The following is a 57,671-nucleotide window of genomic DNA, read 5'->3' as shown; positions in this document are numbered from 1 at the left end:
GGCAAGGTGTTCACGGTGGTCGCGCAGGTCCGCGCGACCACCCAGAACTCGCTGGTCCGCGCCCTCGCCGACGACGCGAACACGACCGTCCTGGACCACATCAAGGTCCTGGAGGCCACCGGGTACGTCGACTTCTCCGCCCTGGCCCGGGAGATGGCCGCTTCGAGCGCGCCCCCGGTGACCGGCTCCGCCGGAGTCGGCTCGGTGGTCCCACTGACTCCGTCGGTCTCCCCGACCTACACGCTCCCGCCGGCCGCCTCCAGCCCGCCGCCGTCGGCCCAGCCGTAGAACGGTTTCGACCGTGGTGGGTTTCCGGACAACCGGAACGTCACGTGCAGGCAACGCTCCGTCCGGATTGTGAACAAGGCATGGCGTTCTACTGGGCCTTTGGCATAGAAACTTGGCATGTTCTGGGTCCTTCTCCTGCTCCTGGCCTGGGCCGTCGCCGGCACGGCGTGCACGCGGCTGTGCCTGGCCGCCGTCAGAGCGGCGGCCGTCGACGTGGACGACATGGGCAAAGGGCATGATCTGACGCTCTACGAGGCGGCGTTCCTGTCCGGCGGTCCCGCGCGGGTCGCCGATCTGACGCTCGTCTCCATGGCACGGCAGCACCGGCTGCTGCTCGCCCACACCGGCTGGGCGACCGTCGTCGACCCGCGCGGCCGGGACGACATCGAGCGGTCGGTGATCGGCGCCATCGGGCCCGACGGGCAGTCCCGGATCGCCCCGGTGCGGGCCACCGCGGCGGCCACGGACGCGGTGCGCGACGTGGCGGACCGACTCGTCGACGCGGGTCTCGCCGTACCGGACGGAAGCAGTACGACCGTTGCCTCCGGGGTCCGGCAGGTGCGGGCCGCCGCGCTCGCCGTGCTCGCGCTGGGCGCGACCGCGCTGTTGACGCCGGGGGCCGAGATGCCGCGCGGACTGGTCGCGCTCTGGTTCGCGCTGCCGCTCGCCGTCACGCTGAGCTGTCTGGCGATCGCCCGGGTCGAGGTGCACCCGTACTCGCGCTGGGCCTCGCCGGCCGGACAGCGGTTGCTCGGCGCGCTGGCCCGGCACGCGGGCGGCGGCGCCGACGACCGTACGTATCTCACCTCCGTCGCCGTACGCGGCATCCGCGCGGTCGGCGAGCCGGATCTGCGGGCGGCCTTCGCGCACCGCGAGCAGTACCGCGGGCAGTTCGACGAGTGGCGCCGCTGACCGCGGCGTGAGAGTGCGCCAGGGGGCGCACAGGGGTCATTGGGGCCGACACCGGCCCGATGGTGCTTGCCTTCGCCAACAACCGAACGAAACATCCCTTTTGTTGCTGCCGTGCTCCGAAGGGATACGCCACCATGCGAGCCGCCGCCCTGTACTCCGCCGCCGGGTCCTTGCTCCTGACCACCCTCGCCGCCGCCCCGGCCACCGGTGCCCCGGGCGACGCCGAGCAGACCGGCACCACGCTCGCCGCCGCGCACGCCCGGGCCAAGGGCATCGGCTTCGGGAAGTGCCCCGGCGCCCAGGACATGCCCGGCACCATGGAGTGCGGCACGGTCTCCGTCCCGCTCGACTACGCGCACCCCGACGGCAAGCAGATCAGACTGACCGTCAGCCGCGCCCGGGCCACCCACAAGGACCCGCACAACAGCAAGCGCAGAGTCCCCCGCCAGGGCTCCCTGGTCTACAACCCGGGCGGCCCCGGCGCCTCCGGCCTGTACTTCCCGCTGATCGGCATGCTCCCCGAGTGGAAGCGCATCGCGTCGGCCTACGACCTCGTCGGCTACGCCCCGCGCGGGGTCGACAAGTCGTCACCGCTGTCCTGCGTGGACCCCAAGCACTTCTTCAAGGCGCCCTCGCAGTCGCCGACGTACCCCTCGGAGTCGTACAAGAAGGAGCGCGTCGCGGAGGCCAAGGCCTACGCGCGCGGCTGCGCCAAGCGCTCCGGCGGCAAGCTGCGTTTCTACACCTCCCTCAACAACGCCCGTGACCTGGACGTCCTGCGCGCGGCCCTCGGCGAGGACAGGCTGACGTTCATGGGCGCGTCCTACGGGACGTACTTCGGGGCGCTGTACGCGACGCTCTTCCCCTCCCACGTACGGCGGATGGTCTTCGACTCGGCGGTGAACCCGGACCCCGAGCAGATCTGGTACCGCGACAACCTCGACCAGTCGGCCGCGTTCGAGGGCCGCTGGGCGGACTTCCGGGAGTGGGCCGCCAAGCACGACGACGTGTACGGCCTCGGCGACACCGCCGAGAAGGTGCTGCGCAGTTACGAGAAGGCCCAGGCGCAGCTCGCCGAGAAACCCGCGGGCGGCAAGGTGGGGCCTGCGCAGTTGCAGGGCGCGTTCCTGTCGGCCGGGTACTACGACGACTACTGGCCGCACAGCGCGGCGGCCCTGTCGGCCTATCTGAAGGGCAACCCGAAGCCGCTGATCGAGCAGGCCGGGCCGACGCCGGAGGCGGCCGTCGAGGCGGAGAACAGCAACGCCGTCTACACGGCCGTCGAGTGCAACGACGCGCCCTGGCCGACGGACTGGAGCGTCTGGGACCGGGACAACACCCGGCTCGCGCGCGTGGCGCCCTTCGAGACCTGGGACAACGTGTGGATGAACCTGCCCTGCGCCTACTGGACCGCGCCCCGGCAGCAGCCCCTCGATGTGCGGACCGTGCCGGGTGAGCTGCCGCCGGTGCTGATCCTGGCCGCCGAACGGGACGCGGCGACCCCGTACGACGGGGCGCTCGAACTCCAACGGCGGCTCTCCGACTCGGTGTTGGTGACCGAGCGGGACGCCGGGACGCATGGCATCGCGGGCGGCGCCAACAAGTGCGTCAACGGATACCTGGACGCGTATCTGCTGGAGGGGCGAATGCCCGAGCGGCAGGCCGCGTGCGCGCCGCACGCGGAGCCGAAGGCGGTGTCGCCGGGCGACCGTTCCCACCGGACCCCGGTGAAGGAGTCCGTCAAGGGAAAGGCCGCCCAGGGCTGACGGGCTCCGGCCAGGGCCTGTCCGGCGGATCAGGTCGCAGGAAATCTGCGGTGCCTGATCAGCGCCCGTGAGCGGGGCGTGGTGCGTGCGGCTGCAAGGCGGAGGAGGGCGGCGACGCGATGAGGGAGTCGGCAACCGACGGCAACGCCGCAGACGCGCGTGCCACGCCCCGCGTCTGCGACAGGATCCGCCGGACAGGCCCTAGGCCAGGCCCGCCACCAGTTCGGCGATGTCCTTGCGGCGGCCCGTGTAGAACGGGACCTCCTCGCGGACGTGCATACGGGCCTCGGAGGCGCGGAGGTGGCGCATGAGGTCGACGATGCGGTACAGCTCGTCGGCCTCGAAGGCGAGGATCCACTCGTAGTCGCCGAGCGAGAACGAGGCGACCGTGTTGGCGCGCACGTCCGGGTAGCCGCGGGCCATCTTGCCGTGGTCGGCGAGCATGCGGCGGCGGTCCTCGTCGGGCAGCAGGTACCAGTCGTAGGAGCGCACGAACGGGTACACGCTGATGTAGTCGCGCGGCGACTCGTCGGCCAGGAAGGCCGGGATGTGCGCGCGGTTGAACTCGGCGGGGCGGTGCAGCGCCATGTTCGACCAGACCGGCTCCAGGGCGCGGCCGAGCTTGGTGCGGCGGAAGAGGTTGTACGCCTCCTGGAGCTGGTCGGCGGTCTCGGCGTGCCACCAGATCATGAGGTCGGCGTCGGCGCGCAGGCCCGACACGTCGTACGTGCCGCGGACCGTGACGTCCTTCGCGGCGAGCTGGTCGAACAGCTCCTGGACCTCGTCGGCATATCCGGCACGGCCCTCGGGCAGTACGTCCTTCAGCTTGAAGACGGACCACAGCGTGTAGCGGATGGCCTCGTTGAGGTCCTTGGCCAGCTTGCCCTTGTTCGGGATGCGGCCGGGCTCGGTGGTGGGGGCGTCGTCACTCATGGGGCTATTCTCCCGCTCCGCCCGGCGCGCTCGGCACCGGGTCGCCGGTCAGCCGCTCGACGGCCGCGTACGCGCTCGCGATGGTGGCCGGGATGCCGACGCCGTCGTAGACCGCGCCGCACACGGCGAGGCCGGGCAGCTTGCCGACGTGGTCGCGGACGCGGGCCACGCGCGCGTGATGGCCGACCGGGTACTGGGGCAGGCCGTCGGTCCAGCGGATGACGCGGGTGTCTAGGGGTGTGGCGTCGAGACCGGTGGCCTCGCGCAGGTCGTGCCGCGAGACGTCCACGAGGCTGGTGTCCTCGCGCTCCAGGACCGCCGCCTCGCCGTACCGGCCCACCGAGGTGCGCACCACCACCACGTCCGGGTTCTCGTCGGCGATCCAGCCCCACTTCTGGGAGGCGAAGGTGGACGCCTTGATGGTGCGGCCGTCGACGGGCGGCACCAGGAAGCCGCTGCCCTCGGGGAGGTCGATGTCGGCGCGGCGGTAGGCGAGGGTGATCAGGGCCATCGAGGCGTACTCGACGGCGGCCAACTCGGCGGCGGCGCCGGGTACTTCGGCCCGCAGCAGTGCGGCGGCGGCCGGCGCGGGTACGGCGACGATCACCCCGTCGGCGTCCAGGACGCGGTCTCCGGCGACGACCCGCCAGCCGGCCGCCCCGCTGCGGCGCAGCTCCGTCACCGGTGTCCCGGTGAGGATCTCGCCGCCCCGCGCGCGCACCGACTCCGCGACGGCGAGCGGCAGTTGGCCCACTCCGCCCTGGATGCCCATGAAGACGGGGCCGGTCTGCTGTGCGGCGGCGGCGCGCTCCTGGATGCCCCGGACGGCCTCGGTGAGGGAGTCGTGCCGCCGCGCGGCCTCGAAGAGCTGCGGGACGGCGGAGCGCATCGAGATGCGGTACGCGTCGCCCGCGTAGACCCCGCCCAACAGTGGCTCCACCAGGCGGTCGACGACCTCGCGGCCGAGGCGTGCCGCCACGTACTCCCCGACCGCCACGTCGTCGCCGACCTCCGTGCGGGGCAGGTCGGCATCGCGCTCGATGCGGTGCAGACCCTCGTCGGAGAGGACTCCGGAGAGGGCGGAGGCGGTGCCCGGAACGCCCATGACATGGCCCTTGGGCATCGGGCGCAGGGCACCCCGGGTCCAGATCGACGCGGTGGCCGTGGCCGGCGGCTGGAGTCGGTCGGTGAGACCCACCTCGCGGGCCAGCGCGACGGCCTCGGGGCGGCGGGCCAGCATCGACTCGGCGCCGAGGTCCACGCGCGCGCCCGCGATCTCGCCCGGCAGCAGCTTGCCGCCGATGCGGTCCGACGCCTCGACGACCGTCACCCGCACGCCTCTGTCCAGCAGCCGGTGCGCGGCGGCCAGCCCCGCGATCCCGGCGCCGATGACGACGACCTGCCCTGTGCCCCCGCGCGTCTCCACTTCACCCATGCCCCCAGCCTCTCAGACCCCACTGACAGTCCGACTCCGGCCCGGTGTCCGATGCGCGTCCCGACCGTGACCGCATCGGAACCGTTTCCGGCCAACGTCCGGTCCGGCCCGGGCGTCGAAGGTGCGTCAGTCGTCACGACGACCCTCGGGGGTAGCGACACATGCGCACACGACACTCCGTACGGCCCGTGCGGGCCCTGGCCGGGCTCCTGCTGGCATCCGTCCTCGCGCTGGCCGGGTGCAGCGGCGGCGCGAACGACACCTCCGCCAGCGACGCCGGCGGGGACGCCAAGGCCGCGGCTCCGGGTACCGCCCAACAGGAGGGCGCATCGGGCAGCGGCAACGCCAAGGACACCGGGTCCGTGCCCAAGCTCACCGCGAGCAGCATCATCCGTACGGCATCGCTGTCCGTGCGGGTCAAGGACGTACCGAAGGCGCTCGACGAGGCCCGCACCGCGACAGAGAACGCGGGCGGGTTCGTCGGCGACGAGACGACCACCCGCGACGGACAGGGCCACGAACGCACCCGGGTCGTCCTGCGCGTGCCCACCGACAAGTACGACGAGGTCCTCGCCGACCTGGAGGGCACGGGCCGGCTGCTCGACCGCACCGCGAAGGCGCAGGACGTCACCGACCAGGTCGTGGACGTGCGGAGCCGGATCACCTCGCAGCGGGCCAGCGTGGCACGCGTGCGTGAACTGATGGACCGGGCCACCAAGTTGAGCGATGTGGTGGAGCTGGAGGGCGAGTTGAGCACCCGCGAGTCCGACCTGGAGGCGCTGCTCGCGCGACAGGCCTCCCTGAAAGACCGCACCAGCCTGGCCACCATCACGCTGTCCCTGTCGCAGACCCCGGTGGCAAAGGCCGCCGCGAAGGACGACAGCCCGGGCTTCGTGGACGCGGTGGCGGGCGGCTGGCACGTCTTCGTCACGATGCTGCGCTGGATCGCCCTGGCACTCGGCGCGGCACTGCCCTTCGCGGCGGTGGCGGCGCTGGCAGTCCTCGTATGGCTGCGGCTGCGGCACGCTCGGGCGCAGGGTGGGCAGGACTGAAATGATCGGTCCCCGTAGCGTGTTCGCATGAGCATGAGCCGTGCGAGGGGTACCCGGGAACGACTGGTCGTCGTCGGAGGCGACGCCGCGGGCATGTCCGCGGCGTCGCAGGCACGCCGCCTCAGGGGGCCCGACGAGCTGGAGATCGTGGCCTTCGAGCGCGGCCACTTCACCTCGTACTCGGCGTGCGGGATCCCCTACTGGGTGGGCGGCGAGGTGTCCGGTCCGGACGACCTGATCGCCCGCACCCCGGAGCAGCACCGGGAGCGCGACATCGACCTGCGGATGCGCACCGAGGTCGTGGAGATCGACGTCGCGGGCGGGCAGGTACGCGCGCGGGACGTCGACTCGGGGGCCGAGTCCTGGACGTCGTACGACAAACTCGTGATCGGGACCGGGGCGCAGCCGGTCCGTCCGGACATGCCCGGTGTCGATGCCCCCGGGGTGCACGGGGTGCAGACGCTCGACGACGGGCAGGCGCTGCTCGACTCGCTGGCACGCACGCGTGGCCGCCGCGCGGTGGTGGTCGGGGCCGGGTACATCGGGGTGGAGATGGCGGAGGCGTTCGTCAACCGGGGGTATGACGTCACCGTCGTCAACCGGGGCCAGGAGCCGATGTCGACGCTCGACCCGGACATGGGCCGGCTGGTGCACAAGGCGATGGAGGGCCTGGGCATCACCATGGTCAACGACGCCCGGGTCACCGAAGTGCGCACCGGGGACGACGGGCGGGTACGGGCGGTCGTCACCGAGGACGCGGAGTACCCGGCGGACGTCGTGGTGCTGGGGATCGGTGTCCGGCCGGAGACCGAGCTCGCCAAGGCGGCCGGGCTGCCGCTCGGGGAGCACGGCGGGCTGCTCACCGACCTGGCGATGCGGGTGCGCGGGCACGAGAACATCTGGGCCGGGGGCGACTGTGTCGAGGTGCTCGACCTGGTCTCCGGGCGGGAGCGGCACATCGCCCTGGGGACGCACGCCAACAAGCACGGGCAGGTCATCGGTACGAACGCGGGCGGCGGTTACGCGACCTTCCCGGGGGTGGTCGGTACGGCCGTGAGCAAGGTGTGCGATCTGGAGATCGCGCGTACCGGGCTGCGCGAGAAGGACGCCCGGCGGGCGGGCCTGCGGTTCGAGGCGGTCACCATCGAGTCGACGAGCCGGGCGGGCTACTACCCCGAGGCCTCCCCCATGACGGTGAAGATGCTCGCCGAACGCCGTACCGGCCGTCTCCTGGGCGTGCAGATCGTCGGCCGGGAGGGCGCCGCCAAGCGCGTCGACATCGCGGCGGTCGCCCTCACGGCCCGTATGACGGTGGAACAGATGACGGCGCTGGACCTGGGCTACGCCCCGCCGTTCTCCCCAGTGTGGGACCCGGTCCTGGTGGCGGCCCGCAAGGCGAGCGCCAAGGTCCAGGCCGGGCCTCGTTGAACGTTCCTACGCCGTTCCGTTGATGCGGTCTATGGCCTGCCGTGCCTGCTCGGCCGGCGGCCTGGCCGGCAGCGAGGAGACCGACGCGCTCGGCGGCATCATCGCGGCGGGCTGCGCCGCTGCCGCGGGCTTCGCGTGGGCGCCCAGGGCCGTGGACCGCAGCCGGTTGCTCACCGCCTCGTCCAGGGTCACCGGCCGCTGCATCTGCGCGGCGAGGCGGCCCGCTTCCTGACCGAGCTTGGCGACGTCCTCCCAGGGGAGACGCACCACCAGGGAGATCTCGGCCTCGCCGTCGGGCGTCGCCTGCAGCTGAGGGGAAATACGGTCGTTCATGGTCTGTTCCTCACGTCGTGCCCGCGACACGCCTTCCCCGCACCGCGAGCGGTTGAGGAGTCATACGCACAGGCGGAGGGCGGTGTTCACCGGTTCGCCGGGCGGATCGGGGGCACTAATCCCTTGTGGTCATCCCCGTCCATGACGTGAACCCCGTGCGCCGCACCCCCTGGGTGACGTACGCGCTCATCGCCGCGAACGTGCTCGTCTTCCTGTCCACGCCCGGAATGGCCGGTTCCGTGGCGGGTGGCAGCGACCTCTCGCAGTTGTGCCATCTCCAGGCGTTCCTGGACCACTACGCGGCCGTACCACGGGAGTTGATCCACCATCAGATGCCCCAGGTGGTCCCGACCGGCGCCGTCCAGGCGGGCCCCGGCGGCGCGAGCTGCGCGGCCGGCCCGCCGACCTACGACAAGTCGGCGCCGCTGAGCGTTTTCACCGCGATGTTCCTGCACGGCAGTTGGATCCACCTGCTGGGCAACATGCTGTTCCTGATGATCTTCGGCAACAACGTCGAGGACCGCATGGGCCACATCCGCTACACGCTCTTCTACGTCGCCTGCGGCTACGCGGCGGGCTACGGCTTCGCACTGCTCAACGCGGACTCGGCCGACCCGCTGATCGGCGCCTCCGGGGCGATCGCCGGTGTCCTGGGCGCCTATCTGGTGCTGTACACGAAGGCCAGGGTGTGGGTCCTGGTGCCGTTCCTGTTCTTCCTGCCGCTGCGGCTGCCGGCCTGGCTGGTGCTGGGCTTCTGGTTCGTGCTCCAGGCGTTCTACTCGTCCGGCGAGGGCGTCTCCGAGGCCGGCACCGTGGCGTACGCGGCGCATGTCGTCGGCTTCCTCGCGGGCATGCTGCTGGCCTGGCCGCTCAAGGCGGGCACGCCCCCGCCGCCGGAACCGCGCGGTCTGCTGTTCGGCAGACGGGCGCGGCCCCGGCACACGTGGTGAGCGCGCCTATCGGCCCGTCTGCGTGTGGACGTACTCGACGAGCCGGGTGAGCGAGTCCGGGTCGGTGGTCGGCATCACGCCGTGCCCGAGGTTGAAGATGTGGCCCTCCAGACCCTTCGCCGACTCCAGGACCTCGCGGGTCTTGGTCTCGACGGCCTCCGTGGAGGCGAACAGGACGGTCGGGTCGAGGTTGCCCTGGAGCGCCTTGCCGGGGCCGACGCGGCGGGCGGCCTCGTCCAGCGGGACACGCCAGTCGACACCGACGACGTCCGCGCCGGCCTCGCCCATCAGGCCGAGCAACTCACCGGTGCCGACGCCGAAGTGGATGCGCGGGACGCCGTAGCCCTCGACCGCGCTCAGGACCTTCGCGGAGGCGGGGAGCACCGAGCGGCGGTAGTCGACCGGGGCGAGGGCGCCGGCCCAGGAGTCGAAGAGCTGGACGGCGCTCGCGCCGGCCTCGATCTGGACCTTGAGGAAGGCGACGGTGATGTCGGCGAGGCGGTCGAGGAGGTCGGCCCACAGCTCGGGGTCGCCGTACATGATCGCCTTGGCGTTCTCGTAAGTGCGGGACGGGCCGCCCTCGATGAGGTAGCTCGCGAGGGTGAAAGGCGCGCCGGCGAAGCCGATGAGGGGGGTGGAACCGAGCTCGGCGGTCAGCAGGCCGATGGCCTCCGTGACGTAGGAGACGTCCTCGGGGGTGAGGTCGCGGAGCCGCGCGAGGTCCGCGCGGGTGCGGATCGGGTTCTCGACGACCGGGCCGACGCCGGGCTTGATGTCGAGGTCGATGCCGATGGCCTTGAGCGGGACGACGATGTCGCTGAAGTAGACCGCCGCGTCGACGCCGTGCCGGCGGACCGGCTGGAGGGTGATCTCGGCGGCCAGTTCGGGCCGCGTGCAGGACTCGAGCATCGGGATGCCCTCGCGCACCTTGCGGTACTCGGGCAGCGAGCGCCCGGCCTGGCGCATGAACCACACCGGCGTGTGCGGCACGGGCTCACGCCTGCACGCCTTCATGAAGGCGGAGTCGTAAGTGGCGGTCTGCTGCTGGCCCGCGGGGCTCTGGTTGGCACTCACGGGGCAAGTCTCGCACGGCGCCAGAACGCGATTACACGGTGTGCTGAGCCGAAGAGCGGGTGTCTAGTCCCGCACGATGCCTCCGTTCCCCTTAATCTTCCCGCATGGCTGCGGCTCAGGGACGATTGTCGGACGGCGCTGACGGAATGGACGACTCCAAGGAGGGGGACCGGGATGGGGGCGGTACGGCTCCGCCGGCTTTCCAGGCCGCGGTCCAGGCCCTGCGGAACAGTCGGCTGCGACCGCAGATCGAGATCGACCCGACGCCCGCTCCGCAGCGGCTCGCCCCCTATGCGTACGCGCTGGAGGCCGCGGTCGTCGACGGCGACCAGGACCTGGCCGACGGCCGGCTGGTGCTGCTGCACGACCCGGCCGGGCACGACGCCTGGCACGGCACGTTCCGGCTGGTGACGCTGGTGCGCGCGGAGCTGGAGCCGGAGATGGCGGCGGACCCGCTGCTGCCCGACGTGTGCTGGTCATGGCTGACCGGCGCGCTCCAGGCGCGCGGACTGACGTACGGCGAGCCGAGCGGCACCGTCACGCGCGCCAGCTCGCACTACTTCGGCGGGCTGTCCGAGCGCCCGTCGGCCTCGCAGATCGAGATCCGCGCCTCGTGGACACCGCGCGAGGGACTCGGCGGTGTCCCGGACACTGCGGCGCATCTGGCCTCCTGGTGCGATCTGCTGGCCCAGGTCGCGGGCCTGCCGCCGGCGGGTCCGGGCGACGCGTCCATCGTCACGCTGCCGCAACGCAGGGGACCACAGTCACGCTGAGCCTTACCTCGGTCACACCGAGGACTTACCGATCCCTTGCAGTGCCTTTGTCGATACGGCCACTTTCAATCAGGAGTGACCCCTCGAACGAGCCGTTTCGTTCACCGAACGATCGACAGCGCGTCCGAATTGCACTGATTGCTACTCACTAAATCGTGATCTTTCTCTAAAGGCCCAGGGGTTTGGTGCCGAAGACGACTGTGACCTTGAAAGTCGTCCCACACCCAGGAGGCCTGGTGTCCGTTCTCCTTGAGCAGCCCGCAAGCCTGGTCGCCTACCGCCCGAACAAGCCGACCGCCATGGTGGTCGTGGCCGACCCGCGCGTCCGCTCCACCGTCACCCGCCACCTGTGGGCGCTCGGTGTGCGCGACGTCATCGAGGCCTCGTCCGTCGCGGAGGCTCGTCCCCGCATCGGCAACCCCCGCGACATCTGTGTGGCAGACGTCCACCTGCCCGACGGCTCCGGCCTCACCCTGCTCTCCGAGACCAGAGCCGCCGGCTGGCCCAACGGCCTGGCCCTGTCCGCCGCCGACGACATCGGTGCCGTGCGCAACGCCCTCGCGGGCGGCGTCAAGGGCTACGTCGTCACCGGCACCCGCACCAACGTCGGGCTCCCCACCCGACCCGGCGTCGCCCCCATCGGCTCCGCCGCCGCCCGTATGCACCGCCGCCCCCCGGGTTCCCCGAGCCACCCGGGTGGCTACCGCGAACTGTCCGGCCGTGAGGTCGAGGTGCTCCGCCTGGTCGCCGAGGGCCAGTCGAACAAGGCGATCGGCGTCTCCATGGGCCTGTCCGCACTGACCGTCAAGAGCCACCTCGCCCGCATCGCCCGCAAGCTGGGCACCGGCGACCGCGCCGGCATGGTCGCGGTGGCGCTGCGCACCGGAATCATCCACTGACCCTCCCCCGCACCCCGTCCCACGCCCCTCCCGAACCCCTTCCGCGCCGTGAACCGGAACTTTCACCGACCTGACTGGTTTACGACCCCCGCACGCCCGTCGACGGAACGTTCCGTCGGCGGGCGTTGTCCATACACGGATACCCTTGACACGTGACCGACGCCCAAGAAACCGCAGCAGACAGTTCACTGCGAACCACCGGAGGCGCCCCTCCGGACGACGTCGAACCGGCGCCGATCCCTTTGCTGGAACCCCGGGAGGGCATTCCGCCCGTGATCGCCGACGAGGAGTCCCTCGCCGAGGCGATCGCGGCCTTCGCCGCCGGCACGGGCCCCCTCGCCGTCGACGCCGAGCGCGCGTCCGGCTACCGGTACGGCCAGCGCGCCTACCTGGTGCAACTGCGCCGGGAGGGCGCGGGCACCGCCCTGATCGACCCCGTCGCCTGCCCCGACCTGTCGGGCCTCGGTGACGCCGTCTCAGGTGTGGAGTGGGTGCTGCACGCCGCAACCCAGGATCTGCCGTGTCTGCGGGAGATAGGCATGGTGCCGACGCGGCTCTTCGACACCGAGCTGGCCGGGCGGCTCGCCGGATTCCCGCGGGTCGGTCTGGGCGCGATGGTCGAGAACGTCCTCGGTTTCGTCCTGGAGAAGGGGCACTCCGCCGTCGACTGGTCCACCCGCCCGCTGCCCGAGCCGTGGTTGCGGTACGCGGCCCTGGACGTGGAACTCCTCGTCGACCTGCGGGACGCCCTGGAGAAGGAGCTCGACCGGCAGGGCAAGCTGGACTGGGCCCGTCAGGAGTTCGACGCGATCGCGGCGGCGCCGCCCGCCGAACCCCGCAAGGACCCCTGGCGCCGTACGTCCGGGATGCACAAGGTACGGCGGCGCCGGCAGCTCGGGGTCGTCCGGGAGCTGTGGCAGACCCGGGACCGGATCGCGCAGCGGCGGGACGTGTCGCCGGGCAAGGTGCTCTCCGACGCGGCGATCGTGGAGGCCGCGCTCTCCCTTCCGGCCGATGTGCAGGCCCTGGCCGCGCTGAACGGGTTCGGGCACCGGATGGGGCGACGGCAGTTGGAGCAGTGGCAGGCGGCGGTCGACCGGGCGAAGGCGCTGCCCGACTCGGCGCTGCCGCAGCCGGGCCAGCCGGTCACCGGACCTCCGCCGCCCCGGGCGTGGGCCGACAAGGATCCCGAGGCGGCGGCCCGGTTGTCCGCGGCCCGGGCCGCGGTGTCGGCGGTGGCCGAGCGGCTCAACATGCCCCAGGAGAACCTGATCACGCCGGACACGGTGCGGCGGGTGTGCTGGGAGCCGCCGAGGAGCGCGGACGCGGAGTCCGTGGGGGCCGCGCTGGCGGGATACGGGGCGCGGGCCTGGCAGGTGGAGCAGGTGACGCCGGTCCTGGTGGACGCGCTGACTACAAAAGCGCCGTAAAGGGTTCTGCCGGGTCGCGGGTGCGCGCCCGTCGCGGGTGCGCGCCCGTCGCGGCTGGTCGCGCCCGCGCGGCGGAGCCGCGTATCGGCTCTGCCCGCGGCCCTTGGGGCGCCTCACCTGCTCGCGGGACCGGCTAGATCGCGCCAAGATCCGCGCCTTGAAGGTGTGACGTTCGCCGCTCCGGGCTCCGGGGCTGGGCAGCTTGGTTACCCACAAGTAGCATGGTTCCTGAGCGCGCGCTCAGCGCATCGCAGCAGTGCCATCCCGCACCCTGGAGGAGAGCCAATCGTGCCTCGTACCGTCAGGGACGTCGTCTTCGTAGACGGCGTCCGTACCCCGTTCGGCAAGGCGGGCCCGAAGGGCATCTACCACGAGACCCGGGCCGACGACCTCGTCGTGAAGGCGATCCGGGAGCTGCTGCGCCGCAACCCCGGGCTCGACCCCGCGAAGATCGACGAGGTCGCGATCGCCGCGACCACGCAGATCGGTGACCAGGGTCTGACCCTCGGTCGTACGGCCGGCATCCTCGCCGGTCTGCCGCAGTCCGTCGCGGGCTACTCCATCGACCGCATGTGCGCGGGCGCGCTGACCGCCGTCACCACCACCGCGGGCTCCATCGCCTTCGGTGCGTACGACGCCGTCATCGCCGGTGGTGTCGAGCACATGGGCCGCCACCCCATGGGCGAGGGCGTGGACCCGAACCCGCGGTTCGTGAGCGAGAAGCTGGTCGACGACTCCGCGCTGTTCATGGGCATGACCGCGGAGAACCTGCACGACCGTTACCCGCAGATCACCAAGCAGCGTGCCGACGAGTACGCGGTGCGCTCGCAGGAGAAGGCCGCCAAGGCGTACGCCAACGGCAAGATCCAGCAGGACCTGGTGCCGATCTCGGTGCGCAACACCAACGACCAGGTCGGCGAGACCGGTTGGGGTCTGGTGACCGCCGACGAGCCGATGCGCCCGGGCACCACTCTGGAGAACCTGGCCGGTCTGAAGACCCCGTTCCGCGTGCACGGCCGGGTCACCGCGGGCAACGCGGCCGGTCTGAACGACGGCGCCACCGCGTCGATCATCGCGAGCGAGGACTTCGCCCGCGAGCACAACCTGCCGGTGAAGATGCGCCTGGTCTCCTACGCCTTCGCGGGCGTCGAGCCGGAGGTCATGGGCTACGGCCCGATCCCGGCCACGGAGAAGGCGCTCGCCAAGGCGGGCCTGTCGATCGAGGACATCAACCTCTTCGAGATCAACGAGGCCTTCGCCGTCCAGGTGCTGGCCTTCCTCGACCACTACGGCATCGCGGACGACGACGAGCGCGTCAACCAGTACGGCGGCGCGATCGCCTTCGGTCACCCGCTGGCCTCGTCGGGCGTCCGCCTGATGACGCAGTTGGCCCGTCAGTTCGAGGAGCAGCGACACGTCCGCTACGGCCTGACCACCATGTGTGTCGGCTTCGGCATGGGCGCCACGGTCATCTGGGAGAACCCGCACTTCGAGGGGGACAAGTGAGCAACACCACCGAGCTTCTGAAGGGTGCGGCCGAGCTGTTCCCCGACGAGGTCGTGACGTCCGCGCACGTCCGCCACCTGGAACTGCCGTACGGCGCTGGGCGGTTCGCGCTCATCACCCTCGACAACGGCTTCGACCACACCAAGCCGACCACCTTCGGTCCGGCCTCGCTGGCGAATCTCAACACCGCCATCGACCAGGTCGAGAAGGAGGCGGCGGCCGGCGAGATCGTCGGTGTCGGCATCACCGGCAAGCCCTTCGTCTTCGCCGTCGGCGCCGACCTCAAGGGCGTCGAGCTCCTCAAGAACCACGACGACGCGCTCGCCATCGGCAAGGGCGGCCACGAGGTCTTCAAGCGCCTCGCGGACATCGCGGTACCGACCTTCACCTACTACAACGGCGCGGCCATGGGCGGCGGTGTCGAGGTCGGTCTGCACTGCGAGTACCGCACGGTCTCCAAGCACATCGCGGCCTTCTCCCTCCCCGAGGTCTTCCTCGGTCTGGTCCCGGGCTGGGGCGGCTGCACGCTGCTGCCGAACCTGATCGGCGCCGAGAAGGCCGTCTCGGTGATCATCGAGAACAGCCTCAACCAGAACAAGCAGCTCAAGGGCCAGCAGGTCTTCGACCTCGGGATCGCCGACGCGCTCTTCGAGGGAGCCGACTTCCTGGAGCAGTCCCTGATCTGGACGGCGAACGTCCTCAAGGGCGACATCAAGGTCGAGCGCCCGGCGATCGACCGCGGCGAGGCCTGGGACCAGGCCGTCGCCAAGGGCCGTTTCGTCGCGGACTCCAAGGTGCACGGCGCGGCCCCGGCCGCCTACCGCGCGCTCGACATCGTCGCCGCCGCGAAGAACGGCGACCTCCAGCAGGGCTACGACGCCGAGGACCTGGCGCTCGCCGACCTGATCATGGGTGGCGAACTCCGCGCCGGTATCTACGCGTTCAACCTGGTGCAGAAGCGCGGCAAGCGCCCGGCCGGTGCGCCGGACAAGTCGCTCGCGCGTCCGGTCACCAAGGTGGGCGTTGTGGGTGCGGGCCTGATGGCCAGCCAGCTCGCCCTGCTCTTCCTCCGCCGCCTCGAAGTACCGGTCGTCCTCACGGACATCGACCAGGAGCGCGTCGACAAGGGTGTGGGCTACGTCCACGCCGAGATCGACAAGCTGCTGTCGAAGTCCCGTATCAACCAGGACAAGGCCAACCGCCTCAAGGCCCTGGTCACCGGTGTGCTGGACAAGGCCGAGGGCTTCTCCGACGCCGACTTCATCATCGAGGCCGTCTTCGAGGAGATCGGCGTCAAGCAACAGGTGTTCGCTGAGGTCGAGGCGGTCGCCCCGGCAGACGCGATCCTGGCGACGAACACCTCGTCCCTCTCGGTCTCCGAGATGGCGTCGAAGCTGAAGAACCCCGAGCGGGTCGTCGGCTTCCACTTCTTCAACCCGGTCGCGATCCTTCCGCTCCTGGAGATCGTGCGCGGCGAGCAGACGGACGACGCGTCGCTGGCGACCGCCTTCGCGGTGGCCAAGAAACTGAAGAAGACCGCGGTCCTGGTGAAGGACGCTCCGGCGTTCGTCGTCAACCGCATCCTGACCCGCTTCATGGGCGAGATCCAGAACGTCATCGACGAGGGCACCCCGGTCGCCGTCGCGGAGAAGGCGGTCGAGCCGCTGGGGCTGCCGATGTCGCCGCTGGTCCTCCTCGAACTGGTCGGTCCGGCCATCGGCCTGCATGTCTCGGAGACCCTCAACCGGGCCTTCCCGGACCGCTTCACGGTCTCCCCGAACCTCGCGGCCGTCGTCAAGGCCGGCAAGCGCGGCTTCTACGTCTACGACAGCGGGAAGCCGGAGCTGGACCCCGAGGTCGCCGCGCTGCTGAAGCAGGGCGACTCCGTGCTCACCGAGGAGCAGGTCCGTGACCGCGTCCTGGACGCCGTAGCCCAGGAGATCGGGCTCATGCTCGACGAGGGTGTCGTCGCCGAGGCCCAGGACATCGACCTCTGCCTGATCACGGGCGCCGGCTGGCCCTTCCACCTGGGCGGCATCACGCCGTACCTGGACCGCGAGGGCGTGTCGCAGCGGGTGAACGGGAAGACGTTCCTGGCGATGGGGGTTGCGTCGGTTCCGGCGTGACGTAGCGACAGGTGAACGGGGGACTCCGCCGCTTGGCGGAGGCCCCCTTCTGTTCCTCAGTACGTTCCGCCGTAGTACGACGTGGGTGTCGCTCCTGCCGGGGTGGCCATCACCGTGAAGGGGACCCTGGTCACCGGGGACTCCGTGCCGGAGGCGTCGACGGCGAAGACGTCGACGACGTGCGCGCCCGCGCCCCACTGCCATCCCGCTTCCCACGACCAACTGCCGTTCGGGGCCACGGCGGTGCCGCCCAGCAGTACGCCGTTCTCCCGGAACCCCACCTGGGCGGAGGCGGTGGCCGAGCCGGTGAAGACGACGCGTGCGGACGGCACCTGCTCGTGGGCCACGGGTTCCAGTACCACCGGTGCGGTGGTACTCGGCCCGACCGTCGAGATCATCGCGGCCCGGTCCATGGGCGGGGCGATGGCCGCCTGGCCGGAGTCGACGGCCGTGAAGCGGACCTCGGTGCGCCGGGACTGGAAGCCGGCGGCGTCCACGCCGTAGACCTTCACAGGGTGTTCGCCCTTGCTCCAGGACCTGCCGAGTTCCCAGGACCAGGTGCCCCGGGCGTCGACGTCGGTCTGTCCGAGGTACTTGCCGTGCTCCCAGACGATCACCTTGACCGCGCCCGGGGCATGGCCCGTGAGCCGTACGGCGTCCCTGCGGAGCTCCGTGCCCTGTGCGGGTGCCGTCACCGCCGGCGGCAGGAACTCGTCGCCCCGCACCATGGTCGTGGCGGCGAGGTAGGCGTCGATGGCGGACCTGTCGCGGTCCGGTTCCTCGAATCCATTGCTCACGTAACCGAGGCGCGGGGCGATGCCGTCGATCAGGAGGTTGGCGATGCCCATCAGCATGGGGACGTTGCGTCCGGCGATCTGGGTGTGGTCCGCGATGTGCGGGGAGTCGCTGAAGACGAAGTTGAAGTTCTCGTAGTGCTGGAAGAGGCCCAGGAACGGCTCGATCTGGGTCGGGTACTGGTCGTCCTGGGGCGAGGAGACCAGGTAGACGTTGGCCGCACGGTTGACGCCGGAGCGGACCAGGTCGGGGACGAGGGAGTCGACGGTCCGCACGTTCTCCTCCGGCACGCCCTCGCCGAGCATGAAGCGGGCGACACCGGGGTGCACGTTCTTCACGTACGTGCCGATGGAGAACTGGGGCGCGATGGCGACGATGTTCCTGAAGCCGTACTTCAGGCCGAAGTAGAGGGCCGCGCTGCCGCCCTTCGAGCCGCCCCACAGGGTGACCGAGTCCGTGGTGAGGTCGAGGGACTTCATGACGTTCGAGATGAGGGTGACGACGGACTGCTCCAGGCCGAAGTCCATCTCCTTGCACAGGTAGTAGCTCCGGTTGCCCTCGAAGCTGTCGCGGATCCAGAGGATGTTCGCGCGCAGCTTGTCGAACACCCCGTTGGACCAGCCGTAGTCGCCGGGCGCGGAGAAGTTGGCGAAGACGACGACCAGGTGCCGGTTGCCCTTCTGCGCGTGGGCGAAGCGGTACTCGACCGGGAACGCGCCCGCGGCTTCGATGCCGGTGAGCAGCGGCCTCCCGTTCGCGGGTGCTGGGGACATGGCGGAATCCACTCCTGGGAGGGGTCTGGGTTCAGTGGGCGGGGGCGGTGGGACCGGCCGGGGTCGGGATGACCGCGAAGGTGACGGGGGCGGGCGGGGACTCGTCGCCGGCGGCGTTCACCACGAACACCTCGACGGTGTGTGGGCCTTCGGTCCACCGCCAGTCCGCGTTCCAGAACCAGCGGCCGTCGTGGGCGAGCGCGCAGGAGCCCAGGAAGACCCCGTTCTCCCGGAAGCCCACCTGGGTGGCGCCGTTGGCGGCGCCGGTGAACCGGACCTGTACGTCGAGGAGTTGTTGGAAGGGCTCCGGTGTGTGCACGAGCGGGGGCAACAGGGTCCCTACGGCCCCCGGGCCTGCCGTCGGCGCCGCCGTGACGGGTGCCGCCATGTGTTCCGAGGCGGTGAACCGGACGTCCGTACGCTCGGACTGGTAGCCGCTGGCGTCGACGGCGAAGAGCCGCACCAGGTGCTCGCCCGCGCCCCACGGCTGCTCCCGGAGCCACGTCCACGCGCCGTCGGCGCCGACCGGAGTGGACGCCAGGTACTTGCCGTTCTCCCAGATGCTGACGCGTACCGCGCCCGGGGCCCGGCCGGCGAAGCGGACGTCGGTCGTGGGCAGCAGGTCGTGGTGGCGCGGCGCGGTGACGACCGGCGCGGCGAACGACTCCTGCACCACGGAGGTCGACGCCAGGAATTCCGTGATGCCCGACGTGTCGGCGTCGGGCTCCTCGTAGCCGTGCCGGGTGAGGCCGAGGCGTGGCGCGATGCCCTCCACGAGGAGATAGGCGATGCCCAGCAGCGGGGGCGTGTTGCGCTGGGTCACCTTCCCGTGGCCGGTGATGAACGGGGACTCGCTGAAGATGAGGTTGAAGTTCGGGTATCGCCGCAACAGGCCGAGGAACGGCTCCACTTGGGTGGTGTACTGCTCGTCCTGCGGCGAGGACACCAGGTAGAGGTTGGCTTCGGGGTTCGCCCCCGCCGCCAGCAGGTCGGGCAGGACCGCGTCGAGGACCCGGACGTCGTCGTCCGCCATCGCCTCGCCGAGCATGTTCCTGCCCGTGTCGGGATAGACGTCGCGCACGAAGGTGCCGATCCGCAACTGCGGGACGCTGGCGACGATGTTGCGGAAGCCGTATCTGAGCCCGAAGTGGAGGGCCGCGCTGCCACCCTTCGAACTGCCCCACAGGGTCACGTCGTTCGGGGTCAGCCCGAGGGACTTCATCACCCGGGTGATGAGCCCGATGACGGACTGCTCGACCCCGAAGTCCATCTCCCTGCACAGGTAGTAGGTGTTCCCGTCGCCGAACCGGTCGCGGATCCAGAGGATGTTGGACCGCAGGTTGTCGAGGATGCCGGTGGCCCAGCCGTAGTCGTCCGGGGCGTAGATGTTGGCGAAGACGACCATCAGATGCCGGTTGCCGCTGCGCGCGTGGGTGAACCGGTACTCGACGGGGTGGCTGCCCGAGGCGTCGATCCCGCCGATCACCTTGCGGCCCTTGGCGGTTGCTTCAGACATGGCGTGCTTCACTCTCGTCGGGTGCTCCGGGCCCACCGGAAATGTGGTGTCCGGTCGGAGGGTCGGCCATCATGTCGTGATGCATCCCGCTACCTCCCCGTCCGGGCACATGGGCATCCCCTGGCGCAGGCTCGCCGTCGCCGCGGCGGCGCTGCTGGGGTTCGCCACCGTGGTGACGGTGGTGCAGACGTACGGCCCCACCCGCTCCTACGCGTCGCAGCGGACGCTGACCGTCGCGACCTGGAACATGTGCGGTGTCCGGCAGTGGGGTTGTGCCGCGACCGGCAGTTGGGCGCAGAAGCGGACACAGCTCGACCACCTCGCGACCCTGGACGGGGCCCGGGTGGTCTTTCTGCAGGAGACCTGCGACGCGGAGCTGGAGTCGGTGCGCCGGCGACTCGGCGCGTCCTGGCACACCGCGTTCCACGCCTACGCGGATCGCGACCGGGCGGGGCACACGACGCCGATCCGCTGCGCGACGCCCGGAGCGGGCACCGCCGGTTTCGCGATCCTCGCCGCCTATCGTCTGTCGGCCGTCACCACCGTGCCCGCGCAGCAGCCCACGGTGGGGGTGCGGCGGGGCATCCTGTGCGCCACGGTCGCGGCGCACGACGTCCGGGTGTGCACGGCCCATCTGAGCCCGCGGCACAGCGACGTCGTCCATCCCGAATGGGAGTTCCGTGACGACCAGTTGAAGGCACTGGCGCACGCGGGGGCCGCGCGGCGCACGGTGTACGGCGGTGATCTCAACGTGAATCCGCCGGGGTCCCGCAACCCCTTCTCCTGGGTGTGGCCGTCCGGCCCCTACACCACGCACCGGGAGTGCGACCAGGCGTCCGGGTCCTCCCGGTCGGGCCGGGCGACACATCTGTCCGGCCACAAGGTCGACTATCTCTTCACCGGGCTGCCCAGGGTCCGTTGCGCGGTGCGCGACACCGGCAGGTCGGATCACTTCGCCCTGCTGCTGCGGGTACGCACGGGCTGACGTCATGGGGTGCGCTGACCGTTCGATGTCATACGACCACGCCCTCGACGACCCTTCCCGGGGGCGGCTGTTCGGTGGCGGAACGATCCTGCGGCCGCACCATCTGCCGCTGCGGCCCGTTCGCCGCGCCGCGGGAGACGTGGGTGTCGGCCGGCATCGGCTGCGTGGGCAGCGCGTTCACGGACCGGGTGACATCGCCGACGAGCCGCACCGGGTGCCGCTGCGGGGTGAACCAGCCCTGGGCGGGCCGGCTGATCGGCGTGAGCGGGCGGCCCGAGTGACTCGTGTCCACGGTGCCGACAGCGGGGGCCCGCGCCTCCTCCGGCGCGAGGTCGCCGCCGGCGACCAGCATCCGGTCCGCGAGCCGTGCCGAGGCATAGCCGTCGTCGAGGTCGCAGAACTCCCGCTGGAACCAGCGGTACCGCTCGGCGTAGGCGTCCTGGATCCGGTCGATCTCCCGGACGGCGGTCACCAGGTCCTCGGAGGAGTACACCAGGGGGCCGGGCGCACTGCGTTCGAAGTCGAAGTAGAAGCCGCGCAGGGTGTCCCGGTAGTGGTCCAGGTCGTAGGTGAAGAACAGGATCGGGCGCCCGGTGTTGACGTAGTCGAACATCAGGGACGAGTAGTCCGTGATCATCACGTCGGTGATGAGGGACAGATCGGCCATGTCCGGGTAGTCGGAGACGTCGAAGACGAAGCCGTCGCCGGCTCCCGGCACCGGGTCGACCACGTTGGGGTGGCGGCGGACCAGGAGCACGTGGTCGGCGGCCAGTCGGGCCCGGGCGTCCGCGAGGTCGACCCGGAAGTCCAGTTTGTACTTGCCGGGCGCGTAGTACTGGTCGTCGCGCCAGGTCGGCGCGTACATCACGACCCGCTTGCCGTCGGGCAGTCCGATGCGCCGGCGGATCTCCCGCTCCCGCTGTTCCGTGCCCGGTATGCGCAGGATGTCGTTGCGCGGATAGCCGGACTCCACCATCTCGCCCGGGAATCCGAAGGCCCGCTTGAGGATCGGGGTGGAGAAGCTGTTGGGCGAGACCAGCATGTCCCAGTTCTGCACCTCCTTCTCGACCCGTTCCAGATAGCGCTGGTCCGCGAAGTGGATGGCCTCGATGTCATGGCCGATCTTCTTCAGCGGGGTGCCGTGCCAGGTCTGTACGACGACCTGGCCCTCGCGCTTCTGGAACCAGTCGGGCAGGTGGTTGTTGGCGACGACGTACCGGCTGGTGGCCAGTGCCTCGTACCACTGCGGGGACCACATGCGCACCGGTGTGGCGGTCGGGGGGACCTGGACCTGGTCGTCGCGGACGACCCAGAGGTACTCGAAGTCGAGGCCGCGCCGCACCAGTTCCTCGTGCAGGGCGCGGGGGCTGTCGGAGTACTGGGTGCCCTTGAAGGCGTCCAGAAGGATCGCGGGGCGCACCTTCTTCCGCCGCGCGGCCGGGTAGGCCTTGGTGCGCAACAGCTTCTGGCGGTACGGGCCGCGCGCATGGTCCGGCATGGCGGAGTGCACGAGGAGGGACAGCCGGTCGTAGGCCTCGGCCTGGAGTTCGTAGCGGCGCTCGTTCTCCTCGAAGTCCTTCGGGAAGGCGTCGACGAGGGACTGCTCGATCTTCACCATGAGGTCTTCGAGCCGGTCCTCGCGGGCCACCGAGGACAGGTCCTGACGGCGCAGGAAGAAGTCCCACCGCCCGGCGGCCAGCGGGATCTCGCCGGCCAGGGTCCGCATCGCGGCCGGCGAGAGGACGGCGCGGAAGGCGTTGCCGTCCCACTGGAGCGGGACCTCGCGTTCGGCCCCGTGCGCGCGGGAGCGCACCACGAGGTGGGCGTCGCGGAACTCGCGCGCGGTCAGCCGGTCGGCGGCCAGATAGCGGCCCGTGATCTGGAGGGAACCGTCCTCGCCCCAGACGAAGTCCCGCGCCATGGGCAGGGTCGCGCGCTCGAAGAGCACGAGGTAGCCGGAGCCGTTGCGATGGACGACGATTTCCCGGTCGCCCTCGCGGGTCTGCAGCGTGGAGGGCATGCGGTAGTGCCCGTCGGGCGTCTCCTCCGCGACCACCGGATAGATGGTCATCTTCCGGCCCTCGACGTGGAAGGTGGTCTTCCAGCCGTTGCTGCCCATGTTCCAGGACTGGGGTACGTCCGCCCCGGCCCCGGCGTCGACCCGGTGTCCCGGGATGAGCACACGCAGCGGAACCCGGGCGGTGAACGTGCACCAGCCCTCGCCGCCGGGCCGGAAATGGACCCGTGCGTCGTGCTCCCCCGTCCCGCTCATGCTGGTGACCCGGAGCTTGCCCCACTCGGGCACCTTGGGTCCGAGATAGACGCCGTTCAGCTCCAGTTGGTCGCCGTCGATCCGGTGGCCGGTGACCCGGCAGCGCACGATCTCCACGCGTAGCTTGAGCTTGCCCTGGAGGAACACCGGCAGGACACGGGTGTTCTTGTCGACATAGCGGTACGGCGGGTTGGCGGCGGATCCGGCGCCGCCCCGGTCGATGCCCCGGTAGCGGAACAGGCCGCGGCTGAGCACGCCGGCGGCGACGTCCCAGGTGCCCTCGACCCACTGGCCCCGGCGCTTGAGACGGGTGGTGTCGATCCTGGACTCGAAGCCGGCCCAGTCGTAGCAGTAACGATTCTGGTTGGACTGCTCGGTGGCCTGCGGCGCGTACGTGGTCTTCGCCGTGGTGATCACCATCCGCCCCTGCTTCTTGTTGCGCAGGGCGATCGCCTTCACCGACATGTGCTTCTTGTGCACGTTGATGAAACGGACGTACGCCGAGCCGCGCAGGGTGAGCAGATGGCCGTTCGTGCTCCAGCGGGCGCCGTCGAGCGACCCGTGCAGCGAGAACTCCTTGTCCAGTCGGTAGGCCTTTTTGTCGAGGCCGACCTCCCGGTCGCCGAGGTAGGGGTACTTGAGGTAGCGGTGGAACCGGCGCTGCACCGGCATGGGGCCGCCGCGGCGCTCGAACTGGATGACCTCCAGCAGCTCCGGCAGCCGCCAGTCGCGCACCAGGAGCCACTTGACCCGGGCGTCGGCCGGCAGTTCGTCGATGATGGTGGCGTCGGCCTCGTCGAGGAACTCGTTGGCCCACTCCATGAAGGCCTGCTGGTACTCCTCGTCCGCGTCCGGGAGCACCTTCAGATGCAGCATCAGGTCGGACTTGAGGCAGGCGAGGTCGTACTTGCGCTTGCTCTCCTCGTACAACCGGGAGCGTCGCTCGGCCAGGAAGCGGCTGACCGACTGGACGGCGGCGACCCGGTCGCGCAGGTTGGACAGCTCGGTGTGGCGCTGGGTGATCGAGGGGGCGGCGCCGCCCTCGCGCCGGCGCCAGAAGTAGACGATGTCGGTGACGACATCGACCTTGGCGGCCCGGAAGTGGGCGAACATGTTGACCCAGGAGTCCTCGTAGAGGACGCCTTCGGGGAACTCGATGAAGTGGTAGTCCCAGAAGGACCGCCGGAACAACTTGTTCCAGACCGTGCGGTCGTAGATGAGCGCCTCGAACCTGGTGATGTGGGTGCCGCGCCGGTTCTTCTGCATCGGGGTCTTGTGCAGCGGCGACTGCCACTTCTTGGTGGAGTTCATCATCTGCACGTTGCCCGAGACGAAGTCCGAGCCGGACTCCTCCAGCGTGCGGACGAGGAGTTCGTAGGCGTGCTCCGGAATGACGTCGTCACCGTCGACGAACGCGATGAACTCCCCGCGCGGATGCATGGCCCGCAGACCGGTGTTCCGGGCATGTCCGGGTCCCTGCGGCTCCTGGCGGATCAGCCGGAAACGCGGGTCCGCCGCGCAGAACTCGGCGGCGATCGCGGTCGAACGGTCGGTGGAACCGTCGTCGACGAGGATCACCTCGAAATCGCGGAACGACTGCCGTGCGATCGACTCCAGACACTCAGTGAGATAGGTCTCAACATCCTGAAAGGGAACGACAACACTGAGACGCGGATGATCCGCCAACTCCCACTCCTACCGAGACAATTCGCCCACTGAGCTTGGTCGAGAAGCCCACTTCGGGCGGACACCCCCCTGACTCGGCACGCCCCCCAGCCCCATCGCTGGCACGCAACTGCCGCCCCCATGGCCTCGGACAGAGCCCCCTCCACCGAGAGTCACAGGATCCCCATATTCTTAACAGATACTAACCATGGGTCAAGAGGCGGCCATGTGGTGTTCACCGCCACCCCAGCGCGAGTACATCCCCGCTTAAAACGAAGTCACAGGGGTGCCTATAGTTCAGCCACTGCACTGTTGTTTCAGTTGGGCCGGAATCCCCCCTACCCGGGCCCCGCAACTCCGCGTCGGCGGAGCCCGTGAGGAGAGGAACCGCACCCGATGAGCCACAGCGCCACGACCGAGCCCCGGCGTGCCCGAAAGTCGGCAAACCGCCACAACGGCACACCACCCCGCAAGAGACGTCGGGGGCGCATCGTTCTGCTGTCGTTGCTGGTCCTGCTGCTGGCGGCGGGCGGTACCGCCTACTGGCTCTACAGCGGCATCGACGGCAACATCAAGGGCGTCGACATCGACAAGGCGATCGGCGACGACCGTCCGGAGAAGCTGCCCACCTCGGGCCAGAACATCCTGATCCTCGGCTCCGACTCACGCGCGGGCGCCAACGCCGAGCTGGGCACGGGCAATGTCTCCGGCGCCCGTTCGGACACCGCGCTGGTGATGCACATACCAGAGGGACGTAAGAAGGCGGTGGCGGTCAGCATCCCGCGCGACACCCTGGTGACCCGCCCCAAGTGCACCAAATCGGACGGCTCCTCGGTCGCGTCCGCGAAGCGCGTGATGTTCAACTCCATCTACTCCCAGGTCGGTCCGGCCTGTGTGGTGAAGACCGTGGAGCAGATATCCGGGGTCCGCATGGACCACTACGTCGAGGTCGACTTCGCCGGCTTCAAGAACCTGGTGGACGCGATCGGCGGCGTGACCGTCACCGTCGACCAGGACATCCACGACACCTCCAGCGGCCTGAACCTGACCAAGGGCACCCACCGGCTGAACGGCACCCAGTCCCTCGCGTTCGTGCGCACCCGGCACGGCATCGGCGACGGCAGCGACCTCGGCCGGATAGGCCTCCAGCAGCAGTTCATGCTCGCGCTGCTCACCGAGATCCAGAAGCAGGACCTGCTGGGCAGCCCGGTCAAGGCGTACAAGATCGCCGACCAGCTCACCGCCGCGCTGACCACCGACTCCGACCTCGCCTCGCTCACCAAGCTCGCGGAGTTCGGCCGCAGTCTGAACGGCGTCAACCCGTCCACCATGGAGACGATCATGCTTCCGGTGGCGTACGACAAGGTCGATCCGAACCGGGTGGTGGCCGCCGAGCCCCAGGCGACCACGCTGTGGAAGGCGATCCGCACGGACTCGGAGATCCCCGAGTCGGCCAAGAAGTCCCCCGCGACAGGCGGCTGAGCCCTCCTCGGCCGTGCCACACGGCACGGCCGGTCAAGGCCGGGCATCAGGGGTCAGAGGTCCGACCAGGCGCCCAGGGTCAGCCCCGTGCCCGGCTCCTGCCGGGCGACTCTCGGTGTGCCGTCCGGGGTGATCAGCGCCATGACCACCCGCCCTTGGCCGTCCCTGGCCAGCGTCGGCGAGCCCGCGCAGGGCTCCGTCAGCGCGTACCACCACACGCCGTTGCCCTCGACACCGCCCACGCCGAACACCGCGTGTCCCTCGTCGTCCCGGTAGGCGAGGACGAAGCAGTCGTAACCGTCCACCGTCGTACGGAGCGTGGCGTACGGCCGCCGCGCCGGGGAGCCGCCCAGCGGAGCCGGCCAGCCGCCCGCCCGCCAGGACACCGCGCCACCGCTCTCGGCGTCGGTCCAGAAGAAGGTGGCCTGCTCCGGGCCGGTCTCCAACGCGGCGACAGTGCCTGGCGAGGGGCGCAGGGCGAAGCCGCGTGGACCCGTGAAGTCACCGCCGGCTTCGAGCTGCCGCCAGACGAACACCCCGGTCTCGGCGTCGGCGCACACCTCGATCCGCCCGCCCGACAGGGCCACCGGCGTGGGCCACGGGCCGATAGCGGCGCCGTGCAGTTCCTCCCAGGCCCGCCACTTGCCGTTCGCCGCCTCACGGCGCAGCACCAGGCCGCCGTGCGCGCCCCGGGCGAAGACGTGCACGCTGCCGTCCGCCGCGACCGCGCCCACGGGCGGACCCAGCAGCAACCCCTGCTCCCGGTCCTTGTGCGGGTTGCCCAGCGAACGCCAGTCCGTGAAGGCAAGCCCCGTCTGGTACTGGATCGCGTGCACGACGTCCATCGCGCGTGCCCCGTCGGCGCCGGTGCGCTCCCTGCGGCCGAGGAAGTGGACGTAGGAGTCGGCGCCCTGGACCACGGTCAGATGCGTCAGACCGGGCACGGGCACGACATGGGGTCCGCTCCAGTCGGATCCGGCCGTGGTGGTCTCGGTCCAGCGCAGCAGCCCGCCCTCGGTCGGCGCGTAGAGGCTGAGCCGGCCGTCCCTGCCGAGGGTCAGCCAGTCGCCGTGGGCGGCACCGGACGCGGTCGGACCCGGGTTCCGTACGCCCGCCCCGTCCTGACGTACGAGGTCGGCCGGACCTGACGACTTCTTCCGCATGGCGTGCCGCACTCCCCTGAAGCCGACGCTTCACGCGTACGGATTGGCTGAAACGCCGACCATCATATGTCGCCCGCACAGCTGTTCCCGTGCCGTATGGCGACAGCCCGCTCTCCTGGTCGGTCGCCCCCGCCTCCCCGTCGGTCAGACCTCCCGCCAAGCCTCCAACGCCAGCCCCGCCTCCTCCTTCCGCCGCGTGGCGAGGAGCTGTCCGGTGGACGGGGACAGCGTCGCGGCGGCCACCCGGTCGTCCTCGTCCAGGGTGAGGGAGACCTCGGCGTCGGCCGGGAGTTGAGGGCCCGACTCGGTCCACCAGGCGCCCGCGGACTCCTGCTCGGTGGGGTACGCGGCGAAGGCGACCCGGCCGCTGGCGGAGCGCTGGGCGAGCAACGTGCAGTCGTGGCCGTCGAGTTCGCAGCGGACCACGGAGACCGGGCCGGGACCGGCGGAGGGGAGGAGGGTGAGCGACTTGGCGCCGGGGCGCCAGGCGCAGAGGTCGCCGGAGTCGTCCGTGTAGTAGAGGGTGGTGTTCTCCGGGGAGGTGGCCAGCGCGCGGAGTGTGCCGGGGCGGACGCGGGCCTCCATCGCCTCCTCCAGCACCGGTTGTTCGCCCGGCTCCAACTGGTGCCAGTGCAGGATCGCGCCGGGTACCGCCGCGTACAGCTCGACCGTGCCGGACTCCCCCGTCACCGCCGCGAGGTCCTCGTGGACGGCGCTCCCCTTGAGGTCGCGCCAGGGTTCCCAGCCGCCCTTCTCGCGCTGGGCCAGCATGCTCACCCCGCCGCCCGCGTTGCGCACGAAGACATGGGCCCGGCCCTCCGCGTCGACCGCGACCGCCGGGACACCGGTGCGGTCGCCCTTCTTGTTCGGGTGGCCGATCGGGCTCCAGTCGAGGGCGGCGAGCCTGGGGCGGAAGTGCGTGGAGTGGACCAGCCCGGACTCGCCGGCCGCCGTGGGGCGCCAGGACACCAGGTGGGCGTAGCCGTCCGCGCCCTGTCCGATGCCGAGCGCTCCCGGGTGCAGCTTCTGGTCGCCGCCCACCCTGCGCGGGGCGCTCCAGAGGCCGCCGGGGCCGCGTTCCGCCCGGCACAGGACGGCGTCGCCCGAGGACAGATACACACTGAGCCGGCCGTCACGGCCGCGTAGGAGCCAGTCGCCGTTCACCGGTTCACTGTAATCGGGGCGGACGCATCGACGCAGGGTGCCCCCGCCCGCCGTGGGACCCTGTCCCCATGGACGAGGAGGCTCCCCTGCTGGTGATCGTCGACGGCGCGAACGTCGTCGGCTCGGTACCGGACGGCTGGTGGCGCGACCGCAAGGGAGCCGCCGAACGCCTCCGCGACCACCTCGCGACCAACGGCCTGCCCGGCCGCACCGACCCCGTGGAGATCGTCCTCGTGGTGGAGGGCGCGGCCCGCGGCGTGGACTCCGTCCCGGGCGTACGGGTGGACTCCGCACCCCACAGCGGCGACGACCGAATGGTCGAACTGGTCACCGAGGCCGGGGGCCGCCCTTGCCTGGTGGTCACGGCGGACCGGGAACTGCGGCGCAGGGTGGGGGAGTTGGGTGCGGAGGTCGCGGGGCCGCGGAGCGTACGGGGCTGAACGGGGTACGGTCGCCTGCCAGGCCGGCCCGCTCCATAGGACAAACCGCGTCCGGCCCCGCAGCCCCCACCCAAGCGAGACCCACGAGGCCGGACGGCCAACTCGGTTGGCTGTCGACAGGGTCGGGACCAGCAGCCCGGCCGACCGCCAAGGAGCCGAGGGCCTACGGCATGTTCCCGGCCGAGGGTCCGACAGGTCCCCCCGTCTCCGCCCCCTGCCGCAAGCCCAACCGGCTGTGCGTCCGGCCGTAGAAGAAGTACACCGCGAAGCCGATCGCCATCCAGATGGCGAAGCGAAGCCAGGTTTCGGCGGGGAGGTTGAGCATCAGCCAGAGGGAGGCCAGGACCGAGACGATGGGGAGGATCGGGACGAGGGGGGTGCGGAAGGAGCGGGGGAGGTCGGGGCGGGAGCGGCGGAGGATGATGACGCCGATCGCCACCACGATGAAGGCGAACAGGGTGCCGATGTTGACCAGTTCGGCGAGTTCGCTGAGGCTGGTGAAGCCCGAGACGATCGCGATGATCACGCCGAGGAGGATGGTCGGGCGGTAGGGGGTGCGGAAGCGCGGGTGGACGTGGGAGAAGAAGCGGGGCAGCAGGCCGTCGCGGCTCATCGCGAAGAAGACGCGGGCCTGGCCCAGGAGCAGGATCATGCACACCGTCGTGAGGCCGATGGCCGCGCCGAAGCTGATCAGGCCCGCGAACCACGGGTGCCCGGTGGCCTTGAACGCGTCGGCGAGCGGCGCGTCGATCGACAGTGAGCTGTACTTCTGCATACCGGTGACCACGACCGCCACGGCAACGTACAGCGTGGTGCAGATGATCAGCGAGCCGAGGATGCCGCGCGGTACGTCACGCTGCGGGTTGCGGGTCTCCTCGGCGGCGGTGGCCACGACGTCGAAGCCGATGAAGGCGAAGAAGACGACCGACGCGGCGGTGAAGATGCCCATCACGCCGAAGTTGGAGGGGGCCCAGCCGAACATCAACTGGATGAGCGGGGCCTTGAGGTTGCCGCCCGCCTCCACCGCCTGCGACTTGGGGATGAAGGGCTTGTAGTTGTCGCCCTCGATGAAGAAGGCGCCGGCGATGATCACCACGAGGACGACGGCGACCTTGATGGCGACGACGACCGAGGTGACCCGCGCGGAGAGTTTCATGCCCAGGACGAGGATGGCGGTGAGGACGAGGACGAGCGCGGCGGCGAGGATGTCGAAGCCGAAGCCGTGGGCGCCGTCCCGGCCGCTGAGCGCCTCGGGCAGATGCCAGCCCGCGTTGTCCAGCAGCGAGTGGATGTAGCCGGACCAGCCGACCGCCACCACCGCTGTACCGAGGGCGAGTTCGAGGACCAGGTCCCAGCCGATGATCCACGCGGGGAACTCGCCCAGCGAGGCGTACGAGAAGGTGTACGCGGAGCCCGCGACCGGGACCGTGGACGCGAACTCGGCGTAGCAGAGCGCCGCGAGGGCACAGACGACGCCGGCCACGACGAAGGACAGGGCCACCGCTGGGCCGGCGGTGTTCTTGGCGGCCGTGCCGGTGAGGACGAAGATGCCGGTGCCGATGACGACACCGACGCCGAAGACGGTCAGATCCAGGGCCGAGAGCGACTTCTTGAGCGCGTGCTCCGGTTCCTCGGTGTCCTTGATGGACTGTTCGACTCTCTTCGTCCGGAAGAGGGTGCTGCTCACGGGTGTACCTCCCACGCTTGGCGTCCTCGACATGATCGAGAGGGGGCGTGGTGCGTATGCCCCGACGCGGGCGGCTTCACGCGAACGGACCGCTTTCACCACTGCAAAGAGTGGTAAAAGCGGTCCGTACGGGCGGGTCTGCTCCTGTGTCAGTCGCGTGCCGGCTCCACCGAGTCGACCTCGGCGGTGGGCCGTTCGAACCGGCCGTCCAGCTTGGAGACCAGACCGGTGACCTGGCGGGCGATGTCGGGGGCGGTGAGGCCGATCTCCGTCAGCACCTCGGCGCGGGAGGCGTGGTCGAGGAAGCGCGGCGGGATGCCGAAGTCGCGCAGCGGGACGTCCACGCCCGCGTCGCGCAACGCCTGCGCGACCGCCGAACCGACGCCTCCGACACGGGAGTTGTCCTCGACGGTGACGACCACCCGGTGCTGCTCCGCGAGCGGGGCCATGGCCTCGTCGACGGGCTTGACCCAGCGCGGGTCGACGACGGTGGTGGAGATGCCCTGCTTGTCGAGGAGGTCGGCGATCTCCAGGCACATCGGCGCCAGCGCGCCGACCGAGACCAGCAGGACGTCCGGGGCGTCGGTACCGGGCGCGCGCAGCACGTCCATGCCGCCGATCCGGCCCACGGCGGGTACGGCCGGGCCGACCGCGCCCTTGGAGAAGCGGACCACCGTCGGCGCGTCCTTGACCTGTACGGCCTCGCGGAGCTGGGCGCGGACCTGCTCGGCGTCGCGCGGCGCGGCGAGGCGGAGGCCCGGGACGACCTGGAGGATCGACATGTCCCACATGCCGTTGTGGGAGGCGCCGTCGGTGCCGGTGACGCCGGCCCGGTCCAGGACGAAGGTCACCCCGCACTTGTGCAGGGCGACATCCATCAGCACCTGGTCGAAGGCGCGGTTGAGGAAGGTGGCGTAGACGGCGAAGACGGGGTGCAGTCCGCCGGTGGCGAGGCCCGCCGCGGAGACGGCGCCGTGCTGCTCGGCGATGCCGACGTCGTAGATCCGGTCCGGGAACGCGTCGGCGAACTTCTTCAGGCCGACCGGCTGGAGCATCGCGGCGGTGATCGCGACGATGTCCTCGCGCTCCTGGCCGAGCGCGACCATCTCGTCGCCGAAGACGGAGGTCCAGTCGGCGCCGGAGGCCTTGATCGGCAGGCCGGTGTCGGGGTGGATGGGGCCGATGCCGTGGAAGCGGTCGGCCTCGTCCTGGAGGGCGGGCTGGTAGCCGCGGCCCTTCTCGGTGAGGACGTGGACGATGACCGGGCCGCCGAAGCGCTTGGCGCGGGCCAGCGCGGACTCCATGGCCTCGATGTCGTGGCCGTCGATGGGGCCGACGTACTTCAGGCCGAGGTCCTCGAACATGCCCTGGGGGGCGATGAAGTCCTTCAGGCCCTTCTTCGCGCCGTGCAGCGTCTCGTAGAGGGGCCTGCCGACGACCGGGGTGCGCTCCAGGAGGTCCTTGCCGCGGGCCAGGAAGCGCTCGTAGCCGTCGGTGGTCCGCAGGGTCGCCAGGTGGTTGGCGAGGCCGCCGATGGTGGGTGCGTACGACCGCTCGTTGTCGTTGACGACGATGACGAGGGGGCGGTCCTTGGCGTCGGCGATGTTGTTCAGCGCCTCCCAGGCCATGCCGCCGGTGAGGGCGCCGTCACCGATCACGGCGACCACGTGGTCGTCGCGTTTCAGCACCTGGTTGGCCTTGGCGAGGCCGTCGGCCCAGCCGAGGACGGTGGAGGCGTGCGAGTTCTCGATGACGTCGTGCTCGGACTCGGCCTGCGAGGGGTAGCCGGAGAGGCCACCCCGCTGCTTCAGCTTGGAGAAGTCCTGGCGGCCGGTCAGCAGCTTGTGGACGTAGGACTGGTGGCCGGTGTCCCACAGCACCCGGTCCTTCGGAGACTCGAACACGCGGTGCAGGGCGATGGTCAGCTCGACCACACCGAGGTTCGGTCCGAGGTGGCCGCCGGTCTTGGAGACGGCGTCCACGAGGAAGGTCCGGATCTCCTCGGCGAGCTGGTCGAGCTGCTCCAGGCTGAGCCGGTCCAGATCGCGCGGTCCCCTGATGCGGGTCAGCAGCGGCACCCGTGCCTCCTTGCAGTAGAGCTGATCGAGCTGTTGCCGGGCTTGTCGAGTCTAATGTTCCGCCTTTGCGGACGGCGCCCGGGCTCTGCGTCGTACGTCACACGATCGGCTGTACCCGGGAACAGTCTTTCCTACGACATGACTGTGCCCGGTACCGCGTTCGGTACCGGGCACTGGTCGGCGAGGGCGCGGGTCAGCCGCGACCGGCGGCCTTCTGGCTCTTGCGGGACACGGAGTCGATGACGACCGCGCCGAGCAGAACGCCACCCGTGATCATGTACTGGATCGACGTGTTCATGTTGAGCAGGTCGAGGCCGGTCTGGATCGACTGGATGACGAGCATGCCGAGGAGCGCGGACCAGACGGTGCCGCGGCCGCCGAAGAGGCTCGTACCGCCGATGACCGCGGCCGCGATGGCCAGCATCAGGGTGTTGCCGCCACCGGCGTTGAGCGTGGCGCTCTGGGTCTGGCCGGCGAAGAACATACCGCCGACCGCCGCGAACCCGCCGGAGATGGCGAACACGGTGATGCGGATCATGGAGACGTTGATACCGGCACGCCGCGCGGCCTCGATGCCGCCGCCGACCGCGAAGACCTTGCGGCCGTAGGGGGTACGGCGGAGCACGAAGTCCACGATCACCAGCGAGGCGAGGAAGATCACCAGCGAGTTGGAGACACCGGCCGAGGAGTTCAGCACCGCGGCGGTGACGAACGCGGCCACGGCGAGCAGGCCGACCCGCAGGCCGATCTCACTGGTGGGCCGGAAGGGCACCCCGGCGGCCTTGCGGCGTCGCTGGTCGATGAGCGAGCCGAAGAGCAGCGAGGCGACGCCGAGAGCGGCCAGGATGTAGGCGCCGGCGATCGACTGGTCCATGAAGAACGAGCTCTGGCCGAGCAGGTGCACCGGACCCGCGTCCGGGATGTTGATGGTGCCGCTCGAACCGAGCAGCCACAGCATCAGACCGTTCCAGCCGAGGAAGCCGGCCAGGGTGACGACGAACGCCGGTACGCCGATCCTCGCGAAGAAGAAGCCGTGCAGCGCGCCGATGCCGATGCCCGTGACGATGGTCAGGACCAGCGCCAGCCAGCCGTTCATCCCGTGGTTGACCACGAAGACGGCGAACAGGGTGGACGCCAGACCGCTGACCGAGCCGACGGACAGGTCGATCTCGCCGAGCAGCAGCACGAAGACCAGGCCGATGGCGAGCATGCCGGTGGCCGACAGGTAGTAGCTGATGTTGGACAGGTTGTCCGCGCTCAGGAACCGGCTGTTCTGCAGCTGGAAGATGATGCCGATGACGATCAGACCGGCGACGACCGGCAGCGAGCCGAGTTCACCGCCCTTGACCTTGCGCTTGAACTCGGTGATGTAGCCCTTGAAGCCCTCTTCGCGGATCAGCAGACGAGGGTCGATGACGGTGGCGGCCGCGGCCGCGGCCGTGGGGTCGTCGGCCGGAGCCGGAGCGGTCGGTTGGACCGCGTCCTTCTTCACGGTGTTGGACGTGTCGCTCACTTTGCCGCCTCCGTGCTGCGCACCGCACGACGGGTCACGGCGTTGTCCGTGGCACCGGTGATCGCGGCGATGATCGTTTCCTGACTGGTGTCCTTCACCGGGAAGGAGCCGTTGTTCTTGCCCAGGCGCAGCACGTTGACGGTGTCCGCGACCGCCTTGACGTCGGCCATGTTGTGGCTGATGAGGATGACGCCGAGGTTGCGCTCGCGCAGCCGCTCGACCAGGTCGAGGACCTGGGCGGTCTGCTCGACGCCGAGGGCGGCGGTGGGCTCGTCGAGGATGACGACCTTGGGGTCACCGATCAGCGCGCGGGCGATGGCGACGACCTGCCGCTGACCTCCGGAGAGGCTGGCGATCGGGATCCGCACACTGGGGATGCGGATGGAGAGCGTGCTCAGCAGCTCCCGGGAGTTCTTCTCCATCGTGACCTCGTCGATCACGCCTCGGCGCAGCAGCTCACGTCCGAGGTAGAGGTTGCCGACGACATCGAGGTTGTCGCAGAGCGCGAGGTCCTGGTAGACCGTCGCGACTCCGAGTCCCTGGGCGTCGTGCGGCTTGTTGATGCTGACCGCGTTGCCCTCCCACTCGATGACTCCTTCATCGATGGGGTGCACTCCGGCGATGGTCTTCACCAGGGTGGACTTTCCTGCGCCGTTGTCGCCGACGAGCGCGACCACTTCTCCGGCGTGGACCTCCAGTTCGACATCGGTGAGGGCCTGCACCGCACCGAATCGCTTGGAGACTCCGCGCAACGCCAGCACGGGCGTAGCGGACACGTGAACCATCTCCTTCGCCGCCTGACCGGCGGGGATGCCGCGCTTGTCAAAAGGCGCGGAGGGTTGTGCCTAGGCACAGATTTACAAGATGAACATGCGCGCGGCCGATGCCAGTTGGCAACGGCTGCGTTCGCATCGGTTCCGATCGGCGCCCGCCCCGCAGCGGGGTGTGAAGGCGGGGCGGACGCCGAAGGGGCTTTGTCACCGCTGGGCGGTGGTTACTGCAGACCGGCCGTCTTGCACGCCGCGGCGTAGTCGGTGGTGCAGATCTGCGCGACGGTGTAGAGGCCGTCCTTGATGACCGTGTCCTTGATGTTGGCCTTGGTGACCGACACCGGGGTCAGGAGCTGCGAGGGCACCTTGTTGCCCGAGCCGCTGGTCTGGGTCGTGGTGGCGAGCGAGGAGATGCTCTTGTTCTGCGCCAGGTCGACGGCGAGCGTGGCGGCCGCCTCGGCCTCCGGCTTGAAGGCCTTGTAGACGGTGCTGGACTGGGTACCGGCGACGATGCGCTGGATACCGGCGAGCTCCGCGTCCTGACCCGTCAGCGGGATGCCGCTGATCTTGGCGCCCTTGAGGACGGTGGCGATGCCACCGGCCATGCCGTCGTTGGCGGAGTAGACGCCCGCGATGTTCTTGGCACCGAGCTGGGTGATGGCCGCCGACATCTTCTGCCCGGCGATGGTGTCCTTCCACAGACCGGACTGCTCGTAGGCGATGTCGACCTTGCCGTCGAGGGCCTCGTGGGCGCCCTTCTTGAACTGCGCGGCGTTCGGGTCGGCGTCGTCACCGTTGATCATGACGATCTTCGACTTCGTGGTGGCCTTCGAGCCCAGCGCGGTGAGGAGCGCCTCGCCCTGGAGCTTGCCGACCTGGACGTTGTCGAAGGACACGTACGCGGAGACCGGGCCCTGGGCCAGACGGTCGTACGCGACGACCTTGATGCCCTTGTTGACGGCCTGCTGGATCGAGGACTTGATCGCGGCCGAGTCCTGGGCGCTGATCACGATGACCTTGACGCCCTTGGTGATCATGCTGCTGACCTGCTGGGCCTGGGTGGCCGCGCTGGCGTTGGCGTTGTTGTACTCGACGGTGCAGCCGGAGCAGAGCTCCTTGACCTTGGCCTCGAAGTACGGCTTGTCGAACTTCTCGTACCGCGTGGTGACACTGTCGGGCAGGAGCAGGCCGATCTTGGCGTTGGTGCTGCCCGAGGCGCTGGAGCTGCTGTCGGACTTCTTGTCGTCTCCGGCCTTGCCACAGGCGGCCATGGAGACGGCCATCGTGGTGGCGATGACGGCAACGGCGGCACGACGCATACGCGTGTTCACTTCAGAAACCTCCCTGACGAGGCCGCGACGTTGCGGCCGAGGTGGCTGGAAGTCAACTCGGCCACGCGTGCGACGTCAAGAAGTAAATACTTAACGAGATGGCAACGGCGTCGTGCGTTCTCTAAGTGAAGACAGGTGTGGCCGCGGTCAGCGACCCGTCCAAAAGGGTCGAATCACCCATCTCGCTGAGTGCGAGGGCGAGTGCTCCGAGCACCTCCGCACGGCCTCCAAGTGCCCCCGGGAGAACGGACAGTTGACGCGCCGCACTGGGGATCGCATAGCGGCCGACAGACTCCCTGATCGGCCCGAGCACCAGCTCACCGGCCTCGGCGAGATCGCCACCGAGGACCACTCGGCTCGGGTTCAGCAAATTGCAGAGATTGGCGACTCCACTGCCGATGTGGCGGCCGACGTCGGCGATCACCCGACGACAGCCCGGGTCTCCGTCCCGCGCCAGTCGTACGACTCCTTCCATGGTCAGGTCGGTGCCGTGACTGGACTGGAGGAGCGGCAGCACATAGCGCGCGGCCGTGAAGGTCTCCAGGCAGCCCCGGTTTCCGCAGCGGCAGACAGGGCCGGACTCATCAAGAGTAATATGCCCGATTTCTCCCGCTGTGCCACCCGGGCCCCGGTAGATCTTGCCGTTGATGACCAGGCCGGCGCCGACACCGCTCGCGACCTTGATGTACGCCAGGTCCCTGACCCCCCGACCACTCCCCCAGACCAGCTCACCGAGGGCGCCCAGGTTGGCGTCGTTGTCCACGTGTACGGGCACCCCGAGGCGGCTGCCCAGCTCCTCGGCGGGTCTGGTGCCGGTCCAGCCCGGGAGGATGGCGGTGGAGCCCAGGGTGCCCGACTCCACGTCGATCGGCCCGGGCACACCGAGGCCCACTCCGGCGATCTTGGAACGGTCCACCCCGGTCGCCGTGATCAGCCGGTTGACCAGCTCTTCCGCCCGGTCGAAGCCCTGCGTCGAGGAGGCGTCCACGTCGACCGGCTCGGACTCCTCGGCCAGCACCTGGTGGGCGAGATTCCCAACCGCGACGCGCAAATGCGTGTGCCCGAAGTCGACCCCGATGACGATGCCGGCGTCCCCGCTCAGCGACACGCTGCGGGCCCGGCGGCCACCCGCCGAGGTGGGCGTGACCTCGACCGTTCCGCCGTCCTTGAGCTCGCGCACGATGTTGGAGACCGTCGCAGCGGACAGGCCCGTCGTCCTCGCGATCTCCGCCTGCGTGAGCGACCCGGCCAACCGCACCGCACGGACGACCCGCTCAAGATTGGCTCGGTGCAGTGACGACTGCGACCCCGGAGTCTCCACGACGACCTCCTGCGCGCGGGACCGCATCGATGAGGCCCCGTCTATGTCCAACTAGTGAACTCTAAGCTGAGCCGTTCGGGTTGCCTCCCGTCAAGAGGTTGAACCGCATCGGGGGTCTCGGACACATACGTGGACACCGCTCCCGGCCGACCGGGAGCGGTGGTGGAACGAGGGGTTCCTTCTACGTCCTCCAGGCGCGCTACTTCAGCGTCGCCGAGGTCAGACCGGACTGCACCTGGCGCTGGAAGGACAGGTAGACGACGAGCATCGGGATCATGGCGATCGTCACGCCCGCGAAGAGAACGGGCAGGTCGGAGGCGTATCCCTGTTGCTGCTGGAGTTGGATGAGGCCCTGGGTGAGGACATAGCGCTCGGGGTCGGAGCCGCTCTGCGGCTGCATCAGGACCGTCGGCAGGATGAACTGGTTCCACTGGCCGAGGGTGTTGAAGATCCCGACACTGATCAGCCCGGCCTTGGCCATCGGCAACATCACTTGGAAGAACGTCCGGGTGTGCGAGGCGCCGTCGAGGATCGCCGCCTCGAAGACCGCCGTGGGCAGCGTGCGGAAGAACGCGTGCATGAAGAACACCGTGAACGGCATCGAGTAGGCGATGTAGACCAGGATCAGCCCCTGGTACGTGTTGAGCATGTCGAGGCGCTTGACCATGAAGAACAGCGGGACCAGCGCCAGGAACACCGGGAACATCGCGCCGGCGACGAAGAAGTAGTACAGCAGCCGGTTGCCCCAGAACTGGTAGCGGGCCAGCACGTACGCGGCCATCGAACCGAACAGCATCGTCAGCGGCACCGAGAACACCAGCACGATCACGGTGTTCACGAAGTAGTCGCCGATGCCCTTGCTCCAGGCCCGCCGGAACACGTCGAACGACCAGTTGTGCGGCCAGCCGAAGGCCGAGTTGCCGATCTGCACATCGGTCTTGAACGAGCTGAACACCAGCCACAGCAGCGGCAGCACGATCAGCAGGGCCCACAGGGCCAGGAAGCCGTGCGAGAAGGCGTTCAGTACGACGCCCTCGCCGCGTGGCTCACCGGGCCGGGCGCTGGGCTTCCCGGCCGAGGGCTGCGGCGGGACGGTGCCGCCCGCGGGGGCGGTCTCCTTGAGGGGTGCGCTCATCGTCGTATGTCTCCCGCTCAGAACTCGATGCGCTCACGGCGGGTGGCGCGCAGCGTGACCACGGACAGGACCAGGGTGAGCAGCAGCATGACAACGCCCATCGCGCAGGCGTAGCCGCTCTTCCCGAAGTAGAGGAAGTTGCGCATCAACACGGTCGACATGACGTCGCTGCCATGGTCGGGACCGCCTCCGTAGGCGCCCATGTTCGAGGTCATGGAGGAGACCAGGACGAACATGTCCATCGCGATGATGCCGAGATACACCCAGGCCGTCTGCACGGTCTCCCAGAGCAGCGGCAGGGTGATCCGGAAGAAGGACTGGGAGCGGTTCGCGCCGTCGATCAGTGCGGCCTCGTAGATGTCCCGCGGAATGGACTGCATGGCCGCGGAGAACAGCACCAGATAGAAACCGACGCCGTGCCACACCACGACCGCCATCAGCGCCCAGAGAACCACGTTGGGCTCGTTGAGCCACTCCACCGGATTGTTGGCGTCCACCAGGTGGAGTTTGATCAGGAAACCGTTGAGCAGACCGCCGCCGTCGCTGCGGTACACCGCGTTGAACAGCACCGCGAGAATCGCCAGCGACAGCACCTGCGGGAAGAAATAGACGATTTTGTAGAACCCGGAACCGGCGACACCCTGCACACCGCCGGCCTTGCTGCGCCCTCCCGCGTTCACCATGAAGGCGAAAAAGAGGGCCAGCAGAATGGTGATCACGGGGATGAACACCAGGAACAGGAGGTTGTGCCAGATGGCCTCCTTGAAGACGTCGTCGTGGAGCAGCGTTCGGTAGTTGTCCAGCCCGACGAACTTGAAGCTCTGCGACTCGCCCTTCCAGTCGGTCAGCGAATAGCCGAACGTCTGGATGTACGGCCAGATCACGAAGATCAGATAGAGCGCCACGGGAACGAAGAGAAATCCCGCGACGAACCTGTACTGCCCTTTGCGCATTGGCGTTTCCTGCCCCTGGTGTCCCGAGCGTGATCAGGTGGTGCGATCAGGCCTTGTGATCAGGAGTGCACGTTCTTCTTGGACGCCGGGTCCTTGGCCTGCTTGTCGACGGCGGCCTGGCAGCGCTTCAGCCACTCCTTGGGCTGGATGCGCTTGGACATCAGCTCGTTGGACGCGTTCTGGATGGAGGTGTCCATCTCGCTGTACCAGTCGGGGTAGAGGTAGCGGAAGGTGTTGTCGCCGGCCGCCTTGGACGCCTCGACCGTGGACTGGGTGCCCGGGCGCAGGGTGACGCTGGAGTCGACACCGTCCTTGAGGATGGTGAGCGAGTTGGCCTCCTTGGCGAAGAGGGTCGACCACTCCTTGGAGAGCATGTGGCGCATGAACTCCTTGGCGCCGGGGAGGTTCTTGGCCTTCGCCGGGATGATGAAGGGCTCGCCGGAGCCGGCCCGGATCGCCTCGAAGGGCATCTTGCTGTCGGCCAGCAGCGGCATCGGCAGGAACTTCATGTCGAAGTCCGTCGGCGTCAGCTTGAGCTGCTCGTTCTCCAGCCAGGAACCACAGGTGATGAAGGCGGCCTTGTACTGGTTCCAGCGGGTCTGCGACTCGGTGTGGGTCAGGCCGTTGGTGCCGGGCATCAACAGGTCCTTCTCCACCACCTCGTAGATCGCCTCGATACCGGCCTGTGCGGCGGCGGAGCCGACGAACGCCTTCGGGTCGAGGTTGTCGATCGCCTTGACGGCGTCGATCCCGCCCTTCTTGGCGATCAGGTCCATGATGGCGACGTTGATGTAGTACGGGTACTTGCCCTGGTGGGCGAGACCCCCGATACCGGCCGCCTTCGCCTTCTGGCACAGGGCGATGAAGTCGTCCCAGGTCTTCGGCGGCGTCCAGCCCTTCTCCTTGAAGAGCTTGCCCGAGTACCACAGACCCCAGACCGTGTAGATGTAGTTGAGGGCGACGACCTTGCCCTCCTGCACACCCGGGTCGAGGGTGCCGGGGATCAGCAGATCGCGGACCTTCTTGGTCGGGTCGTCGATCGCGGGCGCGTCCAGCACGGGTGACAGGTCGAGCAGCTGGCCGTTCTTGTACAGGACGTCGACCTTGATCTGCTGGGCGCCGGAGTCGTCCACGATGTCCGGCGGGTTGCCCGCGTTGAAGCGGGGCTGGAGTTTGCCGGTGATCTCCTGGGTGCCGGTGTGGGTCGAGCTGACGCCCAACTTCGTCTTGAAGTTGGCCTCCCACGCCTTGGCGTAGTCGTCGCCGTAACCGCCCTTGAAGACGACGACGTCGAGCGTGCTGCCCTTCTTGACGCCGAAGGGATTCGTCTTGGACGTGGTGCCCGTGGTGTTGTTGTCGCTGCTGGTGTCGTCCCCGCCGCCGCTCGCACACGCGGCCAGGAAACTCATCGTGGGTACGGAGATCAGACCGAGTGCGGCCGACCTCTTGATCAATTCGCGGCGGCCGACGCCGCCCAAACCGTTGTTCTCGGCGGAAGTGGATCCCATGCTCAAGTCCTCGCCTTCTCCAGGACTCAGGCGGTGAACCGGATCCTCCCCGGCACCGCGGTCAGGTCGAGCTTGGTCGTGCAGGAGGTACTTCGTGCGTGCTGCTTAGGGAGCGGTGTCGAACGCGACAGGTATAGTCCACTTCCCGCCGACAGAGCAAGATCGAATGCAGGGTAGGTTGTCGGTCTTTTCCGAAGTGAGACCTGGCGGAAATATGAACGCCCTGTGTGTTCGATGACGGAGAAATCCCCGTTATTGCCCTCGAATGCCACACTCAACACCCTTGACATGCCAGGCCACTTGACTCCCTACTGTTCCTTGCGCGTCGTAGCTGACAACGTTGTCCAACGTGCAGGGAGGGTTCTCTCGTATGCGGCACAGATGGTGGAGTTCGGCAGTCGCACTGGCACTGGTGGTGGGCTCGCAGGGAGTGGCGGTCGCGCTTCCGGACAAGGCCCCTTCCCCGGGCGGGGAGTTCGCCTCCTCCTTCGAGACGGGAGATCCGGCACCCGACTGGCTCAACACGGTCGACACCGCGCCGGACGGCTCCAAGCGCGCCTCCGGCGTCGACGGCGGCTACAGCAGCGGCATCCCCGGCAATGTGACCGACCATGTCACCGACGTCCGGGCCAGCTCCGAGAACACGGGCGGCGGCGAGGTGAAGGAGAACCTCGTCGACGGCGAGTCCGGCACCAAGTGGCTGACCTTCGAGTCGACGGGCTGGGTCGAGTTCGACCTCGACAAGCCGGCCAAGATAGTGACGTACGCGCTGACTTCGGCGAACGACTACGCCGAACGCGACCCGAAGGACTGGACGCTCCAGGGCTCGACGGACGGCAAGGACTGGAAGACCCTCGACACCCGCGCCGGCGAGACCTTCGCCGAACGGTTCCAGACCAAGTCGTACGACCTCGCCGAGCCGGCCGAGTACCAGCACTTCCGGCTCGACATCACGAGGAACAACGGCGCGAGCGGCATCCTCCAGCTCGCCGACTTCCAGTTCTCGACCGGCGGCAGCACCGCCCCGATCCCCGAGGACATGCTGTCGCTGGTCGACCGCGGCCCCAGCGGCTCCCCCACCGCCAAGGCGGGCGCCGGCTTCACCGGGAAGCGGGCGCTGCGCTACGCGGGCCGTCATACGGCGACGGGACGGGCGTACTCGTACAACAAGGTCTTCGACGTGGACGTGCCGGTCGGCCGTGACACCGCGCTGTCGTACAAGATCTTCCCGCAGATGGCCGACGGCGACCGCGACTACGACGCCACGAACGTCTCCGTCGACCTGGTCTTCACGGACGGCACCTACCTCAGCGACCTCGGCGCGACCGACTCGCACGGCTTCGCGCTCACTCCGCAGGGGCAGGGCGCGGCCAAGATCCTCTACGTGAACCAGTGGAACAACGTCCTCTCGCGGATCGGTTCGGTCGCGGCCGGGAAGACCGTCGACCGGATTCTCCTGGCCTACGACTCCCCCAGTGGCCCGGCGAAGTTCCGCGGCTGGCTGGACGACCTGAGCATCAAGTCGGTCGCACCGGAGAAGCCGAAGGCGCATCTGTCGGACTACGCGCTGACCACGCGGGGCACCAACTCCAGCGGCAGCTTCTCGCGCGGCAACAACTTCCCCGCGACCGCGCTGCCGCACGGCTTCAACTTCTGGACCCCGGTGACGAATTCGTCGTCGCTGAGCTGGCTCTACGACTACGCACGCGCGAACAACGACGACAACCTGCCGACGCTCCAAGCGCTGAGCCTGAGCCATGAGCCCAGCCCCTGGATGGGCGACCGGCAGACCTTCCAGGTGATGCCGTCGGCGGCCTCGGGAACGCCCAACACCGCTCCCACCGCACGGGAGTTGGCGTTCCGGCACGAGAACGAGACCGCGCGCCCGTACTACTACGGCGTCACTTTCGAGAACGGTCTGAAGGCCGAGATGGCCCCGACCGACCACGCGGCCTCGCTGCGCTTCACCTACCCCGGCGACGACGCGAGCGTCATCTTCGACAACGTCACCGAGCAGGCGGGCCTGACCCTCGACAAGGACACCGGGACCGTCACCGGCTACTCGGACGTCAAGTCCGGCCTGTCCACGGGCGCTACGCGGCTCTTCGTCTACGGCGTCTTCGACGCGCCGGTGACGGACGGCTCCTCCAGCGGGGTCAAGGGCTATCTGCGGTTCAAGGCGGGCGCCGACCACACCGTCACCCTGCGCCTGGCCACTTCGCTGATCAGCGTCGACCAGGCGAAGGACAACCTGCGTCAGGAGATCCCGGACGGCACCTCCTTCGACAAGGTCAGGCAGCAGGCGCAGAAGGTGTGGGACAAGCTGCTCGGCAAGGTCGAGGTGGAGGGCGCGACACCCGATCAGCTCACGACGCTGTACTCCAGCATGTACCGGCTGTACCTGTACCCCAACTCCGGTTTCGAGAAGGTCGGTTCGACGTACCAGTACGCCTCGCCGTTCTCCCCGATGCCGAGCCAGGACACCCCGACGCACACCGGCGCGAAGATCGTGAACGGCAAGGTGTACGTCAACAACGGCTTCTGGGACACCTATCGGACCACCTGGCCGGCGTACTCACTTCTGACGCCCGGTCAGGCCGGTGAGATGGTCGACGGGTTCGTGCAGCAGTACAAGGACGGCGGCTGGACCTCGCGCTGGTCCTCCCCCGGCTACGCCGACCTGATGACCGGCACCTCCTCGGACGTCGCGTTCGCGGACGCGTACGTCAAGGGCGTGAAGTTCGACGCCGAGGCGGCCTACGACGCCGCCGTGAAGAACGCGACCGTCGTCCCGCCCTCCTCCGGCGTGGGCCGCAAGGGCATGACCACCTCGCCCTTCCTCGGCTACACGAGCACCGACACGGGCGAGGGCTTCTCCTGGGCGATGGAGGGCTACGTCAACGACTACGGCATCGCGAAGATGGGTCAGGCCCTCTACAAGAAGACCGGGGAGAAGCACTACAAGGAGGAGTCGGAGTATTTCCTCAACCGGGCCCAGGACTACGTGAACCTCTTCGACAAGCAGGCCGGCTTCTTCCAGGGCAGGACCGCGCAGGGCGACTGGCGCCTCGACTCCTCGAAGTACGACCCGCGCGTGTGGGGCTACGACTACACGGAGACCGACGGCTGGGGCTACGCCTTCACCGCCCCGCAGGACAGCCGCGGCCTCGCCAACCTCTACGGCGGCCGGAAGGCCCTCGGGGACAAGCTCGACCAGTACTTCAGCACCCCGGAGACGGCCTCCTCCGACTTCGTCGGCTCCTACGGCGGGGTCATCCACGAGATGACGGAGGCGCGGGACGTCCGGATGGGCCAGTACGGTCACTCCAACCAGGTCGCCCACCACGTCAACTACATGTACGACGCGGCCGGCGAGCCCTGGAAGGCGCAGAAGAACGTGCGCGAGGTGCTGTCGCGCCTGTACACCGGCAGCGAGATCGGGCAGGGCTACCACGGCGACGAGGACAACGGCGAGCAGTCGGCCTGGTATCTCTTCTCCGCGCTCGGCTTCTACCCACTGGTGATGGGCAGCGGCGAATACGCCATCGGCTCCCCGCTGTTCACCAAGGCGACCGTCCACCTGGAGAACGGCAAGGACCTCGTCGTCAAGGCGCCGAAGAACAGCACGAAGAACGTCTACGTCCAGGGCCTGAAGGTCAACGGGCAGACCTGGACGAAGACTTCACTCCCGCACTCGCTGCTGGAGAAGGGCGGAGTGCTGGACTTCTCCATGGGCTCCAAGCCCTCGTCGTGGGGCAGCGGCAAGGAGGCGGCGCCGGTGTCGATCACCACGAACGACAAGGTGCCGACGCCCCGCAGCGACCAACTCGCCGGTGACGGCGCCCTGTTCGACAACACGTCGGCCACGGACGCGACGGTGACCTCGGTGGACCTGCCGGTCACCAAGGCCACCAAGGGCGTCCAGTACACGCTCACGTCGTCTACAGACCGCACGAAGGCGCCGACTGGCTGGACCCTCCAGGGTTCGAAGGACGGGACGACATGGAAGACGCTCGACCGGCGCTCCGGTGAGTCCTTCGCCTGGGACAAGCAGACGCGCGCGTTCTCGGTCGCGTCACCGGGCTCGTACGCGCACTACCGCCTTGTCCTGACCGGCAGTTCGACGCTCGCGGAGGTGGAGTTGCTCGCCTGAGGTCCGGTCACGGCACGGGGAGGCGGGGCAGCAGTCGGCGCAACGCCTCCGCGTGCTGGTGGACCCGTTTGACCACGCCTCGTCTGGTCGACGCGAACACCGGGACGTCCTGCGGCGGGCCGCACGCGGCGGCCGTGTACAGGTCGTCCAGCCAAGCGCCGCTCCCCCTGGTGCCGTCCGGCGCCAGGGGGATCAGTCGTGTCAGGACCTCCGATTCGGCGCCGCCCAGGAACCAGACGCGCACCATGAGGTCCGCGCGCAGATAGCGCAGACCGCCGTCTATGTCCTCCGGCGGCGCGAAGCCCTCGTCCCCGACCAGGAACGCGAAGGCCGTACGCGCTTCGGCCCGAAACTCCTCGGGCAGGTGCGGCCGTTTACCCATCTGCGGATGCTCGCACGCGTCGATGTGCCCCCGCCACCGGAACGGGCGAGGGCACACATTGTGGACGTCAGTTCACCGCAAGGGTGAACACATGGAGATCCGGGTCGTCCGGAAGTGTCACGCTCTTGATGGTCTTGCCCGTGGGTGCCGTGAACGGCTTGGTGGCGAACACATAGGTGACGACCGGGTCCTTGTCCGCACCGGCGACATTGCGGTACGGGGCCCGGGCGACGACCTCGTTGCCGAACTGCACGGTGCCGCCGCCCCCGCCGACCGTCCAGTCCGTGAAGGAGAGGTCGATCGCGTCGGTTGTGCCGTCGGTGTAGGTGACGGTCGCCTTGGTCTGCTGGTTGCCGTTGACCGCGCTGCCGACGAAGGACAAGGCGCTTGCGGGCTGCGGGAGTTGGACGGTCTGCCCGGCCGCAGAGACGTTGTCCGGGCGTCCGCCCGGCGAGTTCGGCCAGGTGAAGCCGAGCCCGTCCACCGTGCCCGTGCCGCCGGGGGTCAGCCCGGCCGCCGCGAGGGCCTGGAGGGAGTAGCTCCAGCCGCCTCCGTCGTAGTCCGCCTCGTCGTGCTCGCCGGTGTCGTCGGAGACGCCGGTGTTGTTGTAGGCGGCGAGGAGAGTGCCGGGCGCGGCCACGGTGAGGGACACCGGCTGCTGGTACGAGGTGTCGCCGGAGGTGACGGTGACCTTCACGTCGTAGAAGCCCTGTTGGACGTCGTCCGCGGCGGTGAGGGTGATGTCCTGGGAGCCGTCGATCACCGTGCCCTGGGCGGGAGTTGCGGTGACTCCGGTGGGCGCCTCGACGCGGTAGCGGACCTCGGGTCCGGTGCCGCCGCTGAGGGACAGAGCCCGAATGTTCACCTTGGTGCTGTCGCCGGGGGCGAGGGTCGCGGCGGTCGGGCCCACGCCGATCTGGTACGGCTGTTCGCCGGTGCGGAAGGACGGCGGGGCGTCAGCGGCGGCACTGCCCCAGGTGCGGTTCGGGGTGGTGGAGAGGGTGTAGTCGAGGGTGCCGCCGTCACGGACGAGGGAGGAGGAGAGCCAAGGGCGGTGGCTGGTACGGCCGTTGACCTTCAGGGACTGGATGTACGGGGCGTCGGTCGCGGCGCCCTTCGCGCGGATGGAGATGTCGTTGCCGTACGGGCGGTTGATTTCGATGCGCTCGAACAGGGGTGAGGCGAGAGTGAGTTCGGCACGGGAGGGGACCTGGGGGTACATGCCGAGCGCGGAGAAGACGTACCAGGACGACATCTCGCCGAGGTCGTCGTTGCCGGGGATACCGGCGGGGTCGGTCGTCCAGAGCTGCTTCATGGCCGCCCTGACCGTCTCCTGGGCCTTGTAGGGCGCGCCCGCGTAGTCGTAGAGGTAGGGGACGTTGACGGACGGCTCGTTGTCCAGCTCGGACTTGTCGCCGCCGCTGCCGGTGAAGGCCCAACTCCCGTCCGCCTCGTGGAAGAAGGAGTCGAGGCGGGCGAGGGCCTTGTCCGTGCCGCCCATCGCCGCGAAGAGGCCCGCCGGGTTGTGCTGGACCATCCAGGTGTACTGGGCGGCCGTGCCCTCCACGAAGCCGTTGCCGGTGCCCGGGGTGAAGCCGGTGACCCAACTGCCGTCGGCCTTGCGGTTGGCGATGTAGCCGCCGGTGGGGTCGGCCGCGATGTTGAAGTTGTTCTGCCACCACTGGGCGCGCTCGGCGAAGTCGGCGGCCGTGCCCTTCTCCCCTGCCGCCGTGGCGAGTTGGGAGAGCGCGAAGTCCGCCGTGGACATCTCCAGCGTCTCGGCGGCGCCGCCCCAGGCGTTGGAGACGGACGGCATGTACTGCAGGGCCAAGTACTTGTCCAGGGACGGGCGTTGGCCCACCGACAGCACCGGCTTGCCCGAGGAGGACAGGTCCTGGGCGGTCGGTACGGTCGCCGCCCGCACCAGCGAGCCGAGTGCTCCCTTCAGGTCGAAGTCCGTGCCGCCGAAGGCGCGGATGCCGGCCAGGGCGGTGGGTGAGGGGTCGCCGTTCATGACGTGGGTGCCACTCGCGCCGTGCAGCCAGCGGTCCCAGACTCCCCCGTTCTGCCGGGCGAGTTCGTAGAGGGACTGGGCGATGTCGGAGCCGGTGCGCGGACTGAGGAGGGTGAGGAGCTGGACCTGGGAGCGGTAGACGTCCCAGCCGGAGAAGGTGCCGTACTGCGCCTGATGACCGCGCCCGACCGTGTGCACCTCGCCGTCGCTGCCCGTGTATCTGCGGTCGGTGTCGCTGATGACGTTCGGGTGCAGGAGGGAGTGGTAGAGCGCGGTGTAGAAGGTGGTTCGCTCGGCCTCCGTACCGCCGCCGACCTCGATCGCGCCGAGTTGGTCGCGCCAGGCGCGGTGGGCCGCGTCCTCGACCGCCTCGAAGGAGCGCCGCGGCGGGTTCTCCGCCGCGAGGTTGGCCCGGGCGCCGGCCTGACTGACGTAGGAGATACCGACCTTGACGCCGACCGGGCCGCTGCCGGGCTCGAACTCGACGTAGCCGCCCGCCCCCTTGCCCGCGACGGGCCGCCCGCCGGAGGTGAATCCGCCGGTGCCGCCGGTGGCGGAGGTGGAGCCCGGGGTCAGGGTCCCGTCCTGCCAGGTGCCGGTCGACTTGAAGGCGCGGTCGAAGTGGGCGGTGAAGTACAGGGTGTAGTAGGCGCGTTGGCCCTCGGGGTCTAGGTAACCGCAGAAGTTTCCGGAGGTGACTGACCCAGAGACCGTGCGGGTCCTCGGGTCGATGGTGACCGACGAATCGGTTGATCCCACCTCGGAGTTGGCTGTGCGGATCAGCAGCGAGGCAGGCTTGTCCGCCGGGTAGGTGAAGCGGCCGGAGCCGGTGCGGGCCGTCGCCGTGAGATCGGCGGTGACGCCGGAGGCGAGGCCGACCCGGTAGTGGCCGGGCTCGGCGGACTCGTCGGTGTGGCTGAAGTCGGAGGCGTAGACGGCGTCCTTGGTGTCGCTCGCCGGGGACGAGGTGACCTCGCCCGCGTACGGGAAGAACGGGATGTCGCCGCTGCCGCCCGCGCAGCCCGTGCCGGACATGTGGGTGAGGCTGAAGCCGCGGATGCGGGTGGCGTCGTACTGGTAACCGCCGGGCGCGGCGGTGCCGGTGGCGCTGCCTCTGGTGTTCTCCGGGCTCCAGGAGAGCATGCCGAAGGGCATGACGGCGCCCGGGAAGACATTGCCGCCGTTCTTGGTGCCGATCAGCGGATCGACGTACGCGCTGGGGTCCTTGACCAGTTGGGCCGGGACGGCGGTCGCCGCCAGGGCGGGGGTGGCGCCGCCGACCGCGAGGGCGGCGGCAAGAAATAGGGACATGGGACGGAAACGCATGACGCGGCCCCTCCTCCTTCGGACGGGTCGCGCACCACAGGTCGCACAAGCCGCGTGGACAGTAACGTGCGCCACCCGTACCACGGAAGGGCGCGTGCTCCGGCGCGGGCGCACGGGGCGGCCACTCGGACGGTGCACCTTGGTCAACTGGGTTGACATCGTTGTCCGTTGGAGCAGTAAAGTCATAGGGAGACCATTCGACAACGTTGTCGCACCGCAGCGTCGCCTCAAGCCACGCACCACCCGGGCGGGTTCACCCCCATGACCCGCCCGGCTCGCGGACCCGGTGGCCCCCCGCCCACCGGGTCCGCCCCGAGCAGCGGGTCAACCGACCTGGCAGGGCAGGGTCGTTGCCGCGTCGCCTCCGTCGCCGTTCACGACGTAGCCGAAGGTGGCGCTCTGTCCCGGACTCAGCGAGCCGTTCCAGTCGACGTTGTGCACCATCACGTCCTGGCCGCTGTAGGTCGCGTTGCCGTTCCACAGGCTGGCGACCGACTGACCGCCGGGGAGCGACCAGTTGACCATCCAGCCGAGCATCGGGACGTCACCGCTGTTGGTGACGGTCACCTCGGACTGGTAGCCGCCGGGCCAACTGCCCGTCGTACGGCGGGTGGCGGAGCAGACGCCCGGCACCGGGTCGGTGGGGTTGCCCGGGTCGTGAATGCCCGTCACCTCGCCGTTGCCGCCGTCGAAGACGACGTCGGAGCAGGAGTAGAAGGTCTCCGTGCTGTCCGAGCGCTGCCACACCATGTAGATGATGTGGCGCCCCGACTTGTTCGCCGGGAGCTGTCCGGTCCAGGAGTAGTTGGCCTCGACCGTGCCCGGGGTGCCGTTGAGCGGCGGGTGGTCGACGGTGAGGAACGGGGTGTCCTCCATGTCGTCCCAGGTGAGTGTCTTCGTCGGGTCGAAGCCGTCCTTGGTGATGTAGACGTAGAACCAACCCGGGTGTGCCGCCCAGGCGTTGTACGAGAAGTCGACCGTCGCGCCCGAGGTGAGGTGGGTGAGGGGCCAGTCGTCGCGCGGGAGGTTGAAGCCGGTGAAGTTGGGGTTGCCGCCGCTGCACAGCTCGCCGTCCGGCACGAAGCCGCGGGTGCGGCCGGCGCCGTCGGAGCGGAGCACGGAGAACCAGTTGTAGAACGGCGTGGTCCCGCTGACCTGTTGGGCCGCCTTGCAGGCCTGGTTGACCGGTTTGATCTCGCCGGTGTCGGTGAGGGCGTCCTGCCAGCAGAGGAAGGTGCGGCTGCCGGGTTTCATGGGGGTGCCGTGGGCCTCCGCCCGGCCGCCGGTGGCGAGGATCAGGGCCAGGGCGGGGATGGTGGTGAGGAGGGCCATGAGCACGAGGAAGAGGGCTCGGTGGGGGGTGGGGCGTGGTAATCGCGGCGTGATGTTCGATGAGGTTCCGTTTGATGCTGTCATAGACATGACACTTCTACGTCCCTTCGCTCGGCGGTCGTGAGGAACGTGCGGATGGGGATGCGTGGGGTGGGGCGATCCCGGGGGCATCAGACGGGTTCCGGACCGTCGGACGATGGGAGCGCTCCCACCCCACTTGTCCGTGAAGTTAGCGCGGACTGGGGAGGCTGTAAACGGCGGGCGGGGGGTTAAGTGGCGGGCGGGGCGGGGTTGTTCGGGGAACCGGTGGAGTATTCCGGCTCATCGGTAGTGTGGGTCACCATGATGCGCGCCTGGACCACGCCGATACTGCTCGCCCTCTGCGGCTCAGCCCTCGCGACCGCGCTGTTCTTCGGGGGGAACCCCGGCCCAGCCGCGGCACTCCTGCTGGTGTTCCTGGCGCTCGCGGGCCTGAACTCGCCCCTGATCTTCCCGAGGCCGACCGGCATGCGGGAGGCGGAGCGCCGTAGCGCGGTCGACGGCCGGCCGGTGGTCCTGTGGCGTCCGGGCTGTGCGTACTGCATGCGACTGCGCATCCGACTGGGCCGCAGCGGCCGCCAGTTGCACTGGGTCAACATCTGGCGCGATCCCGAAGCAGCCGCGGCGGCGAGGGCGGCCAACGACGGCAACGAGACCGTGCCGACGGTCGTCGTGGCGGGCGAGGCACACACCAATCCCGATCCGGCCTGGGTGCGCGAACAGCTCTCGCCTTCCGCGTGAAGTCCATACGATCCCGGCATGATCGCAGTCGTCATCACCGTCACGCTGACCTTCACCGGGTTCGTCGTCACGTATCTCAACGGTCTGCGGCTGGCGCAGCGGCAGGAGCGGCTCGCTCGGGTCAATCGCCAACTCAGCGAGTTCTACGGCCCGTTGTTCGCGCTGGCCGAGGCCAACGCCCGCACTTTCGCCGCGTTCCGGCAGCGGCACGCCCGCCCCGGAGGCATCTCACCCTTCGCCGACGCCACTCCGCCGACCGAGGAGGAGTCGGCGGAGTGGCGGCTGTGGGTGACGGCCGTTTTTCTGCCGATGCTCCGGGAGATGCGCGAACTCGTCGTGGGGCGCGCGGATCTGCTGCTCGAACCGGAAATGCCCACCCTGCTGCTGGAGTTGTGCGCACACGCGGCGGGATACGAGATCACCGCGGCGCGTTGGGCGCAGGGCGACTTCTCGGAGCATCTGTCGCTGGTCCCGTTCCCGGGCCCGGAGCTGGCCTCCTACGCACGCCGGGGCTTCGGTGAACTGAAGCTGGAGCAGGCGCGGCTGCTGGGCCGCACCACAGCGACCCCACAGACTTGACCCAGTTTTGGCCAACCGCGCTATGTGGTGGCTGGAGTTCAGTCCTGTTCACTTGTCGCGTCCACGGGGTTGGTTCTTGACGTTTTCTGAGTCAAGTGGGCGTTGCGATGGAGGAACAGCTCATGAGAAGACAGATCCGCGGAGTACTGGCCGCGTTCACCGGAGCGCTGCTGCTCACCATGGGAATCACCGTGTCCGGCGGTCAGTCCGCGCGAGCCGATGACAACGGTGTCGGGCTCAAGCCCGTGCTGGGATGGAGCAGTTGGAGCTTCGTCCGGCGTAACCCGACCGCGCAGACCATCGAGGCACAGGCGAAGGCGCTGAAGACCAGCGGCCTGGCCAAAAACGGCTACGTCTACGCCAACATCGACGACTTCTGGTATCAGTGCCCGGGCGACCAGGGACCGGACGTCGACCAGTACGGCCGCTGGGTCACCGACCCCGTCAAGTTCCCGCCGCGCGGGAGTGAGAACGGCATCCAGGTCGTGGCCGACTATGTCCACGCCCTCGGGCTGAAGTTCGGCCTGTACGTCACCCCCGGCATCTCGAAGCAGGCGGTCGCCAAGAACACCGAGATCAAGGGAACGCGATACCACGCACGGGACATCGCCACCACGACGACCGAGAACAACTACAACTGCGGCGGCATGGTGGGCATCGACTACACCAAGCCCGGCGCGCAGACGTATGTCGACTCGTGGGCCGGTCAGTTCGCGGGCTGGGGCATCGACTATCTCAAGATCGACGGTGTCGGCACCTCCGACCAACAGGACGTCCAGGCCTGGTCGGACGCCCTGCACCACACCGGCCGGCCCATCCATCTGGAGCTGTCCAACAACCTCGACATCAACAACGCGGCCACCTGGAAGAAGCTCTCCAACGGCTGGCGCACCGGTGGCGACGTCGAGTGCTACTGCGGTCCTGACGGCAGTAGTTACCCCCTGACCACCTGGGCCTCCGTCGCCTCGCGCTTCGACCAGGTCGCGGCCTGGGCACCGTACGGCGGACCCGGCGGTTACAACGACTACGACTCCCTGGAGATCGGCAACGGCGCGAACAACGGCCTGACTCCCGACGAGCGCAGGACCCAGATGAGCCTGTGGTCGCTGGCCGCCTCTCCGCTCATTCTCGGCACCGACCTCACCCATCTCGACGCGGCCGACCTCGCGTTGCTGAAGAACACCGACGTCCTCGGGGTCGACCAGGACGGCATCGACGCCCAGCGGATCTCCTCGGACGCCAACTCCCAGGTGTTCGCCAAGACCGAGGCCGACGGCGATGTCGTGGTCGGTCTGTTCAACACCGGGTCCGCTCCCCGGGAGGTGGCTACGACCACTTCCGCGCTGGGGCTGGCCAAGGCGCGCGACTACTCCCTGCGGGACCTGTGGAGCCACGGGCTGACCGAGTCCGCGGGCCGGATCGCCGCCGACGTTCCGGCGCACGGCGTGGTCCTGTACCGGGTGCACGGGAGCCGGCACGTGGTGTCCGGCGCGGCTCCGGATGTCTCCTTCGGGCTCAACTGGGCCCCGGCGGCGAGCGACAGCACCACTCGTACCGTGACCGCTGTCCTGTCCGACAACGGGTCGCGGCCGGTCGCCGATGGCGCCCTGACCCTCACCGGGCCGGCGGGCACGAAGATCACCACGCGGTCCGCGACCACGGCCCGGACGATCCGCGGCGGCCACGCGCTCAAGGCCACCTACTCCGTGTCCATCCCGCCCTCGGCGAAGCTGTTCGCCTCCAGCGACTTCCAGGGGACGGCCACCTACCGCTTCCGGCCGGACGGGAAGACCCGGCTGACCGCCGGTGACACGATCACCGTCAACCACCAAGTGACCGCCCCTTACCGGACGTTCGCCTCCACCACGGCGAGCTTCAGCGAGTCCGGCAGCCAGATCGGCATCCGCGCCCAGGGCGCCGATCTGTACAACGGCACCAACGAATACGGCACGGTCTATCTGCCCGGGGCCGAGCACGACGGTTCGACCACCACGGTGAAGCTCGACTCCCAGTCGGACACGGACGTCTGGGCGAAGGCCGGGATCATGGTCCGCAACGACATCACCCAGCCCAACACGTCTCCCGGCTATCTGGCCCTCGTCGCGACCCCGGGCAACGGCTATCTGCTCGACTGGGACAGCGACGGCGACGGGAAACTGGACTCCCAGGACTCCACCGGTACCGCCGTCTACCCCTCGTGGCTGAAGCTCGTCCGTGACGGCACCTCGTACAGCGGTTACTACTCGACCGACAACGCCACCTGGAACCTGGTCGGCACCATCAATGTCCCGACCGCCGCGGCCACCCAGGACGTCGGCCTGACCCAGACCTCGCACGCCTCGGGCACCACGGGCGAGGCCGACTTCGACGGGTTCACGAGCACTCCCTAGCAGTCGCGGACACGCGTCCGTGCGGCGCCTGGTGCTCTTCTAGACCGGGGCCGTGCGGGCGCGTATCGCCGTTTCGGCGGGCGGTAGTTCGGCCGCCGGGAGTTCGATGGTGAACTCCGTGCGGCCCGGCACACTGGTCACGTCGATACGGCCGCCGTGCGCTCCCGTGATCGCCGCCGCGATGGCGAGGCCGAGGCCGGAGCCGCCCTCCTTGCCGCCGGCCCGGGTGCGGGAGGCGTCGGCGCGGGTGAAGCGTTCGAAGACGGTGGGGAGGAGGGCCGGGGGGATGCCGGGGCCGTCGTCGCGTATCCGGATGACGACGGTGCGGTCGGCCGTGGCCTCGACACTCGCGGTGACCGTCGTGCCAACAGGTGTGTGCACACGCGCGTTGGCCAACAAGTTGGCCAACACCTGGTGCAGACGGGCCTCGTCGCCGACGACCAGTGCCGGGGCGTCCAGGGACAGGTGCAACTGCCAGTCGTGGCCGGTGCCGGCGGCCCGCGCGTCCCACACCGCTTCGGCGAGCAGGGCCGCGAGGTCCACCTCGGCGGACTGCAGGGGCCGGCCCTCGTCCAGCCGGGCGAGCAGCAGCAGGTCCTCCACCAGTCCCGTCATACGCGCGGACTCGGCGGTGACCCGGCGCCAGGCGAGACCCGGTTCGATGCGGTCGGTGCCGCGGTTCATCAGCTCGGCGTAGCCCGCGATGGAGGCCAGCGGGGTGCGCAGTTCGTGGCTGGCGTCGGCGAGGAAGCGGCGCATGCGTTCCTCGCTGCGGCGCATCTGCTCCTCACTGCGCTGGCGTTCGGCGAGCGAGGACTCGACATGGTCGATCATGCGGTTGAGCGCGGCGCCGACCTGACCGGCCTCGCTGCCGGGGTCGGTGTCCCGCTCGGGCACCCGGGTGAGGGCGGTGACCTCGCCGTGGCCGAGCTGCGAGCGCGAGACCTCGACCGCGGTGGCGGCGACCCGGCCGAGCGGCCGTAGCTGCCGTCGTATGACCACCGCGCACAGGCAGCCCGCCACGGTCAGTCCGACGAGGGCGATGACCGCCTCGACCACGACCAGGCCGCTGATCATGTCCTGTACGTCGTCCATCGGAAGGCCGGTGAGGACCCGGACGCCATCGGTATCGAGGGCCGTGAGCCGGTAGGTGCCGAGGCCGGGCACGGACCGGGTGTGCTTCGCACTGTCGGCGGTGACGCCCGCGAGGGCCGTGCGCTGGGCGGCGGTGAGGTTCTGGGGCGGGGCGTCCTGTCTGACGACGGCCGCGGCGATGATCTTGCCGTTGGCGTCGAACCGTGCGGCGAGCGTCCCGACGGCGTGGCCGTTCTCCATGAGGAACCCGAGGTCCCCGTCGGAGCCCGGGTGGTGTTCGGCCCCGCCCAGGCTGCGTTGGGCCGCGTCGCCGACCCGGTCGTCCAAGTTGCCGAGCAGATAGGCACGTTGGGCGAAGGCGGTGGTGAGGGACATCGCGGCGCATACGACGACCAGGGAGGCGCTGATGAAGAGGAGGAGTCGGGTGCGGAGTGAACGGCCGTGCAGGCGGCCCCGGTTGCGGGTTCGGAGGTTCATCTGCCGTCCTCCACGGGCCGTATGGCGTATCCCATCCCGCGCACGGTGTGGATCATCGGTGCCCGGCCGCGGTCTATCTTCCGGCGGAGGCTGGAGATGTAGACCTCGACGAGGTTGCCGCCGCCGTCGAAGCAGGTGCTCCACACATGGTCGAGGATCTGGGCCTTGCTCAGCACCTGGCGGGGGTGGTCGAGGAGCAGGGTGAGCAGGTCGAACTCCTTGGCGGTGAGCTGGATCGACTCGCCGGCGCGGCGCACCTCGCGGGTCTCGCCGGACAGGGCGAGATCGCCGAGGACCCGTACGGAGTCGTCGGTCGGGGTCCGTTCGCCGCCCGCCCGGCGCAGCAGTCCGCGCAGTCGCAGGACGACCTCTTCCAGGGAGAAGGGCTTGGTGACGTAGTCGTCGGCGCCCGCCTCCAGACCGTCGAGGCGGTGCTCGATCGCGTCCCGCGCGGTGAGCATGAGGACGGGCAGCCGCGGGTTCTCGTAGCGCAGCCGGCGCAGCACCTGCACGCCGTCGAGGTCGGGCAGCATGCCGTCGAGGACGACGGCGTGCGGGGCGCAGCCGCGGGCGATCCGCAGCGCGCTCTGCCCGTCCGGCGCGGGGTAGGGCCGCCAGCCGGCCTCGGTGACCGCGACGGAGAGCAGCTCGGTGAGCGCGGGCTCATCGTCGACGATGAGTACGCGGACTCGGCTGCCGCGGGGCCCGGAAGTGCCAGTCATGTACCGATACTGTCCCGGTCCGCTGGGGGAAGCCTGTGTTCCACCTGAGCCTTGGCGATGTCCTGCGCGGTCCTACGGCAGGGAGATGCGAAGGGCCGCACCCCCGTCGCCGGGGATGCGGCCCTCAACTGCCTTGCCGTGGCCGCTAGTTGCGGATCAGGTTGCGCAGCACGTACTGCAGGATGCCGCCGTTGCGGTAGTAGTCGGCCTCGCCGGGGGTGTCGATGCGGACGACCGCGTCGAACTCCACACCGGTGTCGGTGGTGACCTTGACCGTGGCGGGGGTGGTGCCGTCGTTCAGCTCGGTGATGCCGGAGACGGAGAAGGTCTCCTCGCCGGTCAGTCCGAGGGACTCGGCGGACTGGCCCGCCGGGTACTGGAGCGGGATGACGCCCATGCCGATGAGGTTCGAGCGGTGGATGCGCTCGTAGGACTCGGCGATGACGGCCTTGACCCCGAGGAGCGCGGTGCCCTTGGCGGCCCAGTCGCGGGACGAGCCGGAGCCGTACTCCTTGCCGGCCAGGATGACCAGCGGGATGCCCTGCTCGATGTAGTTGCGCGAGGCGTCGTAGATGAAGGAGACAGGGGCGTCCGGCTGCGTGAAGTCGCGGGTGAAGCCGCCCTCGGTGCCCGGCGCGACCTGGTTGCGCAGGCGGATGTTGGCGAAGGTGCCGCGGATCATGACCTCGTGGTTGCCTCGGCGGGAGCCGTAGGAGTTGAAGTCACGCCGCTCGATGCCGTGCTCGGTGAGGTACTTGCCGGCCGGGGTGTCGGCCTTGATGGCTCCGGCGGGCGAGATGTGGTCGGTGGTGACCGAGTCGCCGAGCTTGGCGAGGACGCGGGCGCCGTCGATGTCGGAGACCGGGGTGGTCTCCATCGTCATGCCCTCGAAGTACGGGGGCTTGCGGACGTAGGTCGACTGGGCGTCCCACTCGAAGGTGTTGCCCTCCGGGATCGGGAGCGCC

42 protein-coding genes (2 of these 42 only partly in view) are annotated in these 57,671 nt (G+C 69.5%); 18 read left to right on the top strand and 24 right to left on the bottom strand.

Features of this window, described 5'->3' with window-relative positions; translation table 11 throughout:
* The 3 genes from ABZT04_RS22895 to ABZT04_RS22885 form a co-directional block, all read left to right on the top strand.
* Positions 1 to 288, top strand: partial view of a DUF4142 domain-containing protein gene (locus tag ABZT04_RS22895; protein WP_356058765.1) — the final stretch only. Its footprint begins 477 nt before the window's first position; the window shows 288 of its 765 coding nt (coding positions 478-765); the start codon falls outside the window, past its left edge; it ends in the stop codon at positions 286 to 288.
* 117 nt (positions 289 to 405) lie between these two features.
* Positions 406 to 1,200, top strand: coding sequence for a TIGR04222 domain-containing membrane protein (locus tag ABZT04_RS22890; RefSeq protein WP_356058764.1), 795 nt, complete (start codon positions 406 to 408; stop codon positions 1,198 to 1,200).
* A 134-nt stretch (positions 1,201 to 1,334) separates the two neighbouring features.
* Positions 1,335 to 2,966 (top strand): alpha/beta hydrolase, encoded by a 1,632-nt coding sequence (locus ABZT04_RS22885; RefSeq protein ID WP_356058763.1) that lies wholly within the window; start codon positions 1,335 to 1,337, stop codon positions 2,964 to 2,966.
* Positions 2,967 to 3,167: 201 nt separating this feature from the next.
* On the opposite strand, the gene hemQ is transcribed toward ABZT04_RS22885, so the two are convergent.
* Both hemQ and hemG read right to left on the bottom strand, forming a co-directional pair.
* Entirely contained in the window at positions 3,168 to 3,899 is a 732-nt protein-coding gene (gene hemQ, locus ABZT04_RS22880) for a hydrogen peroxide-dependent heme synthase (RefSeq protein ID WP_356058762.1), read from the bottom strand.
* 4 nt (positions 3,900 to 3,903) lie between these two features.
* A complete protein-coding gene (gene hemG, locus ABZT04_RS22875) occupies positions 3,904 to 5,334 on the bottom strand; it encodes a protoporphyrinogen oxidase (protein WP_356058760.1) in 1,431 nt (476 codons plus the stop codon).
* A 161-nt stretch (positions 5,335 to 5,495) separates the two neighbouring features.
* Between hemG and ABZT04_RS22870 the strand changes: the two genes are divergently transcribed.
* Together ABZT04_RS22870 and ABZT04_RS22865 are read left to right on the top strand one after the other, a co-directional pair.
* On the top strand, positions 5,496 to 6,386 hold the full coding sequence (locus tag ABZT04_RS22870) for a DUF4349 domain-containing protein (protein WP_356058759.1): 891 nt from the start codon (positions 5,496 to 5,498) through the stop codon (positions 6,384 to 6,386).
* A gap of 27 nt (positions 6,387 to 6,413) precedes the next feature.
* Complete coding sequence (locus tag ABZT04_RS22865; RefSeq protein WP_356058758.1) at positions 6,414 to 7,814, top strand: FAD-dependent oxidoreductase; 1,401 nt, start codon at positions 6,414 to 6,416, stop codon at positions 7,812 to 7,814.
* A gap of 6 nt (positions 7,815 to 7,820) precedes the next feature.
* Here the strand turns inward: ABZT04_RS22865 and ABZT04_RS22860 are convergent, their stop codons facing one another.
* A complete protein-coding gene (locus ABZT04_RS22860) occupies positions 7,821 to 8,147 on the bottom strand; it encodes a hypothetical protein (protein WP_356058757.1) in 327 nt (108 codons plus the stop codon).
* Between the two features lie 125 nt (positions 8,148 to 8,272).
* Between ABZT04_RS22860 and ABZT04_RS22855 the strand changes: the two genes are divergently transcribed.
* Entirely contained in the window at positions 8,273 to 9,097 is an 825-nt protein-coding gene (locus tag ABZT04_RS22855; RefSeq protein ID WP_355901913.1) for a rhomboid family intramembrane serine protease, read from the top strand.
* 6 nt (positions 9,098 to 9,103) lie between these two features.
* Here ABZT04_RS22855 and hemE read toward each other — a convergent pair whose 3' ends face one another.
* Positions 9,104 to 10,171: a uroporphyrinogen decarboxylase gene (hemE, locus tag ABZT04_RS22850; protein WP_356058756.1), complete on the bottom strand. Its 1,068-nt coding sequence runs from the start codon at positions 10,169 to 10,171 to the stop codon at positions 9,104 to 9,106.
* Between the two features lie 104 nt (positions 10,172 to 10,275).
* Here hemE and ABZT04_RS22845 point away from each other — a divergent pair, with 104 nt between their 5' ends.
* From ABZT04_RS22845 to ABZT04_RS22825, 5 genes are all read left to right on the top strand, one after another.
* Entirely contained in the window at positions 10,276 to 10,944 is a 669-nt protein-coding gene (locus tag ABZT04_RS22845) for a DUF3000 domain-containing protein (protein ID WP_078623169.1), read from the top strand.
* Between the two features lie 236 nt (positions 10,945 to 11,180).
* A complete protein-coding gene (locus ABZT04_RS22840; RefSeq protein ID WP_055514175.1) occupies positions 11,181 to 11,843 on the top strand; it encodes a response regulator transcription factor in 663 nt (220 codons plus the stop codon).
* A gap of 152 nt (positions 11,844 to 11,995) precedes the next feature.
* Complete coding sequence (locus ABZT04_RS22835; RefSeq protein WP_356058754.1) at positions 11,996 to 13,273, top strand: ribonuclease D; 1,278 nt, start codon at positions 11,996 to 11,998, stop codon at positions 13,271 to 13,273.
* 288 nt (positions 13,274 to 13,561) lie between these two features.
* Positions 13,562 to 14,779, top strand: coding sequence for an acetyl-CoA C-acyltransferase (locus ABZT04_RS22830; protein ID WP_356058753.1), 1,218 nt, complete (start codon positions 13,562 to 13,564; stop codon positions 14,777 to 14,779).
* On the top strand, positions 14,776 to 16,905 hold the full coding sequence (locus ABZT04_RS22825; protein WP_356058752.1) for a 3-hydroxyacyl-CoA dehydrogenase NAD-binding domain-containing protein: 2,130 nt from the start codon (positions 14,776 to 14,778) through the stop codon (positions 16,903 to 16,905). The genes ABZT04_RS22830 and ABZT04_RS22825 overlap by 4 nt, the downstream gene beginning before the upstream one ends.
* A gap of 56 nt (positions 16,906 to 16,961) precedes the next feature.
* Here ABZT04_RS22825 and ABZT04_RS22820 read toward each other — a convergent pair whose 3' ends face one another.
* Positions 16,962 to 18,473: a hypothetical protein gene (locus ABZT04_RS22820; protein ID WP_356058750.1), complete on the bottom strand. Its 1,512-nt coding sequence runs from the start codon at positions 18,471 to 18,473 to the stop codon at positions 16,962 to 16,964.
* A 31-nt stretch (positions 18,474 to 18,504) separates the two neighbouring features.
* Positions 18,505 to 19,989, bottom strand: a complete 1,485-nt coding sequence (locus ABZT04_RS22815; protein ID WP_356058749.1) for a hypothetical protein — start codon at positions 19,987 to 19,989, stop codon at positions 18,505 to 18,507.
* A 79-nt stretch (positions 19,990 to 20,068) separates the two neighbouring features.
* On the opposite strand from ABZT04_RS22815, the gene ABZT04_RS22810 reads away from it, so the two are divergent.
* Entirely contained in the window at positions 20,069 to 20,974 is a 906-nt protein-coding gene (locus ABZT04_RS22810) for an endonuclease/exonuclease/phosphatase family protein (protein WP_356058747.1), read from the top strand.
* 28 nt (positions 20,975 to 21,002) lie between these two features.
* Here ABZT04_RS22810 and ABZT04_RS22805 read toward each other — a convergent pair whose 3' ends face one another.
* Positions 21,003 to 24,932, bottom strand: coding sequence for a bifunctional glycosyltransferase family 2 protein/CDP-glycerol:glycerophosphate glycerophosphotransferase (locus ABZT04_RS22805; protein WP_356058746.1), 3,930 nt, complete (start codon positions 24,930 to 24,932; stop codon positions 21,003 to 21,005).
* 375 nt (positions 24,933 to 25,307) lie between these two features.
* Here ABZT04_RS22805 and ABZT04_RS22800 point away from each other — a divergent pair, with 375 nt between their 5' ends.
* Positions 25,308 to 26,393, top strand: coding sequence for an LCP family protein (locus tag ABZT04_RS22800; protein WP_356058745.1), 1,086 nt, complete (start codon positions 25,308 to 25,310; stop codon positions 26,391 to 26,393).
* Between the two features lie 53 nt (positions 26,394 to 26,446).
* Here ABZT04_RS22800 and ABZT04_RS22795 read toward each other — a convergent pair whose 3' ends face one another.
* Both ABZT04_RS22795 and ABZT04_RS22790 read right to left on the bottom strand, forming a co-directional pair.
* On the bottom strand, positions 26,447 to 27,556 hold the full coding sequence (locus tag ABZT04_RS22795; RefSeq protein ID WP_356058743.1) for a hypothetical protein: 1,110 nt from the start codon (positions 27,554 to 27,556) through the stop codon (positions 26,447 to 26,449).
* A 144-nt stretch (positions 27,557 to 27,700) separates the two neighbouring features.
* Positions 27,701 to 28,720, bottom strand: coding sequence for a hypothetical protein (locus ABZT04_RS22790; protein ID WP_356058742.1), 1,020 nt, complete (start codon positions 28,718 to 28,720; stop codon positions 27,701 to 27,703).
* A 68-nt stretch (positions 28,721 to 28,788) separates the two neighbouring features.
* On the opposite strand from ABZT04_RS22790, the gene ABZT04_RS22785 reads away from it, so the two are divergent.
* Complete coding sequence (locus tag ABZT04_RS22785; RefSeq protein ID WP_356058741.1) at positions 28,789 to 29,160, top strand: NTP pyrophosphohydrolase; 372 nt, start codon at positions 28,789 to 28,791, stop codon at positions 29,158 to 29,160.
* 163 nt (positions 29,161 to 29,323) lie between these two features.
* Here ABZT04_RS22785 and ABZT04_RS22780 read toward each other — a convergent pair whose 3' ends face one another.
* From ABZT04_RS22780 to ngcE, 9 genes are all read right to left on the bottom strand, one after another.
* The gene (locus ABZT04_RS22780; protein WP_356058740.1) at positions 29,324 to 30,847 is read right to left on the bottom strand and encodes an amino acid permease; all 1,524 of its coding nucleotides are present in this window, start codon (positions 30,845 to 30,847) and stop codon (positions 29,324 to 29,326) included.
* Between the two features lie 149 nt (positions 30,848 to 30,996).
* A complete protein-coding gene (gene dxs, locus ABZT04_RS22775) occupies positions 30,997 to 32,925 on the bottom strand; it encodes a 1-deoxy-D-xylulose-5-phosphate synthase (protein WP_356058739.1) in 1,929 nt (642 codons plus the stop codon).
* 193 nt (positions 32,926 to 33,118) lie between these two features.
* Positions 33,119 to 34,438: a sugar ABC transporter permease gene (locus tag ABZT04_RS22770; protein ID WP_356058737.1), complete on the bottom strand. Its 1,320-nt coding sequence runs from the start codon at positions 34,436 to 34,438 to the stop codon at positions 33,119 to 33,121.
* A complete protein-coding gene (locus ABZT04_RS22765) occupies positions 34,435 to 35,223 on the bottom strand; it encodes an ATP-binding cassette domain-containing protein (protein ID WP_355901950.1) in 789 nt (262 codons plus the stop codon). The genes ABZT04_RS22770 and ABZT04_RS22765 overlap by 4 nt, the downstream gene beginning before the upstream one ends.
* 209 nt (positions 35,224 to 35,432) lie before the next feature.
* Positions 35,433 to 36,527: a substrate-binding domain-containing protein gene (locus tag ABZT04_RS22760; protein WP_356058786.1), complete on the bottom strand. Its 1,095-nt coding sequence runs from the start codon at positions 36,525 to 36,527 to the stop codon at positions 35,433 to 35,435.
* 133 nt (positions 36,528 to 36,660) lie between these two features.
* Entirely contained in the window at positions 36,661 to 37,860 is a 1,200-nt protein-coding gene (locus ABZT04_RS22755; protein WP_019063292.1) for an ROK family transcriptional regulator, read from the bottom strand.
* 199 nt (positions 37,861 to 38,059) lie between these two features.
* Positions 38,060 to 38,995 carry a carbohydrate ABC transporter permease gene (locus ABZT04_RS22750; RefSeq protein WP_356058736.1) on the bottom strand — a complete coding sequence of 312 codons (936 nt, stop codon included), beginning with the start codon at positions 38,993 to 38,995 and terminating at the stop codon, positions 38,060 to 38,062.
* 17 nt (positions 38,996 to 39,012) lie between these two features.
* Positions 39,013 to 39,948, bottom strand: a complete 936-nt coding sequence (locus ABZT04_RS22745; RefSeq protein ID WP_356058734.1) for a sugar ABC transporter permease — start codon at positions 39,946 to 39,948, stop codon at positions 39,013 to 39,015.
* Positions 39,949 to 40,007: 59 nt separating this feature from the next.
* The gene (gene ngcE / locus ABZT04_RS22740) at positions 40,008 to 41,456 is read right to left on the bottom strand and encodes an N-acetylglucosamine/diacetylchitobiose ABC transporter substrate-binding protein (RefSeq protein WP_356058733.1); all 1,449 of its coding nucleotides are present in this window, start codon (positions 41,454 to 41,456) and stop codon (positions 40,008 to 40,010) included.
* Positions 41,457 to 41,826: 370 nt separating this feature from the next.
* On the opposite strand from ngcE, the gene ABZT04_RS22735 reads away from it, so the two are divergent.
* Positions 41,827 to 45,609: a GH92 family glycosyl hydrolase gene (locus tag ABZT04_RS22735; protein WP_356058732.1), complete on the top strand. Its 3,783-nt coding sequence runs from the start codon at positions 41,827 to 41,829 to the stop codon at positions 45,607 to 45,609.
* 7 nt (positions 45,610 to 45,616) lie between these two features.
* On the opposite strand, the gene ABZT04_RS22730 is transcribed toward ABZT04_RS22735, so the two are convergent.
* The 3 genes from ABZT04_RS22730 to ABZT04_RS22720 form a co-directional block, all read right to left on the bottom strand.
* On the bottom strand, positions 45,617 to 45,991 hold the full coding sequence (locus tag ABZT04_RS22730; RefSeq protein ID WP_355901962.1) for a hypothetical protein: 375 nt from the start codon (positions 45,989 to 45,991) through the stop codon (positions 45,617 to 45,619).
* A 67-nt stretch (positions 45,992 to 46,058) separates the two neighbouring features.
* Positions 46,059 to 49,331, bottom strand: coding sequence for a GH92 family glycosyl hydrolase (locus tag ABZT04_RS22725; RefSeq protein ID WP_356058731.1), 3,273 nt, complete (start codon positions 49,329 to 49,331; stop codon positions 46,059 to 46,061).
* Between the two features lie 324 nt (positions 49,332 to 49,655).
* Positions 49,656 to 50,663, bottom strand: a complete 1,008-nt coding sequence (locus ABZT04_RS22720) for a lytic polysaccharide monooxygenase (protein WP_356058729.1) — start codon at positions 50,661 to 50,663, stop codon at positions 49,656 to 49,658.
* A 342-nt stretch (positions 50,664 to 51,005) separates the two neighbouring features.
* Here ABZT04_RS22720 and ABZT04_RS22715 point away from each other — a divergent pair, with 342 nt between their 5' ends.
* The 3 genes from ABZT04_RS22715 (at position 51,006) to ABZT04_RS22705 (ending at position 54,412) form a co-directional block, all read left to right on the top strand.
* Entirely contained in the window at positions 51,006 to 51,443 is a 438-nt protein-coding gene (locus ABZT04_RS22715) for a glutaredoxin domain-containing protein (RefSeq protein WP_356058728.1), read from the top strand.
* An 18-nt stretch (positions 51,444 to 51,461) separates the two neighbouring features.
* Positions 51,462 to 52,022 (top strand): hypothetical protein, encoded by a 561-nt coding sequence (locus ABZT04_RS22710; protein ID WP_356058727.1) that lies wholly within the window; start codon positions 51,462 to 51,464, stop codon positions 52,020 to 52,022.
* A gap of 122 nt (positions 52,023 to 52,144) precedes the next feature.
* Positions 52,145 to 54,412, top strand: coding sequence for an NEW3 domain-containing protein (locus ABZT04_RS22705; protein ID WP_356058726.1), 2,268 nt, complete (start codon positions 52,145 to 52,147; stop codon positions 54,410 to 54,412).
* Positions 54,413 to 54,451: 39 nt separating this feature from the next.
* On the opposite strand, the gene ABZT04_RS22700 is transcribed toward ABZT04_RS22705, so the two are convergent.
* The 3 genes from ABZT04_RS22700 to acnA form a co-directional block, all read right to left on the bottom strand.
* A complete protein-coding gene (locus ABZT04_RS22700) occupies positions 54,452 to 55,984 on the bottom strand; it encodes an ATP-binding protein (RefSeq protein ID WP_356058725.1) in 1,533 nt (510 codons plus the stop codon).
* The gene (locus ABZT04_RS22695; RefSeq protein ID WP_356058724.1) at positions 55,981 to 56,706 is read right to left on the bottom strand and encodes a response regulator transcription factor; all 726 of its coding nucleotides are present in this window, start codon (positions 56,704 to 56,706) and stop codon (positions 55,981 to 55,983) included. Before ABZT04_RS22695 ends, ABZT04_RS22700 begins: the two co-directional genes overlap by 4 nt.
* Before the next feature lie 145 nt (positions 56,707 to 56,851).
* Positions 56,852 to 57,671, bottom strand: the final stretch of a protein-coding gene (gene acnA, locus ABZT04_RS22690; RefSeq protein ID WP_356058723.1) for an aconitate hydratase AcnA. The gene runs 1,895 nt beyond the window's last position; 820 of the gene's 2,715 nt are visible here — the last part of the coding sequence; its start codon lies beyond the right edge, outside the window — the gene reads right to left on this strand; its stop codon occupies positions 56,852 to 56,854.

The sequence above is a fragment of the Streptomyces sp. NPDC005492 genome (assembly GCF_040605995.1).
GTDB lineage: Bacteria > Actinomycetota > Actinomycetes > Streptomycetales > Streptomycetaceae > Streptomyces.
This window is presented reverse-complemented; position numbering and strand designations above follow the sequence as displayed.

Excerpts from the sequence above, each read along its gene's own strand:
- ABZT04_RS22890 (WP_356058764.1), top strand. The coding sequence starts at position 406 with ATGTTCTGGGTCCTTCTCCTGCTCCTGGCCTGGGCCGTCGCCGGCACG.
- ABZT04_RS22885 (WP_356058763.1), top strand. The coding sequence starts at position 1,335 with ATGCGAGCCGCCGCCCTGTACTCCGCCGCCGGGTCCTTGCTCCTGACC.
- hemQ (WP_356058762.1), bottom strand. The coding sequence starts at position 3,899 with ATGAGTGACGACGCCCCCACCACCGAGCCCGGCCGCATCCCGAACAAG.
- hemG (WP_356058760.1), bottom strand. The coding sequence starts at position 5,334 with ATGGGTGAAGTGGAGACGCGCGGGGGCACAGGGCAGGTCGTCGTCATC.
- ABZT04_RS22870 (WP_356058759.1), top strand. The coding sequence starts at position 5,496 with ATGCGCACACGACACTCCGTACGGCCCGTGCGGGCCCTGGCCGGGCTC.
- ABZT04_RS22865 (WP_356058758.1), top strand. The coding sequence starts at position 6,414 with ATGAGCATGAGCCGTGCGAGGGGTACCCGGGAACGACTGGTCGTCGTC.
- ABZT04_RS22860 (WP_356058757.1), bottom strand. The coding sequence starts at position 8,147 with ATGAACGACCGTATTTCCCCTCAGCTGCAGGCGACGCCCGACGGCGAG.
- ABZT04_RS22845 (WP_078623169.1), top strand. The coding sequence starts at position 10,276 with ATGGCTGCGGCTCAGGGACGATTGTCGGACGGCGCTGACGGAATGGAC.
- ABZT04_RS22820 (WP_356058750.1), bottom strand. The coding sequence starts at position 18,473 with ATGTCCCCAGCACCCGCGAACGGGAGGCCGCTGCTCACCGGCATCGAA.
- ABZT04_RS22815 (WP_356058749.1), bottom strand. The coding sequence starts at position 19,989 with ATGTCTGAAGCAACCGCCAAGGGCCGCAAGGTGATCGGCGGGATCGAC.
- ABZT04_RS22810 (WP_356058747.1), top strand. The coding sequence starts at position 20,069 with ATGCATCCCGCTACCTCCCCGTCCGGGCACATGGGCATCCCCTGGCGC.
- ABZT04_RS22800 (WP_356058745.1), top strand. The coding sequence starts at position 25,308 with ATGAGCCACAGCGCCACGACCGAGCCCCGGCGTGCCCGAAAGTCGGCA.
- ABZT04_RS22795 (WP_356058743.1), bottom strand. The coding sequence starts at position 27,556 with ATGCGGAAGAAGTCGTCAGGTCCGGCCGACCTCGTACGTCAGGACGGG.
- ABZT04_RS22785 (WP_356058741.1), top strand. The coding sequence starts at position 28,789 with ATGGACGAGGAGGCTCCCCTGCTGGTGATCGTCGACGGCGCGAACGTC.
- ABZT04_RS22765 (WP_355901950.1), bottom strand. The coding sequence starts at position 35,223 with ATGGTTCACGTGTCCGCTACGCCCGTGCTGGCGTTGCGCGGAGTCTCC.
- ABZT04_RS22760 (WP_356058786.1), bottom strand. The coding sequence starts at position 36,527 with ATGCGTCGTGCCGCCGTTGCCGTCATCGCCACCACGATGGCCGTCTCC.
- ABZT04_RS22750 (WP_356058736.1), bottom strand. The coding sequence starts at position 38,995 with ATGAGCGCACCCCTCAAGGAGACCGCCCCCGCGGGCGGCACCGTCCCG.
- ABZT04_RS22745 (WP_356058734.1), bottom strand. The coding sequence starts at position 39,948 with ATGCGCAAAGGGCAGTACAGGTTCGTCGCGGGATTTCTCTTCGTTCCC.
- ngcE (WP_356058733.1), bottom strand. The coding sequence starts at position 41,456 with ATGGGATCCACTTCCGCCGAGAACAACGGTTTGGGCGGCGTCGGCCGC.
- ABZT04_RS22735 (WP_356058732.1), top strand. The coding sequence starts at position 41,827 with ATGCGGCACAGATGGTGGAGTTCGGCAGTCGCACTGGCACTGGTGGTG.
- ABZT04_RS22730 (WP_355901962.1), bottom strand. The coding sequence starts at position 45,991 with ATGGGTAAACGGCCGCACCTGCCCGAGGAGTTTCGGGCCGAAGCGCGT.
- ABZT04_RS22725 (WP_356058731.1), bottom strand. The coding sequence starts at position 49,331 with ATGCGTTTCCGTCCCATGTCCCTATTTCTTGCCGCCGCCCTCGCGGTC.
- ABZT04_RS22720 (WP_356058729.1), bottom strand. The coding sequence starts at position 50,663 with ATGGCCCTCCTCACCACCATCCCCGCCCTGGCCCTGATCCTCGCCACC.
- ABZT04_RS22715 (WP_356058728.1), top strand. The coding sequence starts at position 51,006 with ATGATGCGCGCCTGGACCACGCCGATACTGCTCGCCCTCTGCGGCTCA.
- ABZT04_RS22710 (WP_356058727.1), top strand. The coding sequence starts at position 51,462 with ATGATCGCAGTCGTCATCACCGTCACGCTGACCTTCACCGGGTTCGTC.
- ABZT04_RS22705 (WP_356058726.1), top strand. The coding sequence starts at position 52,145 with ATGAGAAGACAGATCCGCGGAGTACTGGCCGCGTTCACCGGAGCGCTG.
- ABZT04_RS22700 (WP_356058725.1), bottom strand. The coding sequence starts at position 55,984 with ATGAACCTCCGAACCCGCAACCGGGGCCGCCTGCACGGCCGTTCACTC.
- ABZT04_RS22695 (WP_356058724.1), bottom strand. The coding sequence starts at position 56,706 with ATGACTGGCACTTCCGGGCCCCGCGGCAGCCGAGTCCGCGTACTCATC.